The following is a 43,713-nucleotide window of genomic DNA, read 5'->3' as shown; positions in this document are numbered from 1 at the left end:
TGTGCCCCCGCCCCCCCCCCCCCCCCGCCCCCCCCCCGCCGCCCCCCCCCCCCCCCCCCCCCCCCCCCCCCCCCGTCGTGCGTCCCGGTGCTCAGCGCATCGCCAGGCCCCACACCGGGTCCTGGAGGAACCGGCCGACGTGGGCCAGCACCCGACTGCCGAGTTCCCCGTCCACCAGCCGGTGGTCGAACGACAGCGACAACTGCACCGTCCAGCGCGGCACCACCTGCTCGTCGACCACCCAGGGCGTCCTGCGCAGGGCGCCGAGGCACAGGATCGCGGCCTCGCCGGGGTTGAGGATGGGGGTGCCGGCGTCCACACCGAACACGCCGATGTTGGTGAGGGTGATGGTGCCGCCGGCCAGGTCGGCGGGGCGGGTGCGCCCGTCGCGCGCCGACGCCGTCAACTCGTTCAGGGCGACGGCGAGACCCCGCACCGACCGGCCCTGCGCCGCCTTGATGTTCGGCACGAGCAGCCCGCGTGGCGTCGCGGCGGCGATACCGAGGTTGACGTCGGCGAACCGGATGATCTCCTGGTTCTCCTGATCCCAGCGGGCGTTGACGTCGGGGTACCGGCGGACGGCGTCGAGCAGCGCCAGCGACGCCACGAGCAGCGGGCTGACCTTGACGTCCTGGAAGGCCGGGTCCTGCTTCAACCGGTCCACGAACTCGACCGTGCCGGTCACGTCGACGGTGAGGAACTCCGTGACGTGCGGCGCGGTGAACGCGCTCGTCACCATGGCGGTCGCGGTCGCCTTACGCACGCCGCGGACGGGCAGGCGCTCGTCGCCCCGCGCCGCGTCGTCACGGGCCGTCGTCGACCCCCCGGGTACGTCCGCGGAGGCGTCGCCGCCCGGACCGCGCGGCGCCGGGCCGGTGGTGTGGTCGAGGAGGTCCTGGCGCGTGACCCGGCCGCCCGGGCCGCTGCCGCGTACGCCGGACAGGTCCACACCGAGGTCCTTCGCGAGCTTGCGCAACGGCGGCTTGGTGAGCACCGGCGGCCGCGTCGAGCGGGGCACGCGGCTGGTGTCGTCCGGGCGTACGGAGGGCACGCCGCGTCGCCGCCGACGGGTCCGGGCCTGCGCGGACACCCCGTACCCCACGAGCACCGCGGTGCGTTCCGCGGCCGGCTCCCCGTCACCGGCGGGTTCCTCGCCTGTCGACTCCTCGTCACCTGCCGGGTCGTCGGTGCGGATGGCGATGATCGGCGAGCCGACGTCGACGCTCTGCCCCTCCTCGGCGAGGAGGCGGTGCACCACACCGGCGTAGGGGCTGGGCAGTTCGACGACGGCCTTGGCGGTCTCGATGTCCACGAGGATGTCGTTGAGGCGGACCGGGTCGCCCGGGGCGACCCGCCAGGTGACGATCTCGGCCTCGGTGAGGCCTTCGCCGACGTCGGGAAGGTGGAACTGCTGGACGGTCACGGGAACCTCTTCCTCTACTCGGCGAGTACGCGGTCGACGGCGTCGAGGATCCGGTCCAGGTCGGGCAGGTACTCCTCCTCCACCTTGGCCGGCGGGTACGGCAGGTTGAAGCCGCCGACCCGCTCCACCGGCGCCTCCAGCGAGTAGAAGCACCGGCTCGTCACCTGCGCGACGACCTCGGCGCCGAACCCGGCGAAGGTGGGAGCCTCGTGGACCACGACCGCCCGCCCGGTGCGGCGCACGGACTCCTCGACGGTGCGTACGTCGAGCGGGGAGATGGACCGCAGGTCGACCACCTCGACGTCGCGGCCCTCCTGCGCGGCCGCTTCCGCCGCGGCGACGCAGGTGGCGACCGTGCCCCCGTAGGTCAGCAGCGTCACGTCGCTGCCGGGGCGGACCACCCGGGCGCGGTCCAGCGGCAGCGGCGGGCCGGCGTCCTCTCCGGTCACCTCTCCCTTGACCCAGTAGCGGCGCTTCGGTTCGTAGAAGATGACCGGGTCGTCCCCGGCGACGGCCTGGCGGATCATCCAGTGCGCGTCGTCCGCGCTGGCGCAGTAGACGACCCGCAGCCCCGCGGTGTGCGCGAAGTACGCCTCGTTGGACTCGCTGTGGTGCTCCACCGCGCCGATGCCGCCGCCCACCGGGATGCGCACGACCACCGGCAGGCTCAGCCGACCGTTGGTGCGGGCCCGCATCTTGGCCAGTTGGGAGACGATCTGGTTGAACGCGGGATAGACGAAGCCGTCGAACTGGATCTCGCAGACCGGGCGGTACCCGCGCAGCGCCAGGCCGATCGCGGTGCCGATGATCCCGGACTCGGCGAGCGTCGAGTCCATCACCCGGGCTTCGCCGAAGTCCTTCTGCAGACCGTCGGTGACCCGGAAGACGCCGCCGAGCCGGCCGACGTCCTCACCGAGGAGCACGACCTTGGCGTCGTCCTCCATGGCGCGACGCAGACCGCTGTTCAGTGCCTGGCAGAGGTTGAGCATGAACGAGTCCTCCGATCGGGGCGGGCGTCAGTCGAGGAAGGAGCCGCGGTAGGCGACGAACGCCTCGCGCTCCTCCCGGAGCAGCTGCGGCACGTCGGCCAGCACGGTGGTGAAGGCGTCCGCGAGGTCCGGGGCCCGCAGTGCCAGGCACTCCCGGCGGGTGCGGTCGGCGAGTTCGTCCGCCTCGGCCTGGATCCCGTCGAGGTACGCGGTGTCGCTCCAGCCCTCGGCGCGCATGAGCGCCTCGACCCGGCCCAGCGGGTCCTTCCCCCGCCACGCGTCGAGTTCGCTGTCGGTGCGGTACCGGGTGGGGTCGTCGGACGTGCTGTGCCCGCCCATGCGGTAGGTGGTGGCCTCGACGAGCGCGGGTCCGGCACCGGAGCGCACGTGCGCGGCCAGCGCCGACGTCACCGCGTGCACCGCGAGGACGTCGTTGCCGTCGACCCGCTCGCTGCGCAGACCGAACCCGGCCGCGCGGCGGTGGATGGGCGTGCGTGACTGGGCCGACGCGGGCGTCGAGATCGCCCACTGGTTGTTCTGGCAGAAGAACAGGACCGGCGCGTCGTTGGTGGCGGCGATGTTCATCGCCTCGCTGGCGTCGCCCTCGCTGGCGGCACCGTCGCCGAAGTACGCCACGACGAGGGTGTCGCTGCTGTCGCGCTGCACCCCCAGCGCGTACCCGGTGGCGTGCAGCAACTGGGCCGCCAGGACCAGGGTGTAGATGTGGAACGAGTGCGGTCGCGGGTCCCAGCCGCTGTGGGCCACCCCCCGCCACTGACGCAGCAGGTCGGCGGGGCCGATGCCGCGCCACAGCGCCGCCGCGTGCTCCCGGTAGCTCGGGAAGACGTAGTCGTCGGCGCGTACCGCCGCGATCGAGCCGACCTGTGCGGCCTCCTGTCCGCGGCACTGCAACCACAGGCCCAGTTCGCCCTGCCGCTGCAACGCGAACGCCTCGTCGTCGAGGCGGCGCGCGAGCCGCATGCCCCGGTACAGGTCACGGGTGAGCCGACCGAGGGCGTCGTGGTCGGGGTGGGCGTCCGGGTGCAGCCGCCCGTCGGGGGTGACGAGCTGGATCTCGCCGTCGGGGGTCCGGGGGAGGTCGGCGGTGGTGGGGAAGGGGTCGGGGTGGCCCGGCGCGGAGCCGGTGGCCGGCGGGCTCGCCGCGTCTACGGTGTTCAAGGCGTCACCTTCTGGGTGCTCGTGCCCGCGTCACCGGGGTCACCGGCGGGCCGCGGGTCTCGGATACGGGCCACCGCCCGCCGGATCGACCGAGCGGGCGGTGGTCGGCAGCGCTCAGAGCGTGTGTCGGTCGGCGAGCGTCAGGGCCTCGTCGAGGACCGCCAGTCCGGCCTTCACCTCCGTCTCCGACACGGTGCACGGCGGCACCACGTGGAGGCGGTTGAAGTTGGCGAACGGGACCACGCCGTTGCGCTTGCACGCGGCCAGTACCTCGTTCATCTCGGGCGACGACGACCCGTACGGCGCCAGCGGCTCCTTCGTCTCGCGGTCGCGTACCAGTTCCAGCGCCCAGAACACGCCGAGCCCGCGTACCTCCCCGACGCTCGGGTGCCGGTCGGCGAGTTCGCGCAGCCCCGGGCCCAGCACGTCGGCGCCGATCGCGGCGGCGTGCTCGACGATCCCCTCGTCCCGCATCGCGGTGATGGTCGCGACGGCGGCGGCGGTGGCCAACGGGTGCCCGGAGTACGTCAGCCCGCCCGGGTAGGGGCGGTCGGCGAACGTCTCGGCGACGTGCTCGGCGATCACCACACCGCCGAGCGGGACGTAACCGGAGTTGACGCCCTTGGCGAACGTGATGAGGTCGGGCGCCACCCCGTAGTGGTCGAGCGCGAACCAGGCGCCGGTGCGTCCGAACCCGGCCATCACCTCGTCGGCGATGTAGAGGATGCCGTGCCTGTCGCACAACTGCCGCACCCCGGCGAGGAAGCCCGGCGGCGGCGGGATGATGCCGGCGGTGCCCGGGACGGTCTCCAGGATGACGGCGGCGATGGTGGACGGTCCCTCCATCTCCACGACGCGTTCGAGGTGGCGCAGCGCGAGCACGCCCTCCTGCTCCTCGGTCGTGGCGCCGAACTCCGACCGGTACGGGTAGGGGCCGAAGAAGTGCACCACCCCGGCGGTCCCGTTGTCGTTGGGCCACCGCCGCGGGTCGCCGGTGAGGTTCACGGCCGTCTGGGTGCCGCCGTGGTAGCTGCGGTACTGGGACAGCACCTTCGGCCGGCCGGTGTGCAGCCGGGCCATCCGGACGGCGTGTTCGACGGCGTCCGCGCCACCGTTGGTGAAGAACACTTTGTCCAGGCCGGCGGGGGTCCGCTCGGCGATCAGCCGGGCCGCCTCGCTGCGCGCCTCGTTGGCGTACGACGGCGCGATGGTGCACAGTCGCGCGGCCTGCGCCTGGATCGCCGCGACCACCGCCGGGTGCTGGTGGCCGATGTTGGTGTTCACGAGCTGGGACGAGAAGTCCAGGTAGCGGTTGCCGTCGCCGTCCCAGAAGTAGGAGCCCTCGGCGCGTTCGACGACCATCGGGTCGAGCTGGGACTGGGCGGACCAGGAGTGGAAGACGTGGGCGCGGTCGAGTTCGTAGGTGCGGCGTGCGCTGCTGCTCATTGTCGCCTCTCTCCGCTGCTCAGTCGTTCTCGGGGAAGCCGAGGTTGAGCCCGCCGTGGCTGGGGTCGAGCCACCGCGACGTGACGACCTTGCCGCGGGTGAAGAAGTGCACGCCCTCGGCGCCGTGGGCGTGCGAGTCGCCGAACAGGCTGTCCTTCCAGCCGCCGAACGAGTAGTAGGCCATCGGCACCGGGATCGGCACGTTGACGCCGACCATGCCGACCTCGACCTCGTTCTGGTAGCGGCGTGCCGCCCCGCCGTCGTTGGTGAAGATGGCGGTCCCGTTGCCGTACGGGTTGGCGTTCACCAGCGCCAGTGCCTCGTCGTAGCTGCCCACCCGGACGACCGACAGCACCGGGCCGAAGATCTCGTCGGTGTAGACGCTCATCTCGGGGGTCACCCGGTCCACCAGGCTCGGCCCGAGCCAGAACCCGGCCTCGTCGCCGTCGACCTGCACGCCGCGGCCGTCCACCACCAGCTCGGCGCCGACGGCGGCACCCGCGTCGAGGTACGACGCGACGCGGTCGCGGTGCTCCCTGGTGACCAGCGGCCCCATGTCGCAGGAGCGCCGGCCGTCACCGACCTTCAGGGTGGCGATGCGCTGGCGGATCCGCTCCACCAGGTCGTCGGCGACGGGCTCGACGACGATCAGGGCGGAGATGGCCATGCACCGCTCACCGGCGGACCCGAACCCGGCGTTGACGGCCGCGTCCGCGGCCAGGTCGAGATCGGCGTCCGGCAGCACCACCATGTGGTTCTTGGCGCCGCCGAGGGCCTGGACACGCTTGCCGTGCCGGGTGCCGGTCTCGTACACGTACCGGGCGATCGGCGTGGAGCCGACGAACGACACCGCCTTGACCTCGGGGTGCTCCAGCAGTCGGTCCACGGCCACCTTGTCGCCGTGCACGACGTTGAACACGCCGGCGGGCAGGCCGGCCTGCTCCCACAGGCGGGCGACGAGCAGCGACGCGGACGGGTCCTTCTCGCTGGGCTTGAGCACGACGCTGTTGCCAGCCGCGATGGCGATGGGTACGAACCACATCGGGACCATCACCGGGAAGTTGAACGGTGAGATGACGGCGCAGACGCCCAGCGGCTGGCGGATCGAGTAGACGTCTACGTTCGTGGACACGCCCTCGGAGTAGCCGCCCTTGAGCAGGTGCGGGATGCCGCAGGCGAACTCGACGACCTCCAGGCCCCGGGTGACCTCGCCGAGCGCGTCGGAGACCACCTTGCCGTGCTCGGCCGTGATGAGTTCGGCCAGTTCGTGCTTGTGCTGGTTGACGAGTTCACGGAACGCGAACAGCACCTGCGTGCGCTTGGTCAGCGACGACGTCCGCCACGACGCGAACGCCGTGGCGGCGGCGGCGACGGCGCGGTCCACCTCGTCGGTGGAGGCCAGCGGAACCTCCGCGCGGATCGTGCCCAGTGCCGGATCGTAGACTGGTGCCGTACGCTCCGTGACGCCGACGACCCGCTGGCCGTCGATCCAGTGGGTCAACCGCTCCAGCGAGGCAGGAGCGGGAACGGTGTCGGGTGCTGTCTGGGTCATGCCCGGATCATCTGCGCTTCCCCAGGTCCGGGCAATGGGCACTGTGTCGCTCCCGCTCTCCGGAAGCACACATACTGTGCGCCGGGACGAGAAGGGAGACGGGCTCATGCCGATGACGGTCCGGGACGTGCTCGAACTGCCGGCGTTGGAGCAGGCCGGGCCACGTGTCCTGGCCGGTCGGGACCGGCTGGACGCCCCGGTGCGTTGGGTGCACGTCGCCGAGGTGCCCGAGGTCGCCGACCTGCTCCGCGGTGGTGAGTTGGTGCTGACCACAGGCATCGGCCTGCCCCCGGACGACGACGGGCTGCGCCGGTGGATCGACGCCCTGGCCGACGTCGGTGCGGCGGGTGTGGTGATCGAGCTCGGGCGCCGGTTCGGCGGGACCCTGCCGGCCGGTCTGGTCGAGCGTGCCCGCAGCCGGAACCTGCCCCTCGTCGCGCTCCGCCGCGAGGTGCGCTTCGTGGCGGTGACCGAGGTCGTCCACTCCGTGATCGTCGAGGAGCAGACCGCCGACCTGCTCGCGAACGACGAGATCCACCGCATCTTCACCGAGCTCTCGGTCGAGGGGGCCGAGCCCCGGCAGGTGCTCCGGGAGGTCACCCGCCTGTCCGGCCGGCCCGCCGTGCTGGAGAACCTGGCCCGCCAGGTGCTGGCGTACGACACCGGCCCGGTGTCCGCCGAGGAACTGCTCGACCGCTGGGAGACCCGCTCACGCGCGGTGGAGGTGCCGTCCGGCACCGGTTACGAGCCGCGGTCGGGTTGGCTGGTGACAAGCGTCGAGGCCCGGGGCAACCGGTGGGGGCGGCTCGTGCTGCTGTGCGACCAGGAGCCGCCGGCACGTACGAGGGTCCTGCTGGAGCGGGCCGCGTCCACCATCGCGCTGAACCAACTCGTCACGCAGGACTCCTCCTCGGTCGAACGGCAGGCGCGCAGCAGCCTGCTGTGGAGCCTCGTCACCCACTCCGCGCCCACCCGGGACGTGGCGCTGCGCGCGCGCGGCCTCGGCGTGGTGCTGGAGCAGCGCCGGCTGCTCGGGGTCGTGGTGCGCAGGCGCCGGCTGACCCGGGGCACGGGCGTCGAGATGAACCTGCGTCGACGGGAACTGCTGGACGCGGTGGAGTCGGCGGTCCGCGCCTGCGGCCTCGCGGCGTTGACCGGGGACGTCGACGAGGCGGTCGGCGGCGAGGGGGTCAGTGTCCTGGTCGCCCTCGGTGACGCCGAGGGTGACGAGGACGCGCTGCGAGGGCTGTCCGCCGCGCTCACCGAGGCGGGCCACCCGGCCGGGTCGGACGTCGTGGTCGCCGCCGGGTCGGTGGTCCGGTCGCTCGACCTGGCGAGGCGCTCGCTGGCGGAGGCGGCGCAGGTGGCCGACGCGGTGGTGCACACCGCGGAGCCGCGACCCTTCTACCGGCTTCTCGACGTCCGGCTGCGGGGCCTGCTCCACCTGCTCCGCGAGGATGTGCGTCTGCAGACGTTCGTGGAGCGCGAACTGGGCCCGCTGCTCTCCTACGACCAGCGCCACGGCACGAACCACACGGCCCTGCTGGAGACGTACCTCGTGGAGGGGCGCAACAAGCGGCGCGCGGCGGACGCCATGGGTCTGTCCCGGTCCGCGCTGTACCAGCGGTTGCAGCTGATCGAGCGCGTGCTCGGTGTCGACCTGGACTCCAGCGAGCGACGCCTGTCCCTGCACGTGGCGCTCACCGCCCGGGACGTCATGCGTCACGAGGCCGGCCCGGCGTCGGGCTGACGTCGGGCCCGCGCGCGGCGTGCCGCGCGTCGTCACCTGGTGCGGCGACGCCCCGGCCGGTGCGTGGCGCCGGCACGTGCGGGTGCGGCGTGCAGGCTCACGCTGACGACGGGCACCGCGTTCGCGACGCTCTTGCGGACCGTCTCCAGCGTCGCCGTGCTCGGGGAGCACTCCACGATCATCACCGCCGAGCTGTTCGGGCACTGCACGTACTGCAGGTGGGAGACCGCGACCCGGCGTGCGTGCAGCACGGACAGCACCTTGAGCAGGCCGGTCGTGGAGTGTCCCGCGCTGATGTGGACGACCATCGTCCACGGCGTGCCGTCCGCGCCGTCGGCGACCGCACGGGTCGGGTGGTCAACAGTGGTGGGGGTGGGGTGCAACAGGGTCACGGGGGCCTCACAGTGACGAGCCGACGGAACGCTGGACCGGCGGCGCGCGCAGAGGACGCACGCCGCCTAGGTAATCAGCCCGATCAGAACTCGCATGCCCACGGCGGCAGTGTGGCACGCCCCGCGCCGGCGGCCGGCGCCCGCCGCGGAGTCGTCCGGCACGTGGGACGCCCGCCCGCGAGGACTCGCGCCGGGGGTGACGCCGGGTTACCGTCCGGTACGCATGCCCTTAGGGATCGTTCAGGCTCCCGCTCTACACTCGGCTGGGACGACGACTTGAGAAGGAGTTTCGCGCATGGACGCTGACGAGATCGCCGCCGGTCGGGCCCGCTGGCAGGCCCGCTACGACGCCGCCCGCAAGCGCGACGCGGACTTCACCACGCTCTCCGGCATGAGTGTCGACCCGGTGTACGGCCCGCCGGAGGGCACCGTGTACCCCGGTTTCGAGCGGATCGGCTGGCCCGGCGAGTTCCCGTACACCCGGGGTCTGCACCCCACCGGCTACCGCGGGCGCACCTGGACCATCCGGCAGTTCGCCGGGTTCGGCAACGCGCAGCAGACGAACGAGCGATACAAGATGATCCTCGGCGCGGGCGGCGGCGGGCTTTCCGTCGCCTTCGACATGCCGACGCTGATGGGCCGCGACTCGGACGACCCGCAGTCGCTCGGCGAGGTCGGCCACTGTGGTGTCGCGATCGACTCGGCCGCCGACATGGAGTCGCTGTTCGACGGCATCGACCTGGCCGGCGTCACCACCTCGATGACCATCTCCGGGCCGGCCGTGCCGGTCTTCTGCATGTACCTCGTCGCCGCCGAACGGCAGGGCGTCGACGTGTCCACCCTGGACGGCACGCTCCAGACGGACATCTTCAAGGAGTACATCGCGCAGAAGGAGTGGCTGTTCGACCCCGAGCCGCACCTGCGCCTGATCGGCGACCTGATGGAGTACTGCGCGCGGGAGATCCCCCGGTACAAGCCGCTGTCCGTCTCCGGCTACCACATCCGCGAGGCCGGCTCGACCGCCGCGCAGGAGTTGGCGTACACGCTTGCCGACGGATTCGGGTACGTGGAGCTGGGCCTGTCCCGCGGCCTCGACGTCAACGTCTTCGCCCCCGGCCTGAGCTTCTTCTTCGACTCCCACCTGGACTTCTTCGAGGAGATCGCCAAGTTCCGCGCCGCCCGTCGCATCTGGGCCCGCTGGCTGCGCGACGTGTACGGTGCCACCAGCGAGAAGGCTCAGTGGCTGCGGTTCCACACCCAGACCGCCGGGGTGTCGCTGACCGCCCAGCAGCCGGTCAACAACGTGGTACGCACCGCCGTGGAAGCCCTGGCCGCGGTGCTCGGCGGCACCAACTCGCTGCACACCAACGCCCTCGACGAGACGCTCGCCCTGCCCACCGACGAATCCGCCGAGATCGCCCTGCGTACCCAGCAGGTGCTGATGGAGGAGATCGGGGTGACGAACGTGGCCGACCCGCTCGGCGGCGCCTGGTACGTCGAGGAGCTCACCGACCGGATCGAGGCCGAGGCGGAGGAGATCTTCGCCCGGATCCGCCAGCTCGGCGGCGAGGGCCCGCACACCATCGGCCCGATGACCTCCGGCATCCTGCGCGGCATCGAGGACGGTTGGTTCACCGGGCACATCGCCGAGTCGGCGTTCGTCTACCAGCAGGCGCTGGAGAAGGGCGAGAAGAAGATCGTCGGCGTCAACTGCCACACCGGCACGGTCGCCAAGGAACTGGAGATCCTGCGCATCTCGCACGAGGTCGAGGTGGAGCAGCGCCGGGTGCTCGCGGAGCGCAAGTCGGCCCGCGACGACGCCGCCGTCACCGCCGCCGTCGCGCGGATGGTCGAGGTCTCCCGGACCGGGGAGAACATGGTCCCGGCGATGCTCGACGCGGTCCGCGCCGAGGCCACGCTGGGCGAGATCTGCGACGCCCTGCGCGCCGAGTGGGGCGTCTACCGCGAACCCGCCCGCTTCTGACCCTCCGTCCCCCACCCACCCCCGCGATCGTGTGGTCGACCCCCGTTCCGTGCGGCAGTTGTCGCATTTGCCGGGGCGGAAAGCGCACGATCGCGGGGCGGTGGGGGTGTGCGGGTTGAGCAGCGGGAGAGTGGTGACTGTCGCCGTCGCGGCTGGTCGGAGATCCGTGGCGTACGTGCGAGACTAGACAACCATGAGCGACCCACGGATCACCCCGTCGATCTTCACCCGCGGCGCGGTCGACCTCAGCGCGCTGCGCACCCCCGCACCTGCCGACACCCCCTCCGCGACACCGACACCGGCCGGCCCGCCCGCCGGCCTGTCGGGCAGCGCCGCCGGCCCGGACGCCGTGTTCGACGTGACCGAGGCGAACATCCAGTCAGCGGTGCTCGAACGCTCGCTCACCACACCGGTCGTGGTCTTCTTCGGCGCCGCCGGCTACCCGGAGAGCGACCAGTTCGCCCCGGTGCTGGAACGACTCGCCGTCGAGGGCGGGGGAGCGTGGCTGCTGGCCCGGGTCGACGTGCAGCAGCAGCCCCGGCTCGCGCAGATGTTCCAACTCCAGGCGCTGCCCACCACCTACGCCATCGTCGGTGGTCGACCCGTCGACGCCGTGTCCGGCGTGCTGTCCGAGGCGCAGGCGCGGCAGTGGCTGCAAGCCGTGCTCAAGGCGGGCGGGGTCGCCGTCGCCGAGCCGGAGGACCCGCGACTGGACGCCGCCGACGACGCGTTGATGAGCGGCGACCTGGACGCCGCCGAGGCCGCGTACCGCAAGATCCTGGCCGAGTCGCCGGCGGACGCGGCGGCGGAGGCGGGCCTGGCACAGGTCGGGCTGGCCCGCCGGGTGGCCGGCGCGGACCCGCAGGGCGCGCTCGACGCCGCGGCCGCCGCCCCCGACGACGTGGACGCCCAGCTGCTGGCCGCCGACATCGAGGTGCTCAGCGGCCTGGCCGACCAGGCCTACCGGCGTCTGGTCGGACTGGTCCGCCGGACCGCCGGCGACGACCAGGACCGGGTACGCCAGCACCTGCTCGGTCTGTTCACCATCGCCGGTCCGGACGACCCGGCGGTCGCCTCCGCCCGACGCGCCCTGGCCAGCGCCCTGTTCTGAGCACGTCGCACGTCGCACGCCCACGCGGGCCGGCGCACCCGCCGGCCCGCCCGAACACCGAGGACGGGAGCCCATGATGCGCCGGATAGCCGTCCTCGACGCGCCGACCAACCTGGGGTTGCGTCCCCCCACGGCCAGTTCCGTCCCCGGCTGCGGCAAGGCCCCCGGCGCGCTGCGCGACCACGGGCTGCTCGCCCGGCTGCGGGCCCGCGACGCCGGCTGCCTCACCCCACCCCGGTACGACCCGGGTGACTGGCGGCCCGGCGACGGCGTCTGCCACGCCCCGGAGATCGCCGTCTACTCGGCGGCGCTCGCCGACCGGATCGGCGCGATCATCGACCGGGGGGAGTTCCCGCTGCTCCTGGGCGGGGACTGCTCGGTGCTGCTCGGCTCGGCCCTGGCCATGCACCGACTCGGTGAGGCGGTCGGCGGGCGGATCGGTCTGGTCTTCGTCGACGGCCACTCCGACTTCCGGCATCCCGGCAACGCCTCCTACGTCGGCGCCGCCGCCGGGGAGGACCTGGCGTTGGTCACCGGGCGGGGCCAGCCCGACCTGGCGGCCATCGAGGGCCGGCGCCCCTACTTCCGGGACGTCGACGTGGTGGTGCTCGGCATCCGGGCGCAGGACGAATACCGCCTCGACCTCCAGGCCGCCGGCATCACCACCCGGCCGGTGCCGGCGCTGCGCGCCGAGGGCGCCGCGCGGACCGCGCAGTGGGCGCACGAGCAGCTCGTCGACTGCGCCGGCTACTGGGTGCACATCGACGTGGACGTGCTCGACCCGGCCGTGATGCCCGCCGTGGACGCCCCCGACGCCGGCGGCATCGCCTTCGCCGAGTTGGAGATCCTGCTCGCCGGGCTGGTCGACACCCCGCACTGCCTCGGGGTCGAGCTGACCGTGTTCGACCCCGACTACGACCCGGACGGGGCGTACGCGTCGGAGATCGTGAACACGGTGGTGGCCGGGCTCGCCCCGGTCGTCGCCCCCGGCGCGGTGCCGCCCCGGCTGCTTCCGGCCACGCCGGTCGCGCCGGCGCCCCGGGCGGGCGAGGCCCGCACCGAGCGTGCGCCGCTGCCGGCCCCGGCGGCGGTGCCGGCACCCGCGGTCGCGGTGGAGCCGATCGGTCCCGACCCGACCGAGGACGCCGCGGCCGACGGCGACCTGCTGGCCGCCGAGCACTTCACCGCCGACCCGCTGACGCCGGGCCGGCTGCGCCGAGTGCCCACCGGCGCGGACGAGCCGGCGACCGAGCCCGGTGCGGCCCGCTCCGGCATCGACATCGCCTGACGGTACGGCTCAGCGCGGGAGGCCCCGCAGGAACCGCTCGGCGATCGGCGCCGCGACCTTCGAGCCCGCCCCGCCCTGCTCGACGAAGACAGCGAAGGCCACGTCGCCCTGCCAACCGACGAACCAGGCGTGCGTGTGCGCCGGGTTGTTGTCGTATTCGGCGGTGCCGGTCTTGCCGTGCACCGGCTCGCCCGGCACGTCCGCCAGCGCGCTGCCGCTGCCCGAGGTGACCACCCCGCGCATCATCGCCTTCAGTGCCGCCACCGACTCGGCCTTGAGCGCCGCACCGGCGGGTGCGGGCTTGGCCGGCGCCGGGTCGAGCAGCAGTGTGGGCTGCTCCCACTTGCCCCGGGCCACCGCCGCGGTGGCACCCGCCATGGCCAGCGGGCTGACCAGCGTGGTGCCCTGACCGATGGCGGCGGCGGCCTGCTCGGTGGTCGAGCCGTTGGCGGAGACCTTGCCGGTGAACGCGTCTACGCCCAGATCCCACCCGGCTTCCAGACCGAGCGCCCGGCCGGCCTGCGCCAGCCCGTCCGGGCCGAGCTTCGGCGCCAGCGAGACGAAGGCGGTGTTGCAGGACTTGGCGAAGTCGGTGGCGAACGGCACCGCGCCCAGCTCGAAGTTGTCCGAGTTCTTGAACGTCCGACCGTCCACCACGGCCGTCTTCGGGCAGTTCACCATGGCCTGCGGGGTCACCGCCCCCCGGTCGAGCAGGCCCAGCGCGCTGACCATCTTGAACGTGGAGCCGGGTGGCACCTGGGCGGTGAAGGCGAGGTTCTCGCCGGCCGCGCCGGGGCCGTTCGCGGCCGCCAGCACCGTGCCGTCGCTGACCCGCACGGCGACCAGGGCGGAGCGGCGGGTCTGCCCGCGCAACGCCGCGTCGGCCGCGTTCTGGGTGGCCACGTCGAGGGTGGTGCGCACCGGCTGCCCGGCCTTCGGATCGCTGCGGAACAGCTCCGTGCCGGTCGGCTCGGCGGTGCCCGCCGGGGTGGTCCGCTCGGTGATCACGGTGATGCCGGGGACGCCGCGCAGCCGCTCGTCGTAGCGGCCCTGGACGCCCCCATGCCCGACCAGGTCGTCACGGGCGTACCGGTCCGGGTGGGCCTTGAGGTCGTCGGCCTGGGCGGGGTCGACCGAGCCGAGAAGCGCCCGGGCGAACTCCCGGGTCGGGGCGAGTTGGAGCTGGGCGCTGTCGAACCGGGTGCCGGGCAGGTCGTAGATCCGCGGCTTGATCTGCCGGTAGGCCTCCTCGCGCAGCGTCACCACCTCGACCCGCGCGTTCGGGTCCGCATCCTTGAGCCGCTTGGGCAGGTCGGTGAGGTCGACCGGAGGGCTGAGCGCGGGACGGATCGCCTTGAACGCGGCGTCCAGCCGGCGTACCAGCCCTGGCACGTCGGTGACCTCGCCCGGGGCGACCTGCACCCGCACCACCGGGCGCGGCGCGACGATCGGGTTGCCCGCGGCGTCGAGCACCGCGGCCCGCGGCGCGGCCTCCCGGCGCAAGGCGAACCGGTCGCCGGCGGTCAGCTTCTCGTGGACCACTGTCGGCTCCCAGACCACCTGCCACTGGTCCTCGCCGCCGCGCTTGAGGCGTACCGGATTCTCGTAGGCCCAGCGGGTGCCGCCGGGCAGCGGCCAGGTCAGCCGGACCCGGGCGGTGGTGACGTCACCGGCGGTGGTGATGTCACCGGTGCGCTCCAGTGTCGGCGCGGTGGCGGACAGCGCCCCGGCGAGCTCCTTGAGCTGCTTCGTCACCTCGGCGGCGGGCACCCGCCCGCCGGTCGGCTCGACGAACCCGACGGAGTGCAGGTCGCCGGAGCGCCAGCCCGCGAGGAACGCGTCCACGGCCTGTTCCGGGCCGTCCTCGCCGGAGCAGCCGGTCACCGAGCCCGCCGCCAGCAGGACGGCGGCCAGACCGGCGGTCAGCCGGTGACGGGTGTGACGGCGGGGGCGGACGGGGTACGACACGGGCATGAAGCAGTCCCTCCGGTGCGCAACTGCCCTGCACGCTAGTACGGCAGGTGGCTTCCTGCCGCCCCGCCACGGCCTCCGGCAGCGTCAGAAGCGGGCTGTGGCAGTGTGATGAACATCGCCAGTCCGGGTACTCCGGGGCCGGACGACCACGGACCCGCAACAGGTGAAAGGACAGAGTCCCGATCCGGACGTCCGGCCAGTGGTCCGCCGACGCAGGGACACACCGGCAGGGCCTAGGCTGGGCGGCAGAGTGACCCACAACGCGGTGGGTCGAGGGGAGTGGCACCGATGGACCGGCGTCCGGCGATCAAACCGGGACCCGACCTCCGGCAGGATGACACCGGCCGGGACGACGACAGCTTCGATTCGGCGACCGACGGCGACGGTTACGGCCGTCTTCACACAGGCGTGACCGGGATGACCGGTTCCAGCATCGACACCCTCTACGACCTCGGCCTGCCCGCGCAGGCGCTGGCCGACGAGTCCGAGGACGCCGAGCTGGACGAGCCGGTGCCGAACGCGGAACGGCTGGTCGCCCAGGCGGTCGCGCTGGCCGGCGACGACCACGACGCGGCCACCCTGGTGGACCGCTTCTGGCGGTTCGCGCCGGACGAGGAGCTGATCGGCTTCACCGCCGAGGAGATGCTGGCCGCCGCCCGGGCCCACCGGGACCTGGCCCAGCAGCGGGTGCCGGGTGAGCTGAAGCTGCGCATCCACGAACCGGACGCCGACCAGCACCACACCGTCGTCGAGATCGTCACCGACGACATGCCGTTCCTGGTCGACTCGGTGACCGCGCTGCTGAACGCCCACCACCTCGACGTGCACCTGCTGGTGCACCCGCTGGTCGTGGTGCGGCGCGAACCGCTGGGCCGGCTCGCCGAGGTCTCCGCCGACGTGGAGCCGGACGACGCCATCGCCGGCGACCTGGTCGAGAGCTGGATGCGCATCGAGATCGACCCGGTCCGCGACCCGGGCGCGCGGGAGACGCTGCGCCGCGAGCTGCAACGGGTGCTCACCGACGTGCGGGAGGCCGTCGAGGACTGGCCCAAGATGCGGCAGCGGGCGCTGGCGCTCGCCGACGAACTGGGCGCCGCCCGGACGGCGGACAACCGGCCGCCGGTGCCGGAGAAGGACATCACCGACTCGGTGGAGCTGCTGCGGTGGCTCGCGAACGACCACTTCACGTTCCTCGGCTACCGGGAGTACCGCCTGGTCTCCGCCGACGGGACGCACGGCGGGCAGGCCCTGGAGGCGGTGCTCGGCACCGGGCTGGGCATCCTGCGCTCCGACTCGCCGGAGGCCCGGTCGCTGAACTCGATGACCCCCGAGGCACACGAGAAGGTGCTGGAGAAGCGCCTGCTCATCATCACCAAGGCCAACTCGCGGGCCACCGTGCACCGGTCGGCCTACCTCGACTACATCGGCTTCAAGATCTTCGACGAGGCCGGCGAGGTGATCGGTGAGCGGCGCTTCCTCGGCCTGTTCTCCACCGCCGCCTACCGGACCAGCGTGCAGGAACTGCCGGTGGTGCGGCGCAAGGTCGCCGAGGTGCTGGACCGCTCCGGCCTGAGCCAGCGCAGTCACTCCGGCAAGGATCTGTTGCAGATCCTGGAGACCTACCCGCGCGACGAGCTGTTCCAGATCAAGACCGACGACCTCTACCACGCGGTGATCGGCGTGCTGCGGATGGCCGGTCGCCGGCAGCTGCGGGTGTTCCTGCGCCGCGACGGGTACGGGCGGTTCATCTCCTGCCTGATCTACCTGCCGCGGGACCGGTTCACCACCCAGAACCGGCTGCGCATGCAGGACATCCTGCTGCGCGAGCTCAACGGTGTCGGCGTGGACTACACCACGCGGGTCACCGAGTCGATGCTGGCCCGGGTGCACTTCATCGTGCGTACCGACCCGAACAATCCGCCCGGGGACATCGACGCCGACCTGCTGGCCGAGGAACTGGCCGACGCGACCCGGCTGTGGGACGACGACTACCGGCTGGTGCTGGAGCGCAAGCTCGGCGACGAGCAGGCCAAGCACCTGTTCAGCCGGTACGCCGACGCGTTCCCGGAGGGCTACAAGGACGGGCACACGCCGTACGAGGCGATGAAGGACCTGGCCAAGCTGGAGCTGCTGGAGGAGCCCGGCCAGCTGGAGATGCACCTGTTCCGCAAGCAGGCCTCGCCGCGCCCGTACACCTCCCGGCTCACCGACGAGGCCATGGACGTGCGGTTCAAGGTCTACCGCTACGGCGAGCCGATGATGCTCTCCGCCGTGCTGCCGGTGCTGCACTCGCTCGGCGTGAAGGTGGTCGACGAGCACCCCTACGAGGTGGAACGCGTCGACGGCCGGATCTGGCTCTATGACTTCGGCCTGGAACTGCCGGAGCGTCACCAGGACCTGGCCGAGGTGCGCCCGCACGTGGAGAACGCCTTCGCCGCCGCCTGGCGGGGCGAGGCCGAGGTGGACGGCTTCAACGAGCTGGTGCTGCGGGCCGGGCTCACCTGGCGGCAGGCGGTCGTGCTGCGCGCGTACGCGAAGTACCTGCGGCAGGCCGGCACCGTGTTCTCCCAGGAGTACATGGAGCAGACGTTCATCGCGTACCCGCGGATCGCCGAACTGCTGGTGAAGCTGTTCGAGACCCGGTTCGCCCCCGGCGCGGCCACGCTCGACGAGCGCCGGCAGCGCAGCGGCGAGCTGGTCGAGGCCATCGGCGAGGCGTTGGACGAGGTGGCCAGCCTCGACCAGGACCGCATCCTGCGGTCGTACCTGACGTTGATCCAGGCCACGCTGCGCACCAGCTTCTACCAGAAGCCGGTGGGCGGGCGGCCCAAGCCGTACGTGGCGTTCAAGCTGGACCCGCAGGCCATTCCGGACCTGCCCGCGCCGCGACCCAAGTTCGAGATCTTCGTCTACTCGCCCCGCTTCGAGGGGGTGCACCTGCGGTACGGGCCGGTGGCCCGCGGCGGTCTGCGCTGGTCCGACCGGCGCGAGGACTTCCGCACCGAGGTGCTCGGCCTGGTCAAGGCGCAGATGGTGAAGAACGCGGTGATCGTGCCGGTCGGCGCCAAGGGCGGCTTCGTGCTCAAGCAGAAGCCGGGCGACCGGGACGAGGCGGTGATCTGCTACAAGGAGTTCATCTCCGCGTTGCTCGACGTCACCGACAACATCGTCAGCGGCGAGATCGTGCCGCCGGAGGACGTCGTCCGCCACGACGGCGACGACCCGTACCTGGTGGTGGCCGCCGACAAGGGCACCGCCACGTTCTCCGACATCGCCAACGAGATCTCCGAGGCGAACCGCTTCTGGCTCGGTGACGCGTTCGCCTCCGGCGGCTCGGCCGGCTACGACCACAAGAAGATGGGCATCACCGCCCGGGGCGCCTGGGAGTCGGTGAAGCGGCACTTCCGGGAACTGGGGCACGACACCCAGACCCAGGACTTCACCGTGGTCGGCGTCGGCGACATGTCCGGCGACGTGTTCGGCAACGGGATGCTGCTGTCGGAGCACATCCGGTTGGTGGCCGCGTTCGACCACCGGCACATCTTCCTCGACCCGGACCCGGACGCGGCCACCTCCTTCGCGGAACGCAAGCGGCTGTTCGACCTGCCCCGCTCGTCCTGGGCGGACTACGACGTCGAGCTGATCTCCGACGGTGGTGGCGTGCACCCGCGTACCGCCAAGTCGGTGCCGATCACGCCGCAGGTCCGCGCCGTGCTCGGCCTCGACGAGGACGTCACGCAGCTCAGCCCGCCGGAGCTGATGAAGGCGATCCTCAGCGCGCCGGTCGACCTGTTCTGGAACGGCGGCATCGGCACCTACGTCAAGGCGTCCAGCCAGACCAGCGCCGAGGTGGGGGACAAGTCCAACGACGCCATCCGGGTGGACGGCAAGAACCTGCGTTGCCGGGTGGTCGGCGAGGGCGGCAACCTGGGCTTCACCCAGCAGGGCCGGATCGAGTACGCCTCGACCGGCGGCCGCATCTACACCGACTTCATCGACAACGCGGCCGGGGTGGACTGCTCCGACCACGAGGTCAACATCAAGATCCTGCTCAACACGGCGGTCGCCGACGGGGAACTGGACCGGCCGGAACGCGACGAGCTGTTGGCCGAGATGACCGACGAGATCGCCGAGCTGGTGCTGCGGGACAACTACGACCAGGCGCGGGCGCTCAACAACTCGCAGGCCCAGGCCGCGTCGCTGCTCCCGGTGCACCGCCGGATGATCAACGATCTGGAGCGGTCCGGCGCGCTGGTCCGGGCCCTGGAAGGGCTGCCGCCGGACGACGAACTGGCGGTCCGCGTCGAGAGCGGCCTGACCGCGCCGGAATTCGCGGTGCTGCTCGCGTACGTGAAGATCGTGCTGGAGCGGGAGATCGTCGGCGAGGGCCTGGCGGACGAGGAGTGGACGACCGACATCCTGGTCAACTACTTCCCGACGCCGCTGCGGCAGCGCTTCGCCGACCGGATGGGCCGGCACCGCCTGCGCCGGGACATCGTCACCACCGTGCTTGTCAACGAGGCGATCAACCGGGGCGGCATCTCGTTCGTCTTCCGGGTCGTCGAGGAGACGGCCGCGTCCGCGGCGGACGTGCTGCGGGCGTACGTGGTGGTCCGCGAGGTCTTCGGGCTGCGCGACCTGTGGGACGCGGTCGAGGCGTTGGACAACAAGGTCTCGCCGGAGTTGCAGACCGCCGTCTACCTGGACACCCGGCGGCTGCTCGACCGCGCGGTGCGCTGGCTGGTCACCAACCGGCGGTCCCCGCTGGACGTGCCGGCCGAGATCGAGCGGCTGCGCGGCGGGGTCGCCCGGCTGCTGCCCGACCTGGAGGACCGCTTCTGGGGCACCGAACGGGAGGCCATCGCCGAGCACATGGGGGAGTTGACCGGCAAGGGGCTGCCGCGCGACCTGGCCGAGCAGGCGACCCGCCTGATGTACAGCTTCGGTCTGCTGGACATCGTCGAGACGGCCCAGACGACCGGCCGGAACGTGGACGAGGTGGCCTCGGTCTACTTCGTCCTCTCCGACCGGTTCCGGGTGGACTCACTGCTGTCGAAGATCTCCCTGCTGCCCCGGGAGGACCGCTGGCAGACCCTGGCCCGGATGGCGCTGCGCTACGACCTGTACGCCGCGCTGGCCGCGCTCACCGGGGAGGTGCTCGCCTCCACGCCGGCCAGCGTGTCACCTGTGGAACGGGTGCAGGAGTGGGAGCAGGCGAACGCCACCTCCATCCACCGGGCGCACCGGGCGATGGGGGAGTTCGACGAGTCCCGCGCCGACCTGTCCGCGTTGTCGGTGCTGCTGCGCCAGATCCGTACCCTGGTCCGGACCTCGGCGGCGGCCTGACGGTTGTCGCTCGCACGTGGCCCGGTGGTCGAGCGACCACCGGGCCACGGCCGTTTCGGGTCTAGCCGACCATGCGAGCGTAGACCACGATGTTGTTCAGGTAGCTGCCCGCGGCCCGGTCGAACACCCCACCGCAGGTCACCACCCGCAGCGCCGGGGCCGCCGCCGGGCCGTAGACCCGCTCGGCGGGAAAGGCGGTCTTCGGGTACGACCGCACTTCGTCGACCCGGAACGTGGCGGTCGAGCCGTCCTGCCGGGTGACCGAGATCGTGTCGCCGGGCAGCAGCGCGCCCAGGTTGAAGAACACCGCCGGGCCGAGCCGGGCGGAGTCGACGTGTCCCACGACCACGGCGTTGCCGACCTCGCCCGGGCTGGCGCCCGGCGAGTACCAGCCCGCCTTCATGGCCTGTTCCAGCGGCGGCACCTGGACCGTGCCGTCCGGGTTGGTGCCGAGCGACATGATCTCCGCGTTGACCCCGATGCGGGGAATCGAGATGGTGGTCGGCGTCGACCGGGGCAGCGCCGCCGGTCCGCCCGGCGTGGCGGGGACGGCCCCGGTTACCGGTCCCGGCCCTGCCCCCGGTGCGCCCGGCGCGGCGGCCGGACCGGGACCGGCCGGCGAGGCGCCGGCAGCGCCCGGCAGCGCCGGCGTGCCCGGTCCTGGCGTGCTCGGTCCTGGTGCGGGCGCACCAGGTGTGCCGGGGCCGGCGGGTGGCGGTGTGCCCACCGGGGCTCCGCCGCCCGGCACGATCGGTGTGCCCGGGACGCCCGGCGTGGTCGGTGGACCGCCGGGGGCTGCGGTGGCCGGTGGCCCCGGCAGTGCCGGAAGCGCGCTGTCCGGCGGCAACCAGTCACCGGCGCCCGGCGTCAGGTCCAGACCGCCGCCCGGCGCAGGCAGACCGGTGTCCCCGTCCAGGCCCGAGGTGGCCGGGCCCGCCTGCGCGATCGGCTGCGGCGGGGTCAGCGGTGCGGCGGGCCGCAGGGACGCGCCGACCATGCCGGCGCCCACCATGGCGAGCAGGACGGCGACGGCCGCGCCGGCGGCACGCCACGGTTTCCCGTGACGGCCGCCGGCCGCGGTCGTCGTCCGATCAGACCGAACCATTGGCCCGCCGCCGGCGCAGCAGCACCAGGCCGCCCAACGCGGCGACACCGATCATGCCCGCACCGCCGGTGGCGAGGCCACGGTCCACGCCGGTGGGGCTCATGCCGCCGTCGCCGCCGTCCACCCCACCGTGCGGCAGGACCACCAGCTCACCCTCGCCGCAGGTGCCCTGCAACTCGTACCGGCCCGGCCGGGCGTCCTTGGAGACGGTGGCCTCGCCGTAGTAGACGAAGTCCTTCCCCTGCTCCCAGCCGCCTTCCTCGTGACCCGGCCGGTCCGGAGGGTACTTCCCGCCCCGGTCCTTACCGTCCCGGTCGTCCTGACCGGGCGCCGGCGGCGGTCCGCCCTTGCCGTCCTTGCCGTTCTTGCCGTGGTTGTCGTCCTGCCAGGACGCGGACGGCTTCCCGCCCTTGTCCTCCCGAGCCGGGCCCGGCCCGGCGTCCTTGCCGCCAGGGCCGTGGGCGTCCTTGCCGTCCGGGCCGTGGGCCTGTTTGCCGTCCGGGCCGTGGGCCTGTTTGCCGTCCGGGCCGTGGGTGTCCTTGGCCCATTCGGAGGCGTCCCGCTGCTGCTTGTCCCAGCTCGGCTCGGCGGGCATGCCAGCCGGCTTGCCACCGGGCTGCGGTTGTCCGCCCGGCTGGGGCCGGCCGGGCGGCTGGTCGGCGGGCGGCTGCGGCATACCGCTACCGCCGGGGCCGTTGCCCTCGGGGCCCTTGCTGCCGGGGCCCTTGCCGTCCGGGCCGTGGCCGTCCTTGCCATCGGGGCCGTGCCCGTCCTTGCCGTCGGGGGCCTGGTCGGCACCCCAGCCCCCGGCGCCCTGGTCGGAGTCGGCCCAGTCGCCGTGTCCGCCGTCGCGGGCCGGGCGCAGGTCCACCTTTCCGGTCACCTTCGACCAGACGGTGGCGTGCTCCTGCGGCTGCGCGCAGACGGCGAGCAGGTCGACGGTCTCGCCCGCCTTGACCGCGTACGGCTTTGCGATGATCTTTCCCTCGTCGTGTCCGCCCGCGTAGGCCATACCCGGGGTGAACACGAGAAGGCCCGCGCCGCCGAGGGCGGCGCCCGCGACGACCTTCCCGAGCATCTTCTTAGCCATGACCAGCGTCTCCATCCCTGTTTGTCCAGAGCCCGACGTCAGTCGAGCTACGGCTGACGTTAGACCTTTTCGTGACTTATCCGGGGAAAGATTCACTTTTAGGGGTTTGTCGATGTGAGGACGCCCACGCGTGGTCGCCGCCCGATCGGCGGCGTTCGGCCCCGCCGTGACCGTTGGCCCCGCTCGTCCGAGGCGTGCCCGGCCGCCGCCGCTCGGGCCCGCTCCGGCACCGCTGGGCAGATCGCGACGGGCTGCCGTGGTCGCCAACGGCACCTCTGTCCGCTCCCGGCGGGCGAAGGCGGGCTAGGGTGGGGCGGGCATCGCATTGAGCCATTGCCATGGAAGCGCTCCCATGCAAGAATCGCTGCACGTGGTTCGGGGAGCCACACCGCGAGCTCCGACGTCGAGGGCAGCCGGTTATTCCGGCCGGCGTCCGGCTCAATCGACCGGTCCTGCGGACCGGTCGGCACCACCACCCCCCACGCCCGTCCGGGTCGGGCGTCCCCCGAAGTGACCCGTGGCGCGCACGGTCGTTCCCGCAGGACGATCGCCGCCGCCATTGCGCCGGGCCGTACGCGGATCCGGTCTCGCCCAAGGAGATCAGTGGTATGAATCTGTGGAGAAGGCTGTCCGGCCGGAACCGGACGCTCGCGCTAGCCGGCGCCGGCGTCATGGTGGCCGGTGGACTGGTGACCCTCCCGGTCACCGCGGCGCAGGCCGCCACCCAGTGCAGCGTGGAATACACCAGCAACGACTGGCCCGGTGGCTTCACCGCCTCGGTGACCATCAAGAACCTCGGCGACCCGCTCAGTTCGTGGAACCTCGGTTTCACCTTCCCGAACAGCTCGCAGCGGGTGGTGAACGGCTGGTCGGCCCGCTGGACGCAGAGCGGCCAGAACGTCACCGCGCAGAACGAGGCCTACAACGGGTCGCTGGGCACCGGTGCCAGCACCACCCTCGGTTTCAACGGCTCCTGGAGCGGCAGCAACCCGAAGCCGACCCAGTTCACCCTCAACGGCACGGTCTGCAACGGCGGCAGCACGCCGACCTCCCCGCCGCCCCCGACCATCCCGGCGACCACCCCGCCGCCGGCGACCACCCCGCCGCCCGTGACCCCCCCGCCGCCCGGCCAGAAGGTCGACAACCCGTACGCCGGGGTGAAGGGGTACGTGAACCCGGAGTGGAAGGCGAAGGCGGAGTCGGTATCCGGCGGCAGCCGGGTGTCGAACAACCCGACCGCCGTCTGGCTCGACCGGATCGCCGCCATCAACGGCACCCCGGACAGCAGCTCCAACGGCGCGATGGGGGTCCGTGACCACCTGGACGCCGCGCTCGCCCAGGGCGCCGGCTACATCCAGTTCGTCATCTACAACCTGCCCGGCCGGGACTGCTCCGCGCTCGCCTCCAACGGCGAGCTGGGCCCGGACGAGCTGCCCCGCTACAAGGCCGAGTACATCGACCCGATCGCCGCGATCCAGGGCGACGCGAAGTACCGGAGCCTGCGCATCGTCAACATCATCGAGATCGACTCGCTGCCCAACCTGGTGACCAACACCTCGGGCAACGCGGGCGGCACCGTGATGTGTGACACCGTCAAGGCCAACGGCGCCTACGTCAACGGTGTCGGCTACGCGCTGGCGAAGCTGGGCGCGATCGGCAACGTCTACAACTACATCGACGCCGCCCACCACGGGTGGATCGGCTGGGACAGCAACTTCGGCCCGGTCGCCGACCAGCTCAAGGCCGCCGCCGTGGCGTCCGGCAGCACGGTCGCCAACGTGCAGGGCTTCATCGTCAACACCGCCAACTACTCCGCGCTCAAGGAGCCGTACGTCAAGGTCACCGACTCGGTGAACGGTCAGACGGTGCGGCAGTCCAAGTGGATCGACTGGAACCAGTACGTCGACGAGCTGTCGTTCGCCCAGGCATTCCGACAGAAGCTGGTCTCGGTCGGCTTCGACAGCAACATCGGCATGCTGATCGACACCTCCCGCAACGGCTGGGGCGGGACCGCCCGGCCCACCGGCCCGGGCCCGTCGACGAGCGTGGACGCGTACGTCGACGGTGGTCGGGTCGACCGCCGCTTCCACACCGGCAACTGGTGCAACCAGGCCGGCGCGGGTCTCGGCGAGCGGCCGAGGGCCAACCCGGAGACCGGCATCGACGCGTACGTCTGGGTGAAGCCCCCGGGTGAGTCGGACGGCTCCAGCACCGAGATCCCGAACGAGGAGGGCAAGGGCTTCGACCGGATGTGCGACCCGACGTACACCGGCAACGCCCGCAACGGCAACAACATGTCCGGCGCCCTGCCGAACGCGCCGATCTCCGGCGCGTGGTTCGCGGCCCAGTTCCAGCAGCTGATGCAGAACGCGTACCCGGCGCTCTGAGCCGCGGCTGAACCACCCGCCGCGACGGGAGTGAGGCACCGCCGCGCGGGTTCCCCGGGCCCCTGGTCGACGCCCACGTCGACCAGGGGCCCTCGGGCGTGCGGGGGTCAGGGAACGGTGCGCTCGATCGCCGCCCGGCCCAACTCGGCCAGGTCGCGGCGGGCCCGTTCGAGGTTCTCCGGCGTCACGTCCTGACCCCGGGCCATCACCAGGTCCTCCGGTTCCCAGGGCTGCTCGGCCCCGGTGCGGATGTGGTCCCCGGCGGCGCCGGTTCCGGTGCCGGTGGCGCCGGTCCCGGCCGCGTACGGGTCGCCGACGAGATTCGGCGAGCCGGTGTCGGGCACGGCGCCGTCGGGCTCGGTGAAGACCGGGTTGTCCGGGTCGGCACCGCCGTTGCGCAACTGGGGCACCGTGCTCTCGTCCTCCACCGCCGCGGCCACCTCGGGGGTCTCCTCCAGCGGACGGTCACGACCGGTCATGTTGCTCCCCTCCCGTGGCGTGTGCGTGATCCCCGCGGCCTACCCGGTGCCGGGCGCACCATGCGGGACGGCTCAGGACACCTCGTCCGGCGGCTCCGTGGCCGCGGTCGGGCGCATCTTCTGCCACAGCAGCATGAGCAAGCCGAAGATCAGCATAAGCGCGCCGGCCCACAGGTTGATCCGCAGGCCCTGCGCCTTGTCGATCTCGGCAGACGAGTCGAAGAGCCCCATCAGGCCGACGATCAACCCGTACGCGACGAACAGGCCACCGATCACCCGGCGGATGTCGAACAGCCGGGCCGCGGCCGACCGGGCCCGCCGGGCGTCCTCGGTCTCGTCGACGAGCGGGTCGTGGGCCTCGCCGGGTTGGTAGCGGTCGGCGTCGTCTGCCATTGCGCGGGTCCCTTCCTCAGAAGACCGGGATGTAGAACAGGGCGGCGAGGACCACGGCGACCACGCCGAGCAGCACCGGGGAGCGGTACCAGGCGGCGTCGCCGGCCAGCGAGTCGTCGACGAGCGTGGTGTCGGCGAGGCCGTACACCAGGCCGGTCAGCTCGCTGTCGGGCTTCGGCCGGGTCAGCGGCGTGACGATCACGGCCACCACGGCGGCCGTGGCGAACGCCAGGCCGGCGCCCCAGAAGCTCTCCTCCAGGTCCGAGTTGAAGCTGAGCACGCCGCCCTTGTAGAGCAGGTAGGTGGCGGTGGCCACCGCGGTGCCGGACAGCAGTGACCAGAAGCCGGCCAGCGGGGTCATCCGCCGCCAGAACATGCCGATGATGAACGTGCCGAACAGGGGCGCGTTGAAGACCGAGAAGAGGGCCTGGATGTAGTTCATGATGTTGCTGAAGCCGGCCGCGATGAACGCCGTGCCGATGCCGACGACGACCGCGAGGACGGTGGCGATCCGCCCCACCGTCACGTAGTGCTCGTCCGGCTCGTCCGGCCGGAAGTACGCCTGCCAGATGTCGTAGGTGAACACGGTGTTGAACCCGCTGACGTTGGCCGCCATGCCGGCCATGAACGACGCCACCAGGCCGGTCACCGCGACGCCCAGCACGCCGTTGGGCAGCAGGTCGCGCATGAGCAGCGGGATGGCGTTGTTGTAGACCATGGCGCCCTCCTCGGCGCCCAGGCCCTTCACCGTGATCAGCGCGATCAGGCCAGGGATCACGGTAACCACCGGAATGAGCAGCTTCGGGTACGCGGCGATGATCGGGGTACGCCTGGCGGCGCTCATGTTGCGTGCCGACAGGGCCCGCTGCACCTCGGCGAAGTTGGTCGTCCAGTAGCCGAAGGAGAGCACGAAACCGAGGCCGAACACGATGCCCAGCCAGTGCGCGCCGAGCGGGTTGTCGGTGCTGCCGGTGCCCTGCCAGGCGTGCAGGCCGGCCTCGCCGAGGCGGGACTCGCGTACCGCGTCCATCAGGCCGTTCACGCCACCGACCTTGACCAGGCCGATCACGGTGATCGGCACCAGACCGGCGATGATCACGAAGAACTGGAGCACCTCGTTGTAGATTGCGCCGGAGAGCCCGCCGATGGTGATGTACGCCAGCACGATCACCGCGCCGACCACGATCGCGAACCAGAGCGGCCAGCCCAGCAGCGCCTGCATGATCAGGGCCAGCGCGTAGAGGTTTACGCCCGCGATGAGGACCTGCGCGACCGCGAAGCTGATCGCGTTGAGCAGGTGCGTGGGGCGGTTGAAGCGCAGTCGCAGGTATTCGGGGACGCTGCGGACCTTCGAACCGTAGTAGAACGGCATCATCACGATGCCGAGGAAGACCATCGCCGGCACCGCGCCGATCCAGTAGTAGTGGACCGTCATGATCCCGTACTGGGCGCCGTTGGCGGCCATGCCGATGATCTCCAGCGCGCCCAGGTTGGCCGAGACGAACGCCAGGCCGGTGACCCAGGCGGGCAGCGAGCGCCCGGACAGGAAGAAGTCGACGCTGGTCCGGATCGCCCGGCGGGCGGCGAAACCGACCCCAAGCACCGTGACGAAGTAGAGCGCCAGGATCAGGTAGTCCAGGACGTTCATGTCCAACCGCAGGCCGCCGCCCATGCCCGTGCCTCCTCGCCCGGTACCGCTGCCGGCGCCTACCCCGATCGCGAACTTTCATGCCTGCTGTTCGGGTCGGGACACGAAGGAGCCCCGGCCGGGTTACCGGCCGGGGCTCTGTGGGGGGACGTCAGCGGCCCAGTACGCGGTCCAGGAAGTCGCGGTAGCCGCGCACGGCCACCCGGAGCTGCTCGGTGTCGCTGGAGCCGGACTGCTGCCAGGCGCCGAGCCGGGTGCGCTGCTCGGCCAGGGCGGCGGAGAGCGCCTCCATCGCCTCGGCGACAAGCGACTCGGCCTCGCCGACCGCGGCGCGCGGGTCGTCCACGAAGCGCAACTGCACGTCGCGCCAGCGGTCCCGGAAGCCCTGCGCGGCCTCCGGCGCCAACAGCGTGGCGGCGTCGGCCGGCACCGCGCCGGGCGTGGGCCGGTCCGCGCCGGCAAGCGCCGCGCCACCGGCGCCCGCGGCCGCGCCGGCCGCCGCCGCGGTGGCGGTGTCCGCGTCGACGTGGTCGTGGTGCCGGTCGGTGTCGTCCGCGTCGACCGGAACGGGTTCGGCGTCCGGGTCGACCAGGCCGGGTTCGGCGCTGCCGTACCCGACCGCGCCGGCGGTCGCCGTGTCGTCGCCCGGCGTGTCCGTCGGGTCGTCCGCGTGCCCGGCGGCCGACTCGTCGTCGCCTGCCCAGCGGTCGCGGTCGTGCAGCCGGTCCCCGGCGGTCGGGTCGGCCCGCTCGTCGTCGAGCGGGTCGGTGCGCCCCGGCGCGCCGTCGCCCGGCGCGGCGGTGTCCTCGTCCCGGGCGTCCCGCTCGTCCTGCGGTCGCCCGCCGGCCAGCGCCGAGGCGGCGACCGCGTCGCCCACCGTCGTCGCCCCGAAGGCCGTCGGCAGCGGTGCCGGCTCGTGGTACACGGCCTCGCGGTCGCCGTCGGTCGGGTCGTCGCCGTCGGTGCGGTCGTCGGCCTGCTCGTCGTCGGTCCGGTCGGTCGCGTCGCGCCGGTCCTCGGTGTCGTACGTCCGGGTCTCGTCGGGGTCGGCCTCGGCGTCCCGCCGGTCGTCGAGCGCGTCCCGGTCGTCGGCCGCGTCCCGGTCGTCGAGCGCGTCCTCGGACGTGCCGGCGTGGTCGGCGTACGGCCGGTCGGTGTCGGCGTGGTCTCCCGGCGGTGGCACCGGGACTGGCGTGGACCGGACGGCCTCGGGGTGATCCTGTGTGACCTGCTGCTCTTCCTGGCGCATGGGGGCGGCCTCCTCAGCGGTTGGTGACGTCGCGGTCGTGGTCGGGGTGGCGCTGCTCCGGCTGCGGCTGGCCCACCGGCTCCTCGCCGAGCAGGTCGGCGAAGAGGGCCCGGTAGTGCACGAGGGCCTGTCGGAGGTCCTCGGTGCGGGCTTCACCGCGCTCGTTGCGCTGTCGGATCTCGTGGGCGTCCCGGTAGTGGGTCAACGTGCGGGCGTGCTCGACGGAGAGATGGGCGATCTGGTCGGAGAAGTCCCCAGTGGGGTATCCGCGTTCGGCGATCAGGCGACTGACCAGCTCGTCGGCATCGCTGACGGTTTCCGCCGGGGAGTCCACGAAACGCACCTGGAGTTCCTCCCAGGCCGCGGCGTAGCGGGCCCGGGACTCCGGGTCCAGCGGGGTCAGCTCCAACTCGGCGTGTCGGCGCTCGCGCTCGCGCAGCTCCCGCTCGGCGGCGCCGCGGCTGTCCTGCTCGGCCACGGCCCGGTCATACTCGGGGCCGAACCGCTGCTTGAGGGCCCGCCGGCGGTTGGCGACCACGGCGAACGCGACCAACGCGGCGATGATGACGACGACTATGACTATGACGACTACCTGGGTGGGCGACATGGCTCCTCCTTCACCCACTGGTATTCCCTCTGGTGGGTGATCACCAATCCCGTTCCGGAAGACTTTCCGGTCGGGTTGCCGCACGCGGGCGGCCCATCGGTGTCCGGCGTGACCGTCTCGGACCGTAGCGAGGGCCGAGACGGCCGGTAGTGCAACCGTCGCGGATTACGTATTCTGCCGAAGGCGTCCGGGCCGGGCCCGGCGTCGTGGCGGGCGAAGGCCGGCCGCTGCCGGCGCCACCGAGCGACACCTTCCCGGGCGAGGTTTGATTGAACACCCGTGACTGGCCGATCCGCGCCAAGCTCACCGCGCTGGTCATCGGCCCGGTGGCCGGGCTCCTGTCGTTGTGGATCTTCGCCACCACGCTCGCCTTCGGCCCCGCCCTCGACCTGCTCTCCGCCCGCACCCTCCTCTACGACCTGGGTCGCCCGGGGGAGCGCGTGGTCGCGGAGTTGCAACGGGAACGGCGGCTCGCGGTGATCCAGCTCGCCGGGAACCGCACCCTGCCGGCGGTGGCCGAGCAGCGCACCCGCACCGACGCCGCGGTCGCCGCGCTGCGCCGCAGCGTCGACGGCGACGACCTGCGCGACGTGGCCGACGAGCACCTCGACACCCGGTTGGACCAGTTGCTCTCGGCGCTGGAGGCGCTGCCCGCGGGTCGGTCCTTCATCGACGGTCGGACGGTGGACCGGGCCGGGGCCGTCGGTCTCTACAGTGGAATGATCAATTCGGTCTTCCAGGCGTTCTCCGCCATGGCCGGGCTGCCCGATCCGCAACTCAACCGCCAGAGCACCGCGCTCACCGCGCTCGGCCGTTCCCGCGAACTGCTCGGCCAAGCAGACGCGCTGCTGGCCGGCGCGGTCACTGCCGGCCGGTACGCCGACGGCGAGCACGAACAGCTGGTGCGGACGGTCGAGAACCAGCGCTTCCTGGCCGAGACGGCGGTCGCCGACCTGCCGGACACGGAGCGGAGCGCCTACCAGCGGCTGAGCGAGGACGCCGACTTCGTCACGCTGCGCGCCCTCCAGGACACGCTGATCCGCTCGCCCCGGCTGCCGGCCGGGTTCGACGTGCGGGCCTGGGAGAGCAGCCACACGCAGGTGTCCCAGCGCCTACGCGACTTCGAGCTGCGTGGCGTGGACGCCCTGGCCGAGCGCTCGGTGCCGCTGGCCACCCGCATCCTGGTCCAACTCGCTGTCGCCGGGGTGCTGGGTCTGCTCGCCGTCGTGGTCTGCGTGCTGGTCGCGCTGCGGGTGGGCCGGTCGCTGGCCCGGCGCCTGACCGGGGTGCGCACCGCCGCGACCGAGGTCGCCGAGCACCGGCTGCCCGACGTGGTGGCCCGGCTGCGCCGGGGGGAGGAGGTCGACGTCGACCGGGAGGCCCCCGAACTGGACCACGGCGGCGACGAGATCGGTCAGGTGGCGCGCGCCTTCAACGAGGTGCGGCGCACCGCCGTGCGGGCCGCCGCCGACGAGGTGACCCTGCGGCGGGGGTTCAACGAGGTCATCCTCAATCTCGCCCGGCGCAGCCAGGGCCTCGTGCACCGGCAGTTGGCGCTGCTGGACCGGCTGGAACGGCGTACCGGGGACCCGGACGAGTTGGCCGGGCTGTTCCAGGTCGACCACCTGGCGACCCGCCTCCGGCGGCACGCCGAGGACCTGGTCATCCTGGCCGGCGCCGCACCGGGACGGGGCTGGCGGCGGCCCGTCGCCGCCGTCGACGTGATGCGCGGGGCGATTTCCGAGGTCGAGGCGTACGACCGGGTCGACGTGGGCGAGATGGCGCCGGTCGGGCTGCTCGGCCGGGCCGTGGGCGACGTGATCCACCTGCTCGCCGAGCTGATCGAGAACGCCACCGCGTTCTCCCCGCCGGGCACCCGCGTGGACGTCACCGGCCGCACCCTCCCGGGCGGGTACGCCATCGAGATCACCGACCGGGGGCTGGGCATGTCGGCGTCGAAGCTGGCCGCCGCGAACCGCAGGTTGGCCGAACCGCCGGAGTTCGACCCGACCGAAAGCGCCCGGCTCGGGCTGTTCGTGGTCGCGCGGCTGGCCGCCCGGCACGGCGTGCGGGTGGAGTTGCGCCCGGCCCACCCGGCGGGGACGGTAGCCGTCGTGTTCGTCCCGGCGGAGCTGATCACCGACGAACCCCCGGTCGGCCCGGACGCCGCCGGTGGCGGGCCGGAGCAGCGGCGACTGGCCAAGGTCACCCGGCTGACCACTGTGCCGCGCGGACGGCCGGTCCGGGCGGTCCGGGACCGGCCGGACAGCACCGTGGTGCCGCTGCAGGCGGCCCGGGCCTCGACCGTCGAGCCACCGGCGGACGGCGACGGCCTGCCCCGCCGGATCCGACGGCGGGGCGCGTCGACCCGGACCCGCGCCGCGGTGACCGACACCCCGGCCCACCGCACGCCCGAGGAGGCGCGCCGGGCCATGTCGGCGTTGCAGGCCGGCACCGCGCGTGGGCGTCGGGACGGCTCCCGCGCCGGCCGCGACGCCGAGCCGGGCGACCCGGCCACCGAAACCCCGGCCACCGAAACCCCGGCCACCCGAACCCCGGCATCCGGTACGCCGGCCACCCGAACCCCGGCATCCGGTACGCCGGCCACCCGGCGATCCCCGGACCGGGAGCCCGTGCCGGAGCCGGACCAACCAACCGCGACAGAGAGGGACGCCTAGTGGTGCACACGACGCGGCAGAACGCCGACCTCGACTGGCTGCTCGACGACCTGGTGGAGCGGGTGCCGTCCGCGCGTCAGGCGGTGGTGCTCTCGGCGGACGGGCTTCTGCTCGGCGCCTCCAGCAACCAGGGCCGCAGCGACGCGGAGCATCTGTGCGCGCTGGCCTCCGGCTTCTCCGGTCTGGCGAAGGGGGCCACCCGGCACCTGGGCGGCGGCGCGGTCCGGCAGACCGTGGTGGAGATGGAGTCGGCGTACCTCTTCGTCACCGCCGCCGGTCAGGGGGCCTGCCTGGCGGTCGCCAGTGACGCGGACGCCGACATCGGCCTGGTGGCGTACGAGATGGCGATGCTGGTGATCCGGGTCGGGGAGAATCTGACCGCGCCCACCCGCGCCGTGGGGGAGTTGACCGATGCGGGCTGAGTCGCCGGGGCCGCAGCACGAGTGGCTGGACGTGGACGCCGGCCCGGTGGTACGCCCCTACACGGTGACCGGCGGTCGGGTGCGCCCGCCGGTCGAAGGCTTCGACCTGTTGGCGTTCGTGCTCGCCACCGGGCGGGCCGTGCCGGCCGGCACGCCCGGTCTGCAGCCGGAGCACAGGCGTCTGATCGAGCTGGCCCGGCGCCCGAAGGCGGTGGCCGACCTCGCCGCCGACCTCGACCTTGCCGTCGGTGTGGTCCGGGTGCTGCTCGGTGACCTCCTGGCCCACGGGTTCGTCGCGGTGCACCGGCCGCCGACCACCGCGTACCTGCCCGACGACACGATCCTCAAGGCGGTGGTCAATGGACTCCGTGCGCTCTGACCGGGAGGCGGGGGCACAGCGGGTGCCACTGGCCCTGAAGATCCTCATCGCGGGCGGTTTCGGCGCCGGCAAGACGACGCTCGTCAGCGCGTTGAGTGAGGTCCGGCCGTTGCAGACCGAAGAGGTGCTGACCGGGGCCGGCCTCGACACCGACGACGTCTCCGGGGTGGAGCAGAAGTCCACCACCACGGTGGCGATGGACTTCGGCCGGATCACCATCAACGACGACCTGCAGGTCTATCTGTTCGGGACGCCGGGGCAGGACCGTTTCTGGTTCCTCTGGGACGAGCTGGCCTTCGGCGCGCTCGGCGCGGTGGTGCTGGCCGACACCCGACGGCTGGCCGACTGCTTTCCCTCGATCGACTACTTCGAGCAGCGGGGCATCCCGTTCGTGGTGGGGGTGAACTGCTTCGAGGGTTCCCGGCGGTTCGGGCTGGAGGCGGTCCGCGATGCCCTGGACCTGGACCCCGAGGTTCCGCTCGTGCTCTGCGACGCCCGGGACCGGCAGTCCGGCAAGCTGGTGCTGATCGAGTTGGTCGAGCACGTGGCGCGGCAGCGCGGCGAGCCGGTGCCGGTGGGTTGACCGCGCCTGTCGCCGATCCGTTCGGGCGTCCCGGGAGTGACCGGGCGTCCGGGCGGGAAGCCTGTGGTGGGAGCGCGGGCAGGACCGACGGAAGGTGGGCACGGTGACGGTGCGGGACGAGATCCTCCACATCGGTGGATACACGGCGGAGACGGGCGGACGGGCCGAGGGCATCGTGGCGGCCCGGCGGGACCGGGGGACCGGGGCGCTGACCCCGTTGGGCACCGTGGCGGTCACCCCGTCGCCGTCGTTTCTGGTCCGCCACCCGGGCCTGCCGGTGCTGTACGCCGCCAACGAGCTGCCCGACGGGCTGGTGAGCGCGTTCCGCGCCGCGCCGGACGGGTCCCTCACCGCGCTGGGCGTACGCCCGACGGGCGGGGCGGAGCCGTGTCACGTCGCGGTGGCGCCGGACGGCCGGCACCTGTTCGCCGCGAACTACGGCGGCGGCAGCGTGGCGGTGTTCCCGCTGGACGCCGACGGCGTGCCGGGGGAGCGCACCGACCTGGTCCGGCACGAGGGGCGCGGTGTCGACCCCGAGCGGCAGGAGGGGGCGCACTGCCACATGGTGTCGCCCGACCCGGCAGGTGGCCCGTTGCTCGTGGTCGACCTGGGTACCGACTCGGTCTACCGGTACGATCTCGACGCCGTCTCGGGACAGCTCGCACCCCGGCCGCCGCGGCTGCGGACCCCGGCGGGGAGCGGCCCGCGGCACCTGGCCCGCCACCCCGACGGGCGGCGGTGTTGGCTGGTGGGCGAGCTGGACGCCACGGTCGCCGGGTACGACCTGACGCCGGAAGGGCTGCACGAGCGGGTCCGGGTGGACGCGAGCGGCCGGGCCGGGCACGTGCAGCCGTCCGAGGTGGCGGTGGGGCCGGGTGGGCGTTTCCTGTACGTCGGCAACCGCGGGGTCGGCACGGTGGCGGTCTTCGCGCTGGACGGCGTGAGGCCGGAGCTGGTGGCCGAGGTCGACACCGGTGGCGGGTGGCCGCGGCACTTCGCGCTGACCGGCGAGCATCTCTACGTGGCCGACGAGCGGGCCGACCTGATCCGGATCCTGCGGGTGGACCCGGGGACCGGGGTACCCGAGCCGGTGGGCGAGCCGGTTGCGGTGGCGAGTCCGACGTGTGTGTTGGCGTGACCGTCCGGTGACGCGGAGGTGGTCCTTTTCGGATTCCCGTCACCCCTTGATTACTGACCGGTAACTCACCGTGCCATCTGGGCCAACGCATGTTTCTGAGGGGTAACTTTCGTCCGAACGGTTGTGGCAGTTGCCCCTCCGACGTACGCAGGATGGTCCCGTGTCTGGCCGCCATCGCATGACCTCCCACCTGCGAGGAGCAGGCGCCGCCGCCGTGGCGGTCGCCCTCGTCGCCGTCGTCGTCGGCTCCTGGTTCGGTTACCAGCAGCTGGCCGGCCCGAACTGCTCCGGCCGCATCGAGCTGTCCGTGGCGACCGCGCCCGAGATCGCCCCGGCGGTGCGCGGCGCCGCCGACACGTGGGTCTCCGACGGCGCGGCGGTGGGCGGCACCTGCATCGCCGTGAACGTCACCTCGTCCGAGCCGGTCGAGGTCGCCGCGGCGGTGGCGAGCAAGCACGGCGCCACGCTCGCCGGCGTCGGACAAGCAAGCGGCACCGTGGTCACCCCCGACGTCTGGGTGCCGGACTCGTCGACCTGGCTGGTGCGGCTCAGAAGCGGTGGAGCCAGTGCGTTCGCGACCACCAACGGCGCGTCGATCGCCCGCAGCCCGGTGGTGGTCGCCCTGCCCGAACCGGTGGCCAGGCGCCTGGGGTGGCCGGACAAGAAGCTCCACTGGTCGGACCTGCTCGCTCAGGTCACCGCCAGCAAGCCCCTGCGGACCGGCATCGTCGAGCCCACCCAGGACGCGGCCGGCCTGTCCGGCCTGCTGTCGCTGACGGCGGCGGCCAACTCCACAGGCGCGCCCGGCTCGCCCAAGGCGCAGGAGGCGATGGTCGCGGCGCTGCGGGCGCTGGCCACCAACCGATCGTCGCTGCGGCAGGACCTCCTCGCCCGGTTCCCGCGCTCGTCGGACCCGACGGCGATCGCCAACGCCCTCGGCGCGGCGGCGCTGTCCGAGGAGGACGTGATCGCCTACAACAACACGCAGCCGCCGATCAAGCTGGCCGCGCTCTACCTGGAGCGGCCGCCGATCCCGCTGGACTACCCGTTCGCGGTGCTGCCCGGCATCGAGCCGAACAAGGCCGCCGCCGCCCGGGTGCTCTTCGAGGTGCTGCGTACGGAGAGCTTCAAGGACCGCCTCGCGGGGCAGTCGCTGCGCGCCTCGGACGGCAACTGGGGGCGCGGTTTCCAGGCGCCCGCGGGCGCGCCGAGCCCGGCGAAGGGCGGCGCGAGGCAGGTGCCGCCCTCGGTGCAGGGTGGCGCCGCCGGCCTGGACCCGGCCGCCATCTCGACCGCGACCACCTCGTGGTCGGTGGCCACGCAGTCGGGTCGGATGCTCTGCGTCATCGACGTCTCCGGGTCGATGAAGAAGCCGGTCGCGACCGCCAACGGCGCCAGCCGCGAGCAGGTCACCGTGGCCGCCGCCGGGCAGGGCCTGGGGCTGTTCGACGACTCCTGGTCGATCGGCCTGTGGACCTTCTCCACGAACCTGGAGGGTTCGCAGGACTGGAGCGAGCTGGTCGGAATAAGGCCGTTGTCGAGCAACCGCGGCGCGCTGCAGCGCGGCCTCGCCTCGATCAGGCCGTCAAGCGGTGACACCGGCCTGTACGACACGATGCTCGCGGCGTACAAGAAGGTGCAGCAGGACTGGGAGCCCGGCAAGGTCAACTCGATCGTGCTGTTCACCGACGGCAAGAACGAGGACGCCAGCGGCATCTCGCAGAAGCAGTTGCTGGACCAGCTCAACAAGCTCAAGGACGACGAGCAGCCGGTGCAGGTGATCATCATCGGCATCGGCACGGAGGTGAACCGGGCCGAGCTGGAGTCGATCACGAAGGTGACCGGCGGCGGCGCGTTCGTCACCACCGACCCCAGCAAGATCGGCGAGATCTTCCTCCGGGCGATCGCGCTTCGCCCGCCCGCCCCCCGCTGACCCGGCGCTCAACGATAGCCTTCCGCCGTACCGGAAACGCGTTGCGGCGGAAGGCGTGCCGGCCCGACAGCCGGGACGGCAACTGACAGTAATGTGTCTGATTCAATCGGTAGCCATAACTGTTAGGGCATGATGACCGGGTACCTCGGCCGCTCCCTGTCGGAGCCGGCACGGGGGCGGCTGCGAGGGAAGTGGGAGGGCCGGTGACCTCGGCGACGCTGTTGACCCCTGCCAGGGCGCCACGGCCCGGCGGCGAGCGTTCCGGCGGAACGACACACGCCGCCGAGCGTGCCTACATCCGGGTCCTGGTGGTGCTCGACACCGCCGTGCTGGCCGTGGCCATCCTGGTCGGCTACCTGGCCCGCTTCGGTGACGAGCAGCCCACCGGGTCGAAGATCCCCTACGTGGTGGTCGCCCCGGCACTGCTGCTGGCCTGGCTCGTCTCGCTCAAGGCGATGCGGTGCTACGACGACCGGGTGCTCGGCTACGGCGCGGACGAGTACCGCCGGGTCAGCGCGGCGAGCATGCGGCTGGCCGGCGGCATCGCCATCGCCGGGTACATCGCCGACGTCGGGGTCTCCCGGGGCTTCCTGGCCATCTCGTTCGCCGTCGGCACGGTCGGGTTGGAAGTGGCCCGGTTCGCCGCCCGCAAGCGGCTGCACCGGGCCCGCGACCGCGGCGCGGGCTGGTCCCGCAAGGTGCTCGTGGTCGGCGACACCGCGCACGTGCTGGAACTGGTGCACACGCTGCGCCGCGAACCGTACGCCGGCTACCAGGTGGTCGGCGCGTGCATCCCGGACGCGTTGCTCGCCCCGGTGCCCCAGCGGCTCGGCGACGTGCCGGTGGTGGGGTCCTTCCGGGGCATCCCGGAGGCGGCCACCGCCATCGGCGCGGACACCGTCGCGGTCACCGCCTCCGGGGAGTTGACCGCCACCCGGCTGCGCCGCCTGGGCTGGCAGTTGGAGGGCACCGGGGTCGACCTGGTGGTGGCCCCGGCGTTGACCGACGTGGCCGGCCCCCGCATCCACACCCGCCCGGTCGCCGGCCTGCCGCTGATCCACGTCGAGGCGCCCGAGTTCCGCGGTGGACGCAAGCTGGTCAAGGGCTTCGTCGACCGGTTCGTCTCGTTCGTCGCCCTGCTCCTGTTGTCGCCGCTGCTGCTGGTGATCGCGCTCGCCATCAAGCTGGGCAGCCGCGGCCCGGTGCTGTTCCGCCAGACCCGGGTCGGCCAGGGCGGCGAGGAGTTCGGGGTCTTCAAGTTCCGCACCATGGTGATCAACGCCGACGAACTGCTCGCCGAGCTGGCCGCCCGCAACGAGACCGACGGCCTGATGTTCAAGATGCGCGACGACCCGCGGGTGACCCGGGTCGGCCGGCTGCTGCGCAAGTGGTCGCTGGACGAGCTGCCGCAACTGGTGAACGTGCTGTTCGGCCAGATGAGCCTGGTCGGCCCGCGTCCGCCGCTGCCGTCCGAGGTGGCCCGCTACGACGGCGACGTGGCGCGACGCCTGCTGGTCAAGCCCGGCATGACCGGCCTCTGGCAGGTCAGCGGTCGGTCCGACCTGAGCTGGGAGGACGGCATCCGCCTCGATCTCTACTATGTGGAGAACTGGTCGCTGGCCGCCGACCTGACCATCCTCTGGAAGACGTTCGGCGCGGTGCTCAACAGCCGCGGTGCGTACTGAGGCGGCGGGTCAGGGCTGCGGGTCAGGGCTGCGGCCCCAACCAGTCCAGGCACACCACCACCGCGTCGTCCACCAGGTCGCCGGCGACGAAGGCGCGCAGATCGCCGATCAGCGACCGGACCGCGTCCAGCGGCTCCATCGGGCCGGTGCGGCGCAGGAACCGGTCCAGTGCCACCTCGCCGTAGCGGACCTGGTCGGCGGCGGCGTCGATCACCCCGTCGCTGACCACGAACAGGCGGTCCCCCGGGGCCAACTGGAACCGCTGCTCCTGGTAGTCGGTGCCCTCGAACATGCCGAGCGGGAACTGCTTGTCCAGCACCTGTTCGTCGACCCTGCCGTCACGCAGTCGCAGCAGGCGCGGCGAGCCGGCGTCGACCGCGGTGAGCACTCCGGTGGCCAGGTCCAGTTCGGTCAGGAGCACGGACAGGTGCTGGGCGCCCCGGTGCTGCTCGTAGACCGCCTGGTCGGCCAGGGCGGCCTGGTCGGCCAGGCCGAGCCCGGCCCGGCGCGCGTTGCGCAGCGCGTACGTGGCCAGCGAGGTGAGCAGCGCCGCGGCCACCCCCTCGCCGAAGCCGTTCAACACCGCCAGCCAGAGCCGGTGGCCGTCGTCGGACCAGTCGAAACTGTCCCCGCGCACCGCGTACGCCGGTTCCAGCTGCCCGGCCAGGTTGAACGATGGATGATTCCGACTGCGCCCGGGCAGCAGGTCCCACTGCATCTCGGCGGCCAAGGTGAGCCGTCGGCTGCGCCGGGCGGTCAGGTAGACGTCGGTGCTCGCGCTGACCGCGCTCAACTCGTGCCCGAGCGCCGTGGCGATGGCACCCACCTCCCGCCGGGCGACCGGGTCGGCGGGCACCGGGGCGACCCGCAGCACCCCCCGACGTTCACCGCGCATGCCCACCGGGAACCAACCCACGTCGCCGGCGACCAGCGGTTCCTGGTGGTCGAAGGCGCGCCAGGCCGGATGGCCGGGACCACCGATCGGGTCGCCGTCGCCCAGCGGCAGCAGTTCGGCGAGCCGGTAGTCGACCTGGTACAGCTCGGTACGGGTGATCCCGTACAGCCGTGCCAACTCGGCGGCGAGCCGGTCCACGACGAGATCCGTCGGCGCCTGCGTGAGAACCCGCCGCGCGGCGCCCTCCGGTCCGCTCATCGTTGCTCCTTCGCACAGGCCACCGGGCTGGCCCGGAGGGTAGTCTCGGGCACACCATGACCGAAGAGCGCACTCCCCGGGGACCCGAAGTGAGTATGTCCGCCGCCCTCGACGAGGCGGCGGGCACCCTGCTGGCCGTCTGGGAGGCGGCCCGGGAGCGCACCACCAGTCGGCTCTCCGCCGCCCAGCTGCGCGCGGTCATGGTCGTCGAGCAGTATGACGGCATCAACCTGCGGCGACTGGCCACGCTCACCGACATGCTGCTCTCCTCCGCCAGCCGGTTGTGCGACCGGTTGGTGGCCGCCGGGATGCTGGAACGCGAACCGGGCCGGTCCGACCGGCGGGAGATCTCCCTGCATCTCACCCCGGCGGCCGTGCGGCTCCTGGCCGAGCTGCGCGCCGACCGGCGGGACCGGCTGGACCGGATCCTGACCGGGATGAGCCCGGAGGGCCGGGCCGCGTTGGTGCGCGGCATGCGCGAGTTCGACGAGGTCAGCCGGCGTGCAGAGGCGTCGGAGGCCGAGGGCTGGCCGGTGTCGCGCCCGTCCGGGGAGCGCATCGGGGAGCCCGCACGGACGATGCTGCCCCCGCAGGCACGCACCGCCTGACCGGCCAGGTCAGGCCGCCGCCACGGCCAGCATGGCAACGTCGTCGTGCGGCTGCCCGCCCAGCCACTCGTCGACCAGGCGGAGCACCCGTTCGACAAGCGCGTCCGGCGGCAGGCCGGCGCCGGAGGCCAGCGCCCGCCGCAACCGGGTGTCGCCGAACATGGCCGGCTCGGTGGGGCCGCCGCGGGCCTGCGTCACCCCGTCGGTGTAGGCCAGCAGCAGGTCACCCGGGGCCAGGCGCACCTCGGTGTCGACGAACCTCGCCCCGGGCAGCGCGCCCACCGGCATGCCACCGACCCGTACCGTCTCGATCCCGCCGCCGGCGCGCACCACGAGCGGGGCGGGGTGCCCGCCGCCGGCCACCCGCACCCGCAGCCCGCCGTCCGGCTCGCGGCGCAGCGCGCCCAGCAGGAGCGTGGTGAACTGGGCCCGCCGGGCGGCGTCCGGCGCGTCCAGCAACGCCCGGTTGAGCAGTTCCAGCAGCTCCCGGGGGCGCGGCTCGACCAGGCGCAGGGTCTGCAACGACTGGCGCACCCGGCCGGTCAGCACGGCCGCGCCGACGCCCTTGCCGCAGACGTCGCCGAGGGCGAACAGCCCGCCGTGCGGGGTGGAGAACAGGTCGTAGAAGTCCCCGCCGATGCGCAGGCTGTCCCCGGCGGCCCGGTAGCCGCCGGCCAACGTCATGCCGGGAAGCTGCGGCAGCCGGGGCGGTAGGAGGCTGTTCTGCAGGACCCGGGCCAGGTGGGCCTGCTCGCCGTAGAGGTCGGCGGCGGCCACCGCGGCCCCGACCCGGCCGGCGAACTCCTGGGCCAGCCCGATCTCCCGTTCGTCGAAGCCGGGCCGCCCGAGCCGGCGGGCCAGCACCAGCGCACCGGCCGGCCCGCCGGCGCCGGGCATCGGACTGATCAACACGGTGCCGGGCCGCCCGAAGCCGGCTGGCAGCATCTCGGCCAGGTCGGCCAGCTCCGCGTCCAACCAGGGACTGGGCTCGCTCCGGTCGCCGTCGAGCGCCTCGACCAGGCCGGGTACGGACGCGACGGTGCGCCAACCTGCCACGCCGGTGGCCGGGCCGGGCTCCCCGGCGGCGTACCGGATCCAGTGCGGCTTGTCCTCGGCCGGTGGTGGCGGGCGGTGCACCACCACCGCGACGTCGGCCAGGTAGGGCACCGGCAGCGTCACGGCGGTGCACAGCGTCTGGTCCCGGTGCAGGGAGAGGCCGAGGCGGCTGCCGGCCTGGGCGAGGAACGCGGTCCGGGACCGTTCGGCGAGCAGTGCGTCGTTGCGGGCGTGTTCCTCGGTGACGTCGTGGACGTACCAGGCGCCGTGGTCGTCGGCCAGCCGGCGGCGCAGGCCGCGCAGCCGCCGCCCGTGGTGCGCGGTCTCGAACGTCTCCGCACCGGCGCGGGCGGCGTCGGCCAGCGCGGGCACCGGGCAGCCGGCCAGGTCCATGCCGGGGCTCACCTCGGGGAGGAGTTCGGCGGCCACCGCGTTGACCATCGTCACCACGCCCGCCGGGTCGACGGTCAGCACCGCCTCGGTGAGCCCGTCCAGCAACTCCCGCGCGAGCCGGTCGTCGGTCGGCAACGCGACCCCGGCCACCCGCCGGGGTCGCTTCCTCCAGGGATGTCCACCGCCGCTGACCGGTCCGGCGACACCGCCTCGGGCGGCGGCGGTCACCGCCGGCGGCCGGGCGATTCGGTCGGGGGAGCCGTGCGCATGGCTGTCGGTGCACTCCTCGCTCGGCGGATGGGTCCGGTTGGCGGCAAGAGTACCGAGCACCGGCACGGCTTGCCCATCGAGGAACGCCAGGATCAGGTGGTTCGGGCCAACCAGCCGACCGGGCGGTCGACGATCCGGCGGACCACCGAACCGGCCCCTCCGACCGCGGCGGACTGTGCGCCGAGCACGGCCGGGCGTACCGTGACCGGCGCCCAGGCGGCGGTGAGCACCCGCCGGGAGATCTCCGCGAGCACCGGTGGCCGCAGCCACGGCGCGAGCGGTGCGTATCCGCCCCCGAGCACCACCGTGTCCAGATCCAGCAGGTTCACCACTCCCGCCACGGCCACCCCGAGGGCCGTGCCCGCGTCGCCGAGCGCGGTGCGGACGGCCGGGTCGCCGGCCTCGGCCAGGTCGGCCAGGCGGGCCGCGGCGGTGTCCGCCGGCAGTTCCGCGCCGGGCAGCCCGGCGGCGGCCAGGATCGCCTCCTGGCCGGCGTACCGCTCCAGGCAGCCCTGACCGCCGCAGCGGCACGGCCGCCCCTGCGGCTGCACCGGGAAGTGGCCGATCTCTCCGCTCCAGCCGCGCGTGCCCCGGTACAGCGCGCCGCCCAGCACGATCCCGGCGCCGATGCCGATCTCACCTGTGACGTGCAGGAAGCTGTGTGGCCCGCCGGGGCGGGCGTACAGCTCACCGAGCGCGGCGAGGTTGGCCTCGTTGTCGACCACCAGCGGCGGCACCCCGGCCACCGGCTCGGCCAGCGGATGCCCGGCGAGCAGCGCCGGCACGTCCACGTCCCGCCAGCCCAGGTTGGGCGCGAGCCGGACCAGTCCGTCGTCGCCGACCAGGCCCGGCACGGCAAGCGCCGCACCGGCGAGGGTCAAGCCGTCGCGTACGGCGGCGGCCCGCGCCTCGCCGGCCAGCGCGGCGAGCCGGGCCAGGGCGTCGGCGGGGGACACCGGACGCAGGTCGGCGCGGCGGACCAGGTGGTGCCGCACCGCGCCGGTCAGGTCGACCACGCAGGCCGCGAGGTAGTCGACGTTCACCTCCAGACCGAGGCCGGCCGGCCCGTCGGTGGCGAGGACCAGACCCCGGGCCGGCCGCCCCGCACCGGTACGCGGCTCCGGCTCCGCCTCGGCGACCAGCCGACCGGCGATCAGGTCGTCAACCACGGCGGAGACGGTGGCCCGGGTCAGGCCGGTGTCGGCGGCGAGCCCGGCCCGGGAGGGTGGCCGGTGGGCGGCGGCGATCCGCCGCAGCACCACCGCGAGGTTCAGCTCGCGCAGGCTGCCCTGTCGGACCGCTCCGGCGGTGCTGGGGCTTGTCACCTCTTGACACTGCCACATCGTCGCCATTTAATTCAACCGCTGAACAAATCGCGGACGACACCACCACCCGGAGGTCTGCCATGGCACCCCGCCCCACCCCCGCGGACAAGTTCTCCTTCGGCCTCTGGACGGTGGGCTGGCCGGCCCGTGACCCGTTCGGCGACCCCACCCGTCCCGAGCTCGACGCCGTCGAGGCGGTGCACCGGCTCGCCGAGCGGGGCGCGTACGGGATCACCTTCCACGACGACGACCTGGTCCCGTTCGGTGCGGACGCGGCCACCCGCGACGCCCGGCTGAGCCGGTTCCGCAAGGCCCTCGACGAGACCGGCCTGGTCGTTCCGATGGTCACCACCAACCTGTTCAACCACCCGGTGTTCAAGGACGGCGGCTTCACCAGCAACGACCGCGACGTACGCCGCTACGCGCTGCGCAAGGTGCTCCGCAACGTCGACCTCGCCGCCGAGATGGGCGCGAAGACGTTCGTCATGTGGGGCGGCCGGGAAGGCGCCGAGTACGACGTGGCCAAGGACGTCCGCGCCGCGCTGGACCGCTACCGCGAGGCCGTCGACCTGCTCTGCCAGTACGTCGTCGACTCTGGCTACGACATGCGCTTCGCCCTGGAGCCCAAGCCGAACGAGCCGCGCGGGGACATCCTGCTGCCCACCGTCGGCCACGCGCTCGGCTTCATCTCCACACTG

At 73.0% G+C, this 43,713-nt stretch carries 31 protein-coding genes and 1 pseudogene (1 of these 32 running past the window's edge); 15 read left to right on the top strand and 17 right to left on the bottom strand.

Going from position 1 to position 43,713, the window contains the following annotated elements; translation table 11 throughout:
• Positions 1-91: 91 nt before the first annotated feature.
• From ACLQ2X_RS04655 to ACLQ2X_RS04635, 5 genes and pseudogenes are all read right to left on the bottom strand, one after another.
• Complete coding sequence (locus tag ACLQ2X_RS04655) at positions 92-1,423, bottom strand: dihydrolipoamide acetyltransferase family protein (RefSeq protein WP_425679679.1); 1,332 nt, start codon at positions 1,421-1,423, stop codon at positions 92-94.
• Positions 1,424-1,437: 14 nt separating this feature from the next.
• Entirely contained in the window at positions 1,438-2,412 is a 975-nt protein-coding gene (locus tag ACLQ2X_RS04650; RefSeq protein ID WP_425679678.1) for an alpha-ketoacid dehydrogenase subunit beta, read from the bottom strand.
• Positions 2,413-2,439: 27 nt separating this feature from the next.
• Positions 2,440-3,591, bottom strand: coding sequence for a thiamine pyrophosphate-dependent dehydrogenase E1 component subunit alpha (locus ACLQ2X_RS04645; RefSeq protein ID WP_425679677.1), 1,152 nt, complete (start codon positions 3,589-3,591; stop codon positions 2,440-2,442).
• A 114-nt stretch (positions 3,592-3,705) separates the two neighbouring features.
• Positions 3,706-5,040, bottom strand: a pseudogene (locus ACLQ2X_RS04640) (aspartate aminotransferase family protein); the annotation flags it as partial.
• A gap of 16 nt (positions 5,041-5,056) precedes the next feature.
• Positions 5,057-6,589 (bottom strand): CoA-acylating methylmalonate-semialdehyde dehydrogenase, encoded by a 1,533-nt coding sequence (locus tag ACLQ2X_RS04635; RefSeq protein WP_425679676.1) that lies wholly within the window; start codon positions 6,587-6,589, stop codon positions 5,057-5,059.
• Between the two features lie 106 nt (positions 6,590-6,695).
• On the opposite strand from ACLQ2X_RS04635, the gene ACLQ2X_RS04630 reads away from it, so the two are divergent.
• On the top strand, positions 6,696-8,339 hold the full coding sequence (locus ACLQ2X_RS04630; RefSeq protein WP_425679675.1) for a PucR family transcriptional regulator: 1,644 nt from the start codon (positions 6,696-6,698) through the stop codon (positions 8,337-8,339).
• A gap of 32 nt (positions 8,340-8,371) precedes the next feature.
• Here the strand turns inward: ACLQ2X_RS04630 and ACLQ2X_RS04625 are convergent, their stop codons facing one another.
• Positions 8,372-8,731, bottom strand: coding sequence for a hypothetical protein (locus ACLQ2X_RS04625; protein ID WP_425679674.1), 360 nt, complete (start codon positions 8,729-8,731; stop codon positions 8,372-8,374).
• A gap of 295 nt (positions 8,732-9,026) precedes the next feature.
• Between ACLQ2X_RS04625 and ACLQ2X_RS04620 the strand changes: the two genes are divergently transcribed.
• From ACLQ2X_RS04620 to ACLQ2X_RS04610, 3 genes are all read left to right on the top strand, one after another.
• A complete protein-coding gene (locus ACLQ2X_RS04620) occupies positions 9,027-10,715 on the top strand; it encodes an acyl-CoA mutase large subunit family protein (RefSeq protein ID WP_425679673.1) in 1,689 nt (562 codons plus the stop codon).
• Between the two features lie 193 nt (positions 10,716-10,908).
• A complete protein-coding gene (locus ACLQ2X_RS04615) occupies positions 10,909-11,826 on the top strand; it encodes a tetratricopeptide repeat protein (RefSeq protein ID WP_425679672.1) in 918 nt (305 codons plus the stop codon).
• Between the two features lie 73 nt (positions 11,827-11,899).
• Positions 11,900-13,114 carry an arginase family protein gene (locus ACLQ2X_RS04610; protein ID WP_425679671.1) on the top strand — a complete coding sequence of 405 codons (1,215 nt, stop codon included), beginning with the start codon at positions 11,900-11,902 and terminating at the stop codon, positions 13,112-13,114.
• A 9-nt stretch (positions 13,115-13,123) separates the two neighbouring features.
• Here ACLQ2X_RS04610 and ACLQ2X_RS04605 read toward each other — a convergent pair whose 3' ends face one another.
• Positions 13,124-15,088 carry a penicillin-binding transpeptidase domain-containing protein gene (locus ACLQ2X_RS04605; protein WP_425679670.1) on the bottom strand — a complete coding sequence of 655 codons (1,965 nt, stop codon included), beginning with the start codon at positions 15,086-15,088 and terminating at the stop codon, positions 13,124-13,126.
• 288 nt (positions 15,089-15,376) lie between these two features.
• Here ACLQ2X_RS04605 and ACLQ2X_RS04600 point away from each other — a divergent pair, with 288 nt between their 5' ends.
• On the top strand, positions 15,377-20,434 hold the full coding sequence (locus ACLQ2X_RS04600) for an NAD-glutamate dehydrogenase (protein ID WP_425679669.1): 5,058 nt from the start codon (positions 15,377-15,379) through the stop codon (positions 20,432-20,434).
• A gap of 61 nt (positions 20,435-20,495) precedes the next feature.
• On the opposite strand, the gene ACLQ2X_RS04595 is transcribed toward ACLQ2X_RS04600, so the two are convergent.
• Together ACLQ2X_RS04595 and ACLQ2X_RS04590 are read right to left on the bottom strand one after the other, a co-directional pair.
• Positions 20,496-21,185 (bottom strand): class F sortase, encoded by a 690-nt coding sequence (locus tag ACLQ2X_RS04595; protein ID WP_425680008.1) that lies wholly within the window; start codon positions 21,183-21,185, stop codon positions 20,496-20,498.
• A 340-nt stretch (positions 21,186-21,525) separates the two neighbouring features.
• On the bottom strand, positions 21,526-22,629 hold the full coding sequence (locus ACLQ2X_RS04590; RefSeq protein WP_425679668.1) for a hypothetical protein: 1,104 nt from the start codon (positions 22,627-22,629) through the stop codon (positions 21,526-21,528).
• Positions 22,630-23,237: 608 nt separating this feature from the next.
• Here ACLQ2X_RS04590 and ACLQ2X_RS04585 point away from each other — a divergent pair.
• Positions 23,238-25,016, top strand: a complete 1,779-nt coding sequence (locus tag ACLQ2X_RS04585; RefSeq protein WP_425679667.1) for a glycoside hydrolase family 6 protein — start codon at positions 23,238-23,240, stop codon at positions 25,014-25,016.
• Positions 25,017-25,123: 107 nt separating this feature from the next.
• Here ACLQ2X_RS04585 and ACLQ2X_RS04580 read toward each other — a convergent pair whose 3' ends face one another.
• The 5 genes from ACLQ2X_RS04580 to ACLQ2X_RS04560 all read right to left on the bottom strand — a co-directional run bounded on the left by ACLQ2X_RS04580 (position 25,124) and on the right by ACLQ2X_RS04560 (position 29,392).
• Positions 25,124-25,495, bottom strand: a complete 372-nt coding sequence (locus ACLQ2X_RS04580) for a hypothetical protein (protein ID WP_425679666.1) — start codon at positions 25,493-25,495, stop codon at positions 25,124-25,126.
• Positions 25,496-25,567: 72 nt separating this feature from the next.
• On the bottom strand, positions 25,568-25,888 hold the full coding sequence (locus ACLQ2X_RS04575; RefSeq protein WP_425679665.1) for a hypothetical protein: 321 nt from the start codon (positions 25,886-25,888) through the stop codon (positions 25,568-25,570).
• A 16-nt stretch (positions 25,889-25,904) separates the two neighbouring features.
• On the bottom strand, positions 25,905-27,560 hold the full coding sequence (locus ACLQ2X_RS04570) for a sodium:solute symporter family protein (RefSeq protein WP_425679664.1): 1,656 nt from the start codon (positions 27,558-27,560) through the stop codon (positions 25,905-25,907).
• A gap of 127 nt (positions 27,561-27,687) precedes the next feature.
• The gene (locus ACLQ2X_RS04565) at positions 27,688-28,785 is read right to left on the bottom strand and encodes a hypothetical protein (protein ID WP_425679663.1); all 1,098 of its coding nucleotides are present in this window, start codon (positions 28,783-28,785) and stop codon (positions 27,688-27,690) included.
• A gap of 13 nt (positions 28,786-28,798) precedes the next feature.
• Positions 28,799-29,392: a hypothetical protein gene (locus ACLQ2X_RS04560; protein ID WP_425679662.1), complete on the bottom strand. Its 594-nt coding sequence runs from the start codon at positions 29,390-29,392 to the stop codon at positions 28,799-28,801.
• Between the two features lie 269 nt (positions 29,393-29,661).
• Between ACLQ2X_RS04560 and ACLQ2X_RS04555 the strand changes: the two genes are divergently transcribed.
• The 7 genes from ACLQ2X_RS04555 (at position 29,662) to ACLQ2X_RS04525 (ending at position 38,210) form a co-directional block, all read left to right on the top strand.
• On the top strand, positions 29,662-32,070 hold the full coding sequence (locus ACLQ2X_RS04555; RefSeq protein WP_425679661.1) for a nitrate- and nitrite sensing domain-containing protein: 2,409 nt from the start codon (positions 29,662-29,664) through the stop codon (positions 32,068-32,070).
• On the top strand, positions 32,070-32,492 hold the full coding sequence (locus tag ACLQ2X_RS04550) for a roadblock/LC7 domain-containing protein (protein ID WP_425679660.1): 423 nt from the start codon (positions 32,070-32,072) through the stop codon (positions 32,490-32,492). The genes ACLQ2X_RS04555 and ACLQ2X_RS04550 overlap by 1 nt, the downstream gene beginning before the upstream one ends.
• Complete coding sequence (locus ACLQ2X_RS04545) at positions 32,482-32,871, top strand: DUF742 domain-containing protein (RefSeq protein WP_425679659.1); 390 nt, start codon at positions 32,482-32,484, stop codon at positions 32,869-32,871. Before ACLQ2X_RS04550 ends, ACLQ2X_RS04545 begins: the two co-directional genes overlap by 11 nt.
• Complete coding sequence (locus ACLQ2X_RS04540) at positions 32,852-33,454, top strand: GTP-binding protein (RefSeq protein WP_425679658.1); 603 nt, start codon at positions 32,852-32,854, stop codon at positions 33,452-33,454. Before ACLQ2X_RS04545 ends, ACLQ2X_RS04540 begins: the two co-directional genes overlap by 20 nt.
• Positions 33,455-33,548: 94 nt before the next feature.
• Positions 33,549-34,592, top strand: a complete 1,044-nt coding sequence (locus tag ACLQ2X_RS04535) for a lactonase family protein (RefSeq protein ID WP_425679657.1) — start codon at positions 33,549-33,551, stop codon at positions 34,590-34,592.
• A 178-nt stretch (positions 34,593-34,770) separates the two neighbouring features.
• Positions 34,771-36,525 (top strand): VWA domain-containing protein, encoded by a 1,755-nt coding sequence (locus ACLQ2X_RS04530; RefSeq protein ID WP_425680007.1) that lies wholly within the window; start codon positions 34,771-34,773, stop codon positions 36,523-36,525.
• Positions 36,526-36,728: 203 nt separating this feature from the next.
• Positions 36,729-38,210: a sugar transferase gene (locus ACLQ2X_RS04525; protein ID WP_425679656.1), complete on the top strand. Its 1,482-nt coding sequence runs from the start codon at positions 36,729-36,731 to the stop codon at positions 38,208-38,210.
• 22 nt (positions 38,211-38,232) lie between these two features.
• On the opposite strand, the gene ACLQ2X_RS04520 is transcribed toward ACLQ2X_RS04525, so the two are convergent.
• A complete protein-coding gene (locus ACLQ2X_RS04520) occupies positions 38,233-39,363 on the bottom strand; it encodes a PP2C family protein-serine/threonine phosphatase (protein ID WP_425679655.1) in 1,131 nt (376 codons plus the stop codon).
• Between the two features lie 95 nt (positions 39,364-39,458).
• Between ACLQ2X_RS04520 and ACLQ2X_RS04515 the strand changes: the two genes are divergently transcribed.
• Positions 39,459-39,971, top strand: a complete 513-nt coding sequence (locus ACLQ2X_RS04515) for a MarR family winged helix-turn-helix transcriptional regulator (protein WP_425680006.1) — start codon at positions 39,459-39,461, stop codon at positions 39,969-39,971.
• A gap of 9 nt (positions 39,972-39,980) precedes the next feature.
• Here the strand turns inward: ACLQ2X_RS04515 and ACLQ2X_RS04510 are convergent, their stop codons facing one another.
• Positions 39,981-41,750 carry a SpoIIE family protein phosphatase gene (locus ACLQ2X_RS04510; RefSeq protein ID WP_425679654.1) on the bottom strand — a complete coding sequence of 590 codons (1,770 nt, stop codon included), beginning with the start codon at positions 41,748-41,750 and terminating at the stop codon, positions 39,981-39,983.
• Positions 41,751-41,782: 32 nt separating this feature from the next.
• Positions 41,783-43,042, bottom strand: coding sequence for an ROK family protein (locus ACLQ2X_RS04505; protein ID WP_425679653.1), 1,260 nt, complete (start codon positions 43,040-43,042; stop codon positions 41,783-41,785).
• A gap of 53 nt (positions 43,043-43,095) precedes the next feature.
• Between ACLQ2X_RS04505 and xylA the strand changes: the two genes are divergently transcribed.
• Positions 43,096-43,713, top strand: partial view of a xylose isomerase gene (gene xylA, locus ACLQ2X_RS04500; protein WP_425679652.1) — the 5' portion only. Its footprint extends 570 nt past the window's final position; 618 of the gene's 1,188 nt are visible here — the first part of the coding sequence; it begins with the start codon at positions 43,096-43,098; the stop codon falls past the right edge of the window.

Source organism: Micromonospora sp. DT31 (assembly GCF_049841795.1).
Classification (GTDB): Bacteria; Actinomycetota; Actinomycetes; order Mycobacteriales; family Micromonosporaceae; genus Micromonospora.
Note: the sequence above shows the minus strand (reverse complement) of the source record. Positions and strands in the feature narration are given on the sequence as shown.

Excerpts from the sequence above, each read along its gene's own strand:
- ACLQ2X_RS04650 (WP_425679678.1), bottom strand. The coding sequence starts at position 2,412 with ATGCTCAACCTCTGCCAGGCACTGAACAGCGGTCTGCGTCGCGCCATG.
- ACLQ2X_RS04635 (WP_425679676.1), bottom strand. The coding sequence starts at position 6,589 with ATGACCCAGACAGCACCCGACACCGTTCCCGCTCCTGCCTCGCTGGAG.
- ACLQ2X_RS04630 (WP_425679675.1), top strand. The coding sequence starts at position 6,696 with ATGCCGATGACGGTCCGGGACGTGCTCGAACTGCCGGCGTTGGAGCAG.
- ACLQ2X_RS04620 (WP_425679673.1), top strand. The coding sequence starts at position 9,027 with ATGGACGCTGACGAGATCGCCGCCGGTCGGGCCCGCTGGCAGGCCCGC.
- ACLQ2X_RS04615 (WP_425679672.1), top strand. The coding sequence starts at position 10,909 with ATGAGCGACCCACGGATCACCCCGTCGATCTTCACCCGCGGCGCGGTC.
- ACLQ2X_RS04610 (WP_425679671.1), top strand. The coding sequence starts at position 11,900 with ATGATGCGCCGGATAGCCGTCCTCGACGCGCCGACCAACCTGGGGTTG.
- ACLQ2X_RS04605 (WP_425679670.1), bottom strand. The coding sequence starts at position 15,088 with ATGCCCGTGTCGTACCCCGTCCGCCCCCGCCGTCACACCCGTCACCGG.
- ACLQ2X_RS04600 (WP_425679669.1), top strand. The coding sequence starts at position 15,377 with ATGGACCGGCGTCCGGCGATCAAACCGGGACCCGACCTCCGGCAGGAT.
- ACLQ2X_RS04590 (WP_425679668.1), bottom strand. The coding sequence starts at position 22,629 with ATGGCTAAGAAGATGCTCGGGAAGGTCGTCGCGGGCGCCGCCCTCGGC.
- ACLQ2X_RS04585 (WP_425679667.1), top strand. The coding sequence starts at position 23,238 with ATGAATCTGTGGAGAAGGCTGTCCGGCCGGAACCGGACGCTCGCGCTA.
- ACLQ2X_RS04580 (WP_425679666.1), bottom strand. The coding sequence starts at position 25,495 with ATGACCGGTCGTGACCGTCCGCTGGAGGAGACCCCCGAGGTGGCCGCG.
- ACLQ2X_RS04575 (WP_425679665.1), bottom strand. The coding sequence starts at position 25,888 with ATGGCAGACGACGCCGACCGCTACCAACCCGGCGAGGCCCACGACCCG.
- ACLQ2X_RS04570 (WP_425679664.1), bottom strand. The coding sequence starts at position 27,560 with ATGGGCGGCGGCCTGCGGTTGGACATGAACGTCCTGGACTACCTGATC.
- ACLQ2X_RS04565 (WP_425679663.1), bottom strand. The coding sequence starts at position 28,785 with ATGCGCCAGGAAGAGCAGCAGGTCACACAGGATCACCCCGAGGCCGTC.
- ACLQ2X_RS04560 (WP_425679662.1), bottom strand. The coding sequence starts at position 29,392 with ATGTCGCCCACCCAGGTAGTCGTCATAGTCATAGTCGTCGTCATCATC.
- ACLQ2X_RS04545 (WP_425679659.1), top strand. The coding sequence starts at position 32,482 with ATGCGGGCTGAGTCGCCGGGGCCGCAGCACGAGTGGCTGGACGTGGAC.
- ACLQ2X_RS04540 (WP_425679658.1), top strand. The coding sequence starts at position 32,852 with ATGGACTCCGTGCGCTCTGACCGGGAGGCGGGGGCACAGCGGGTGCCA.
- ACLQ2X_RS04530 (WP_425680007.1), top strand. The coding sequence starts at position 34,771 with ATGACCTCCCACCTGCGAGGAGCAGGCGCCGCCGCCGTGGCGGTCGCC.
- ACLQ2X_RS04520 (WP_425679655.1), bottom strand. The coding sequence starts at position 39,363 with ATGAGCGGACCGGAGGGCGCCGCGCGGCGGGTTCTCACGCAGGCGCCG.
- ACLQ2X_RS04515 (WP_425680006.1), top strand. The coding sequence starts at position 39,459 with ATGTCCGCCGCCCTCGACGAGGCGGCGGGCACCCTGCTGGCCGTCTGG.
- ACLQ2X_RS04505 (WP_425679653.1), bottom strand. The coding sequence starts at position 43,042 with ATGGCGACGATGTGGCAGTGTCAAGAGGTGACAAGCCCCAGCACCGCC.